Raw genomic sequence first — 55,931 nt, 5'->3', positions numbered from 1 at the left:
GCTTTCTGAACTGGGAAAGGCCAAGGGGGCACCGGATCGGCTGGCCTTGCCCGTTGCGGGCGATGATGTCCGGGCCAAACAGATCGTCATGGGGCTGGTGAATGACATGGGGTTTGATCCGGTCGATGGGGGTTCACTTGAAGAATCGTGGCGACAGCAACCTTCAACCCCGGCCTATTGTTGCGATTACGATGCGGCAAAGACGCTGGAAGGCATCAGGGCTGCGGTCAAAGGCAAGGCGGAAAAAATCCGCGACCACGAATGGAGAGAAAGATACGGCAGGCTTTTTGCCAGTCAGCCGACCTATGCCGATGTTCATGCCGATGTCATCGCGCTGAACCGTTCGCTTAATCCGCTTTGAAATAATCCCGGCCTCTTCATTGTGAAACCCGATACAGGAGAACAACGATGACCCAACTTTATAGCGGCGGGTGCGCCTGCGGTGCGATCCGTTATGAAACAACCAGCGAACCTGTTTTCCAGAACCATTGCCAGTGCCGCGATTGCCAGAAACGCAGCGGCACGGGACACGGGTCCTATCTGACCTTTCCGCGCCGTGCCGATGTGACAATTACGGGCGAGGCGAAAAGCTGGCGGATGACGGGCGACAGCGGCAACGAAAAAATCCATGCTTTTTGCCCGGATTGCGGAACGCCGGTCTATCTGACATTTACGGCAATGCCGGAACTGATCGCAGTTCACGCGGCCAGCCTTGATGATCCGGGCCTGTTCAATCCGCAGGTGCTGACATACAGCGTCGGCGGCCATGCGTGGGACAGGATGGATGTGTCATTACCGGCATTCGAGCGGATGCCGCCCCGATGACGTCCCCCAAAACAATCCGAAACCGCCCCCGGCATCGCCCTCACCTGATATAATAAACCAGTTGCGACGCCACCAGCAGGGTGCCGATCAGGCCCGCAAACCAGGCAATTGACCGCGGGCCGGGGATTCCGGCGATATAGGTTGTGGCATGGACAATCCGGGCGATCAGAAACAACAATCCGCCAAAAATTGTGATGGCGTTTGAAATCCCGGCCTGGTTGATGACCAGAACGACAATCGCAAAAGGCAGCAGATTTTCCAGATGGTTCTGATGGGCGCGGTGGCCACGCGCGGCAATGCCGGTCCGTTCCGGCAGATTATCACGATTGCCCAACAAGGCCTTGCCGCCGACCTGCCTGCCATAATGCCAGTTATAGACAAACGGAAACAACAGGCCCAACAGTGCACAGGTTACCAGAATCCACAATTCGTATGTCATGGTGATCACTCTCCATTAAGGGGCGCACCTTTATTGGTTTTCCATCTTGCGCCATACGTCTTGCAGGCGGTCGTTGGCGGCGTGGAATTTCTGGCAGGCCTCCGCAGGAACGTTGCCGGTGCAATCCTTGATGTCGGCCCAGGCGGCATTCATGTCATCCCACGCCTGTTTGGCCTCGGCAGGCAGATTGTCGGGATTGTCGCGGCAATATCCGGCAAGGCCCAGTTCCCAATCCTGATAGGTCTGGTGCAGGCCAACCCGGTTGGTATCGTCCGGGGCCATTTTTACATGTTCTGTCATTCAGGGGGGACCTTCCTTAAACGGGCCTTGATCGGGTCTTAATCGGGCGTGATTTTGCGCCAGACGTCTTTCAGGCGGTTAGACGCATCATGATATTTTCGTGCCACGGTTTCCGATACGGTTTCGCTGTCCGGTCCGGCTTCGCGTTCCACGTCCTGCCACGAGCGGTCCATATTGTCCCACGCCTCGGTGATCTCGATCGGCAAATTGCCGATCTGGGTTTTGTGTTGGGCGCAATGGCCCTGCATCTGGCAATCCCAATCATCGCGGGACTGGCGAAGACGAAGCATATCGAGCGCAATCTGTTCTTGCATAAGGGGCTCCTTGTCGTCGGCTGTTTTGGGGACGTGCAAATGTAACGCCCAAAGCCCGTCTTTGTTCCGGGAGCAGTTTTCGACAAAAAGGTGGCTAGCGCAGCGGCAGGGCAAAGGTCTGTTTGACGGTTTCGCTGGGCACGTCGGTTTTGACATTCTGAATGCCGTTATGCAGGGTCAGATGGGCGGACTGGAACCGCCGGTAACTGTCCAGATCGGCGACGACAACCCGCAACAACGCATCACTTTCGCCCAGCATGATATAACATTCGACAATTTCGGGCAGTTGCTTCATCGCCGCGATAAAACGGTCGATGGTATCGGTGTCCTGTGCGGTCAGCCAGACCCGCGCAAACAGCGACAACGGCAAGCCGACCCTGGTTTGATCCACCACAGCCACATAACGGCTGATCACTCCGGCCTGTTCCAGAAGCCGGACCCTGCGCAGGCACGGCGATGGCGACAGGCCGACACGGGCGGCAAGTTCCACATTCTGCAACCGCCCGTCCTGTTGCAATTCGCGCAGGATGCGTTTGTCGGTATCGTCCAGCTTGATTGGCATTCTAAACCCATAAAATGATAATTCAGGATATTCACTGCTAATATATCAAAAAAAATTGGCATCTTCGCAACCAAATTGCCACCGGAATGGATTAGAATCCGGGCAGAGGGCAGGCAATCACGCCGGGCGAGCGGAGAGAGGACATGGATTGGAGCTGGATCGGGGCGGTAAGCCTGTTTGCGATTGCGATGTCGGCGACACCCGGCCCGAACAACACCATGCTGACGGCATCGGGGGCCAATTACGGGTTGCGCCGGTCGGTGCCGCATCTGTCGGGGGTGACGATGGGGGTAACGGCGATCATGCTGGCGGTGGCCGCCCTTGGGGCGCAAATCCCCGATGATCCGCACATCCGCCTTGTCCTGCAAGGGGCGGGGGCTGTTTATCTGTTCTGGCTGGCATGGAAAATTGGCAGTGCGACGCCGACTATTCCGAATGCCGAAACCGGACAAAATCCGCAAGGGCAGGCGAGGCCGCAAGGACAGCCCCTGACCTTTATGCAGGGCGCGTTGTTTCAGTTTGTGAACCCGAAATTATGGGCAATGGTGGCCGGGGCGGTCGCGGCCTTTGGCGGCGCGGCGCAGGCGGATCATGCCCTTGCGGTGGCTTTGGTGTTGGGCCTGATCTTTGGTTTTGCGACCTTCGCCAGCACCATTTTGTGGATTTTGATCGGGGTGGGTGTCGGGCGGTTTTTGCGGGATGAACGCGCCTTGCGGATATTTAACATAGGCATGGCTGTTTTGCTGGTGGCGTCAATGCTGCCGATGCTGTTGGGGTAATCGTTCGGTCTTTACCGCCCCGTTTCCAGAACAATCAATCGGCCTGTCGCATCGGTGCGGATTGCAAGGTTTTCATAGTTCAGGGCGACGGGATGGGGGGATTGCAGGGATTCACTGTGGGTTGCCGTGATGATCCTGACAGACGCCCCGGCGGCTTCGGCGGCCTTTATGCCCGCCTCGGCATCTTCCCAGACCAGACAATCGGCAATATCGACGCCAAGCCGTCCTGCCGCCGCGATAAAACAATCGGGGGCGGGCTTGCCTTTGCTGACGTCCTCCGCACAAATCAGGATTTCGGGGATGGGCAAGCCGACCGCCCCAAGACGGCGCAACGCCAATTGACGCGGTGCCGATGTCACGATGGCCCAGCGTTCCGGGGGCAGGGCGGTCAGAAACTGTTTCGCGCCGGGAATTTCGACGATGCCATCAAGATCGTCCATTTCCGCCTGCGTGACCTTTGCGGCTTCATGATCGACATCCACACCGGGCGGGGCAAACCGGCGGATGGTTTCAACCGCCCGGACGCCGTGCATGGCTTTGGTGACCTCTGCCGCATTTAACTGATGGCTGTTGGCCCAGTGTGTCCAGACGCGATTGGAAACCGCGATGCTGTCCAGAATGGTGCCGTCCATGTCAAAAAGAAAGGCCGTGAAACTTTGCCCGGTCATCATGTTTGTCTATCCGAAAGGGTGTTTTTGTGAGAACGCGCAAAGGCGCCCGGTGAATGGCCGAACCGCCGACGAAAGGCGGTGCTAAAGGCACTGGCGGACTCATAACCGATTTCCCCGGCAAGGTGATCCAGCGATTTTCCGCCCCGGCACAGGGCGTCGCGCGCCAGTGTCATGCGCCAGCGCGCCAGATATTCCATCGGCGCACAGCCCAGCGTGGCGGTAAAGCGGGCCGCAAAGGCGGATCGGGACATGCCCGCCTGTCTGGCAAGGTCGGCCACGGTCCATCTTGCCTGAACATCAGCGTGCATTGCCTTTAGGGCGCCTGCGATGGCCGGGTCACGCATTCCGGCCAGAAGACCCGCAGGCAAGGGATTTTGGCCGTTGCCCGGCCAACGCAGACATTCCACCAGCAAAATTTCCAGCAACCGTTCCAGAATTTCTGCCCGACCGGGGTTGTCGGCGGCGCATTCTTCGATGATCAGATCAATGATGCGGGCCAGACGCCCGGTATTGCCATCGGCCGCCCGGACAAGGATCATGCCGGGCAACAGGGTCAGCAAAAGCGGGGCATTGACCGGGTCCAGTTGAAATGCCCCGCCCAGCATCTGAAAATCGGGTTCCCCGTCCGGGTCCCCATGCCGGACGCCGGTCATGACGGGTTCGACGGGGCGGCACGCAACGCCGGGATGGCTGAACATGTCAAAGGCCGGGGTGGACGGCAGCAGGATGAAGTCGCCCCGCGCCAACAACAACGGTTCTGCCCCGTCAATCGCCAGCCAGCACCGGCCCGCAAGCACGATGGAGAAACCCGGCGCGTTGTAGGGGGCATAGCGCACCCCCCATTTTCCGCGCCCTGTGATCGGCTTGGACAGGACGGCTTGCGGGCGGAGCAGGGCGATGATGTCGCCAAAGGGATACATTATGGACGATCTGTAATGAATGAAAGACGCGATATTATAGACTGTCCTGGCGATATGTCTATCTTGCCGGAAGTCAAAACCGGAGAACCCAAATGACAAAGACAATTCTGATCACCGGCACATCGTCGGGTTATGGCAAGGCGATGGCCGATCTGTTTCTGGCCCGTGGCTGGAACGTTGTGGCGACCATGCGCCGTCCCGAACCCGGCATTTTCGGCAATGCGTCCGATCAATTGAAAATCCTGCCGCTGGACGTAACCGACCCCGACAGTATCGACAGGGCGATTGCCGACGGGGTTGCGGCCTTTGGCGGGATTGATGTTCTGGTCAACAATGCCGGGATCGGCCTTGCCTCGGCGGTGGAGGCCACCCCCGACAGCACCCTGCGCGAGATATTTGAAACAAACACCTTTGGCGTATTTGCGACCTGCCGCGCCATCATTCCGCAGATGCGCAAACAGGGGCATGGCACCATCATCAATGTGACATCCAGTGTGGCGATTGGCCCGATGCCGCTGGTGGCGATTTATACCGGCAGCAAATGCGCGGTCGAAGGCTATAGCGAATCCCTGTCCTATGAACTTGATATGTTCAATATCAAGGTTCGGCTGGTCGAACCCGGCCTTGCGCCGACCACCCGTTTTGCCGCCAATGGCGGGGAACGGATGCAGGGCCTGATCCCGGCGGATTATCAGGCCTTTGCCCACGGATTTTTCGCAAAAATGGCGCAATACCCCACACCCTATTGCACCGAGGCCGAAGTCGCCGGGGCCACTTTTCTGGCCGCGACCGATGAAGGCCAACAGCTTCGCTATCTGGCCGGGGCCGATACCCGGCTTCTGGCTGAACTGCGCTGGTCAACGTCAGAAGACCATTATCTGGCAAAAATGCGCGAAATGTTCGATCCGCTTGGCTAAGACTCTTTGGGGAACCGAAAAAGGGAACAGACTTATTTTATAATCCTATTACAGCTAGGATTATAAGGCGCAAGGGCTAGCGGGGCGACCAATCATTGAGATTGTTGTCATCATATTGACCGTCGGAACCGCTGGCCTGCTCGTGATCAACCTGATCAATCATCGCAGCGATTTTGGTTCGGCGCTCAAAAAAATATAGTGTCGTCGTCTTTGCCGCACAGCTTTCAACCACGGTGGTCGCGGTACCAAATTTGTTTCGTTGCTTAGTGAGATATGCTTATGATTGATCCGCTGCAGGTGGTATCGGCTCCGAGAATTTAAATATAAAGCAAAAATACTTGCTAAGGGGGAAAGCGTGATTGAAGAAATTCAAATTGCAAAAGTCGCAACTTATGGCGACACCCCGCAGGTTTTGTACAACTTGAGACCAGTCAATTTTATCTTCGGGACCAACGGTTCCGGTAAAACGACTATTTCGCGGATCATTGCCGATCATGTTGCATACCCATCCTGCGTCATGGTTTGGCGTGATGGCCGTACTCTGGAAACCCTCGTCTATAATCGAGATTTCGTTGCCAATAATTTTTCGCAGCAATTGCGCGGTATTTTTACTCTCGGCGAAGTCACGGTTGAGAAGCTGGCAGAGATCGAGAAGGCTCGAACGAAGGTCGGGGAAATTGAAAATCAGATCAACACGCTGAAAGGTACGCTGGGAGATCCTGCCGACACCAGTGGCAAGCATGGAGAGCTTCACGTCCTACGCGAGAATTTCGAGCAAGCATGTTGGAAGATAAAAACTGCGTATGATGGAAGCTTTCAGACAGCATTTTCCGGAGTGCGAAACTCTCGCGCTCGATTCTGTGACAAGATTCTGAAAGAGGCCGAAGCGAATCAGGCTGCTGTACATCCGGTCGATGACCTGAAGGTGCGTGCCAATACCGTTTTTGCAGAAGGCGTAGGTGAATTGCCAATGCTATCGGGGATCAACGGAACTGACGTGCTTGCTCTGGAACAGAATCCGGTCCTCGTCAAAAAGGTGGTCGGCAAAGAAGATATCGACATTGCCGGGCTTATTCGGCGACTGGGTAATAGTGACTGGGTTCACAAAGGTCTCAATTATGTCGAAGGGGCCGGGTCACCGTGCCCCTTCTGCCAGAAACCGATTGATGCGGAACTGCTCGCAAAGCTGAACGCCTTCTTTGACGAAGCATATCTTGCCGACATGGGTGAAATAGCGCGGATAGAAGAGGCCTATGGAATGCTTTCGGAGGTGCTCCTGAATGGAGTTGACGCCGTTCTGGCTTCCGGCAATCCGCACATCGACGTTGAAGTTCTTCGTCCGATGGTGGAGCGGCTCCGTTCTCTCATTAGTCTTAACCAGCGTCATATCGAGCGCAAACGGAAAGAACCCAGCCTACCAATCAGGCTGGAACCGCTCCGTGACGCAATCGAAGAAATCGCTGCGCTCATTCAAAAAGCGAACGCTGAAATTTCAAGGCACAATAGTTTGGTTCATAATCTGGCTAACGAACGTCGGGCGCTCATTTCTGAAATATGGAAGTGCCTGATCAATGAAAAGAAGGATATCATTGATTCTTATGTTGCTGGGAAGACGGGGCTCGACAAGGCAATTGCGGGTCTTTCCAGTGGTCTCGAAGCCAGAAAGAACGAATTGGCGGCTGCGCGTGGTGTTCTGGGAGAGTTGGAGAAGGGCGTTACTAGCGTTAATCCAACCGTTACAGAGATAAACAATACGCTTTCTTCATTTGGATTTACAAGTTTCAAGCTGGCAACTGCAGGCGAGAAAGAACAGTTTTACCGAATTGTGCGAAGTGATGGCAGTGACGCTCAGGAAACCCTCAGCGAAGGAGAACGGAGTTTCATTACCTTTCTATATTTTTATCATCTGATTCGGGGCAGCACCACTGCAAGTGGGATAAACAACGATCGTATCGTTGTTTTCGATGACCCTGTGTCGAGCCTAGATAGCGATGTTCTCTTTATCGTCAGCTCTCTCATTAAGCGAATTTTGACCGAAACCATCGAAAGCAAGAGCCGCGTAAAACAGATATTCATACTGACTCACAATATCTATTTCCATAAAGAGGTGTCGTTCGATCCCAAACGGCAGAGCACACGGCGCGCACATGAGACGTTTTGGGTTGTGCGTAAAGTGAATGGCTTCACCGTCCTTGACGACCATGAAGCCAATCCAATCAGGACATCTTATGAATTGCTGTGGGCCGAGGTGAAAAATCCAAATCGCTCGAATCTAACAATTCAGAACGTCCTGCGTCGTATCCTCGAACATTACTTCACTATCCTCGGTAATATGGATAAGGACGCAGTAATTGCGAAGTTTGAGGGGCGTGATCAGCAGGTATGCTCGTCCTTGTTTTCATGGATCAATGACGGCTCTCACAATTTCGCGGATGATCTGTATGTCGCTGCGGATGATACGACGGTCGCCCGCTATCTCGCTGTGTTCAAAAAGATATTCGAGGTCACGAATCATGGTGCACATTACGATATGATGATTGGGGAGAAGACTTCATCCGAAGAGCCTGCCTCCGATGTCTAACTTGAAATTGTGGATTCAGAGATGCTGGTAGAACTGGCTCAGCTAGCCTAATACCAACGGGCAACGCTCAGACCATACCCGCTAACATATGACAATCATGCTCACGGAAAAATTTGTTTCCTTGCGCAAAACCGGCGGGCGTGGAAAATAGGGGGATGGCAGAAAACGATCTTAAATCCCGCAATGTCGCTGCCCGCCCGGCAATGGCATCGCCGATGTCACCGGCGGCGTCTTTGGCTTTGCCGCAAGACAGTGCGGCGGTGGCGGCCCGTCTGGGCCTGTCAGCGGCCCAAGGGGCGGCGGTAACGCGCGATGCGCTGGCCGCAACCGGGCGGGCCTTGTCCCTGCCGGAAATCGAGGCCGCCGCGCGGATTTTTGCCCTTTTGGGCGATGCCGGGCGGTTGCAACTGGTGCTGCGCTGTATGGAACATCCGCAAACCGTTGGCGAACTGGCCGAGGCAACCGGCATGTCGCAATCCCTGACCAGCCATCATTTGCGCCATTTGCGCGATCAGCGCATTCTGGCGTCCGAACGGCAGGGGCGGCATATCTATTACCGCATTGATGACGAACATATTTCCTGTGTCGTGCAGGATATCTTTGCCCACGTCACCCACGATTGATCTGCCGGTTTCCGGCCTTTCCGCGAAAAACAAATTCTGATTCATATGAGACGCTTGACAGGCAAACATATGAATGATTATTTGAATATAACATATGAATGAATTTTTGAATGTGAGGCGATGATGATGACGACCCGGCGGCGCTGGCGGATTGGCGGGATGGATTGCGGGTCCTGTGTCGGCAAGATCGAAACGGCGATGGTGCGGCTTGATCCGGTCCAATCCGTCACGGTGTCGATGGCGGCGGAAACCATGACGCTGGAATTGCACGATGACAGCGGCCCGGTTCTGGACGATATCACCGATAAAATCCGCGCTCTGGGATTTCAGGCGACTGTGATGGTGGACGGGCAAGCGACCATGCCGCCAAGTGACGATGAAGCATCATCGCGCCGCCTGCCATGGCCCGAAAGCCTTGATGAAATTCTGTATGCCGCCCTGTGCCTTGCGGTGGGCGGGATCGTGGCGTTTGTGCTGCCGGATTATGCCGCCCTTGTGATGGGGATTGCCGCCCTTCTGGCTGCCCTGCCGGTGATGAAGGTGGCGGTCAATCTGGCGCGGGCCGGGTCGGTATTTTCGATTGAATTGCTGATGGTGGTGGCCGTCATTGGCGCGGTGGCGATTGGCGAAAGTCTTGAGGCCGGGATGGTGGTTTTGCTGTTTGCGATTGGCGAAAGCCTTGAAGGCATCGCCGCAGGCCGGGCACGCAGCGGGGTGAAATCCCTGATGAAGCTGGCCCCGGAAACAGCACGCCGGGTCACGGCAACCGGGTTTGAGGATATTTCCCCGGCGCAATTGCGCATCGATGATATTGTTGAAATCCGCCCCGGTGAACGCATTCCTGCCGACGGGGTTCTGGTGCGCGGCGCGGCCGATATTGATAACAGCCATCTGACCGGGGAATCCGTGCCGGTCGCCTGCGAAACCGGCAGCGATGTGTTTGCCGGGGCGATTGTCACCGACCGCCCGGTGCAAATGCGCGTTTTGCGGGCGTCGGGCCAGACCATGCTGGATCGCGTGATTGCGCTGGTCGAACAAAGCGAACAGCACAAGGCCCCGGTCGAACGCTTTGTCGCCCGGTTCGCCAAAATCTATACGCCGATCATTATGGCGCTGGCCGCTCTCACCATTCTGGTGCCGCCGATCCTGTTCGGGCAGGACTGGAACGACTGGATTTATCGCGGGCTGGCCCTGCTGTTGATCGGTTGCCCCTGTGCGCTGGTGATTTCAACCCCGGCGGCGGTGACATCGGCGCTGGCCCGTGCCACGCGGATCGGCTTGCTGATCAAGGGTGGGGCGACGCTGGAGGCGATTGGCGCGGTGCGCGTCATGGCGTTTGACAAAACCGGCACCCTGACCGAAGGCCGCCCGGCGCTGGTCGGGGTTCTGGTGTTGGATGGCGGGGATGAGGATGCCCTGCTGGCCCGCACTGCCGCCCTTGAAACCGTGACATCGCATCCGCTGGCAACCGCAATTGTCGCCGCCGCACGGGACCGTAACCTGACCCTGCCTGATATTGCCGATGCCCGCACCCTTGCCGGGGCGGGGGTGGAAGGGCGGCTGGACGGGGTGATGTATCAGGCCGGATCGGCCCTGCGGCTTGGCATTACGCCCGATGATAGTCTGGCGCAATGGCTGCGCCTTCAGGAAGACAGCGGCGCAACCGCGATTGTCGTGCTGCGCGACGGGGTGCCGGTGGGCGGGCTTGCCCTGCGCGATCAGGCCCGGCCGGATGCCGCCGAAGCTCTGGCACACTTGCGCGCACTTGGGATTGCGCCGGTGATGCTGACCGGGGATGCCCAAAGGGTTGCCGCCCGGCTGGCCGGTGATCTGGGCATGGAATATCGCGCCGGATTGCTGCCCGAGGACAAGCTCAATGCCCTGATCGCCCTGCGCGATGATCCGGCGACGCCAGGCATGGTGGCGATGGTGGGCGATGGCATTAACGATGCCCCGGCCCTGAAAGCCGCCGATGTCGGCATTGCAATGGGCGGCGGCACGGATATCGCACTCGAAGCCGCCGATGCGGTGGCGGTGCGCGCCCGTCTGTCCGATGTGGTCGGGCTGGTGCGGCTGTCCCGCCGGACCCGCGCCATTATCCGGCAGAATATCGGGCTGGCGATTGGCCTCAAGGCGGTATTTCTGGTCACCAGCATTACCGGTGTCACCGGATTGTGGCTGGCCGTGATGGCCGATACCGGCGCGACGGTTCTGGTAACGCTCAACAGCTTGCGATTATTGATCGGGCTTCGGCGATGACCTAATTCTTAATCAGGCCCTTCATTAGGTGTTTGATCCCGGCATTTGTCGACATCGGGTTGGTTTAGCATGTCACGAGCTATTTCTTCCCACATCCTTGACGCCTCCGAAATCGCTTCGTCTATGCGCCATTTCCTGCCGTCAAACATGATATTGGCCACGTGTTTTTCTTTTCCTGCGATTTGGTATTCAAAGGGCAAGTATTCTCTATATGCGGACCAATCCTTATCCGTAGGTTTGCGCCGAAGATCAAAATGCCGAACACGATTAGCAATATCCCTGCAAAGCGGCCACACCTGATAGCTATTGAGCTTTTCAGATAGTTTTAACTTATCGATTGCTCCGTCTTCGTGGAGCCATTCAAATAACGAGTGGCACCACACAAAATATGCCAAAGAAAAGTCTATAGCATCTTTAAAATCGGATTCTGGAAGATTGCGGAGCGCTAGCAGGCTTCGTGCTTCCCATCGACGCATGCGCTGATAATGGTTTTTCCATCCCCCATTCGTATCAGCACTTTGCCCTCTCCCGAAAACCATTCTCACTTCCCCGAGTGATATTTTTCTTCAATCAGATGGTATCTTGTGACGTGTGCAGCGATCCTTTCTTTTGGAGGAACGCTATGCACATTACCACCCGCTCAGAGCCTCACTGAATGCTTCGTAAGTTATAGCACAGGTCAGAAGGATTGCCGGGTTGATGATTTGCTGTATCGCTAAAAGAAGAAAGCGGCGGTAACCGTTTCCCGCTTCGGTTACCGCCGCTGTCCACCTTGAGAGGCCTGCGGGGAGAGAGACCCGCAGGTGAGAGACAAGCCGTTTTGGGGACAAATGCGAATGTATGTCATTCGCGGGCTGTGTCGAAAACCGTTATATTCAGGCTGCGCACCCAATGCAAGTGAAAATCGTTATTAGTTGCGATTTATTTTTGCCGGATGCTTTCAAAAGCCGGGCGAGCCGGTAAAATGGCGGAAAATAGCGATTTTATCCGGCCATAAAAAAAGGCCGCCGATGATCCGGTGGCCTTTCGGCGGGCGAGAATCGGCGTTTTCAGGCCGGAAGGCGACGCAAATGATTGTCCCAATGCCGGGATTTAAGCGAATCGCCGGGCAATTCAACGCGGGCGCGATGGATGGCGTCAAAGCGCCAACCGGTGCCAAGGCCGCTGGTGCCGACAAATTCGCCCTTGCGCCCGGTCGCGGTCAGGCCACAGCCATCGGGGGCGGCAATATGGGTCAGGAAATTCTGCCCCGCCACATCCCAGAATGTCATCAATCCACCGCGCGGGCACGACACACCAAACACCGAACCGCTGGCATCAAACCGCACACTGCCGCAATATTGGCGCATGCGATATTGCACATTGTCGGGCGCAGGCAGGGCATTCAGCCCCGATCCATCCCCCGGTTGCCAGATGCCGACCAGCGGCACCGCATCGGACAATGCGCCCTGATACTGAAACCCGGCGGCAATCAGGCCGGTCGCACTGACATCAAGATGGCGGATCGACAATTGATGCAAATCGCCGGGCAGGGCGGTCTGATGCAACAATTTGCCGCTATGCCGGTCGATAATCGCAATATTGGGGGTCATGACATCAAGGTTCAGGGGCGCCCGGCCATCCTGATCATCAGGATGGGTATGCAGCCCGCCATTGGCAATCACAATGCCATCGCCGTCGGGCATCAGATGCAATTCATGCGGCCCGGTGCCATAACTGTCAAATTCCGCCACCCGGCGATAACCATCCCCGGCATCCCAGACCGACACCACCCCCCGCGCCCGGTCAAAATCATTTTCGGTGACATAAAGATAACGCCCGTTGGCCGAATAAATCGCATGGCCGTAAAAACGGCGATCCTTGGGGGCAAACAGCTTGGCGCGGATATCGCCATTATGACGATCCAGTATCAGGCCATACAGCCCCGGTCGGCGTTCCATCACCGCCACATCGACATGCCGGGGCCGCAGGCCCAGATCATGGCCGCGACCGGGCAGGGCCTGCTGAAACAGGATATCCCCGGCGGCGTTAAAGGCACTGACATAATAATCATGATTGTCGCCCGCACTGGCGCTGAGATAAACCGCGCGATCCTGCGGGGCGGGATCGGGGGTCGCCGCATGAACAAGCCCGACAGGCAACAGGGTCATCGCCCCGCCCAGCCCGATCAGCCGTAATATATCGCGGCGGCCTGTGGCGAAATCATCCATGATTAATCTCCGTCCAGCGAATTGAACCCGCCGCCCAGCCCCGTGGTGCGCCCGACATCGTTTTCCACCAGCCCGGTCAAAAAGGCGATGCGATCGGCAAAGGCCTGCAACCGGTCATAACCATCGGGTTGATCCAGCAACCAGACCATCGAGGACGGCAGGGCATCCAGATCGGCAAAGGCATTGTGCCAGTGCAGCCGCAACGACCGATCCAGCAAATCATTGCCGATCAGGGCGACAAGCCCCTTGCCGCTTTCACCGGCCCCCCGGAACGATCCGTCATAAATCGCATAAAGCGCTTTCAGATTATGGTCGATATTGCGCAGGGACCGTTGCGATTGCCAGCTTTCGGCACGTTTGGCATTGGCATCACCGGCATCCGCGCCCAGCGGACGGGCAAGTTTCTGGCTGGCAATAATCAGCAATCCTTCATGCAGGGCGCGATAAAGTTCGGTGGCGGCAAATCTGGCATCCGGGTAATCAAGGCTGTCCGGCCCGGCCTGGCGTATGGCATCGGCAAATTCCGGCCATTCGGCCCGCAAATCATGGCTGATCTGCACCAGATTGGCGGCAATCGCCCCGGCATAGGCACATAGATAAGGGCCGTCACCGGTCCCGTCTTGCAATTGCGCGGCAATGTCCTGGTCAAACAAAAGCTGTTCCAGCGCCGGGAAACCCTGCAAGGCGGCGCTGGTCGTGCTGATTTGCGCACGGTCGATGTAAATATCGGGTTTGCTGCGCAAAAGCTGGCGGAACTGGCGGGTGGCGGTGCCATGTTTGTCGGGCCAGTATTCAATATGCTGATCCCGGCCAAGGGCAACCATCGGCCCCATGCGCCACGGCTGAATTTCCTGCCAGCGATCCATGGCATCGTGGAATCCCTGCTGCACATTTTGCAAGCCCGCTTCATCGGGCGTGGCGCAAAAATCATCGATCCGGGCAGACAGGCTTTCGGTGCTGCGGGCAAAACCCTCCAGCCCCGGTTGCACCACTCCGGTCAGAAGATTATCCAGCACCCTCTGATAATCGGCATCGGGGGTTTGGGCGGCTGTCTGGGCTACCCCGGCCCCCGGCAGGATCATCATCCCCATCGCCAGTCCCATCGTCAGCCCGGCGGCAAGGACGAGGCAGGCAGAAAGTCTGGCCTTGATACGGATGGCGCACAGATGTGGCATTGTTCCGGTCCCCTAAAGCGATTTCAGAAATGCGATCAGGTGTTCGCGATCGGATGGCGGCAGGGCAATAACGCTATTGCGCGCCGTTTCGGCCTCGCCGCCATGCCACAATATGGCTTCAAGGATGGTTCTGGCCCGACCGTCATGCAGGAAAGTCGCCCGGTCGTCAATCTCGTGGGTGCGGCCCAATCCCCACAACGGGGGTGTGCGCCATTCATGCCCGCTTGCCTGTCCTTCGGGATGCGGATCGGCAAGGCCATCGCCCATATCATGCAATAACAGGTCGCTATAGGGCCAGATGGTTTGCGGCGACGGGGCGGCGGTGCCGTTGGGGGCCGGGATCTGGTAATTCGGTGTGTGGCAAGCCACGCATCCGGCCTGATGAAACACCGCCTCGCCCGCCTCAACATCCGGGTCATCGGCATTGCGGCGCACCGGCGGGGCCAGATGGCGGGTGTAAAACAGCACCATATCGGTCATCGGCTGATTGACTTCCAGATTGTCAAAATCTGGCGTCGCGCCGTTGGGGGCGGCCCGGCACAGGGTTTGGGCGGCGGTGCAATCCCCGGCAGGATCGGGAAAAAGCGGCGTGGACAGGCCGATATCAAACTGAAAGGCATTCTGGTTTTGCTGATCAAGGGTCGGCATTCCGGCCTTCCAGCCAAACCTCCCCATCGCCAACCGGTTTTGGGCAATATCCCAAACATAATTGGCCCGGCCCGAAATGCCATCCTGATCGGCGTCATCCGGGTCGGCCTGTGCCAGAATAATCTGTTCGGGAATCGCCTCGATCAATCCCATGCCGATCATCGGCGGGGCAATGCGCGGCGATACCATGATATCCTCATGCGTCGGGCCATAGGCCAGATCGGCCATTTCGTAAAATGGCTGGCGCAGTTCTACCGTTTCACCGCCCGACAAAATCACATCACGGGTTTCATGGCGCAGGACAACGCGGCCTTCTGCCGGAATACCGGGCAGGGAGAAATCCTGAAACTGATGACCATAAACCGGATCGGCAATGGCATTGACCTGACCGGTGGCAAGGGCGGTGCGGTCTTCGTCATTTTGCGGTGGAATGGCAAGGCGCAGCAACATCGATGTTGCCCCTGCCGCCGGGTCATTGGCATCGACCGCATGGCCGCGCCCGTTGCGGATATGGCACCCGTGACAGGACCGGGAATTATAAAGCGGCCCCAGACCGTCTGCCGCACGGGTGCGGGTGGGGGCGGCAACCCAGAAACGTTGAAACAGGGCCTCGCCCAGTTTGAAATTCATCCGGTCGTCGAAACTCAGGCTGGCGAACGGGTGGGTAAAGGCGTCGCGCCCGGTCGGTTTGACCCATGTCGCATCCCCGCCCGGCATTGCCGGATCGGCGGCATGGCTATGGCAAGGCAGAAGGATAATGGCGCTTAAAAATAGATAAAAAACAGGGGCAGGCAGGCAGCGGGAAGGGAATTTTGCGGGCATCGGGGGTGTCCCGGAAAAGGGCGGCCAGACAGGTCACAGGGCCGGTCAGAAGGTCAGCGACGGGGGATTGTGATAATCCCCCGTCCGACCGCCCGCTAACGGGCCGGTTATCGCAACCGATCGGGGTGATCAGTTGATGGTTGACGGGTTGTCAAGGCTGTCGGAGCCTTCAAAATCAATACCGTCAATGCCGATTGCCGCGACGATTTTTTCAATCGAACGGGTCTGATCAACCAGGGAATCGACAAAGGTCTGGACAATCGCATTGCCCTTCTCATTGCCCGCACCGATCAGCTGGTCAAAATGTTCACCCTCATTCGCACGGGTGACCATGACGCCGGCCGCTGCGACCGAGGCATCAAGCTTCGCCACCAGTTCGTCATTCAGGGCAGCATCCTTGGCGGCAACCAGATCGGAAAGCGACGGGCCTTCAACCTTGCTGCCATCAACCCGGACATATTCGCCCAGATAGACATTGCGAATGCCCAGTGCATCGAAATAATGGGAATTGTGGGTGTTGTCGGAAAAACAGTCATGCTCTTCTTCCGGATCATGCAGGATCAGGCCCAGCTTGGTGCGTTCCCCGGCCAGTTCGCCATAAGAAAGCGATCCCATCCCGGTCACGATGGCACTCAAACCGGCAAGGCCATCGCCTTCCATCACAGCCGCACGGGCTTCGCCATCGGCGGCCCATTGTGCGGCCATCCATTCCAGATCGGAAATCATAAGGTCGGTCGCGGTGGAAAGATAAGCGGCGCGACGGTCGCAATTGCCATTGGTGCAGGCATCGCCCTTGGCATAATCGGTCCATGCGCGTTCACCGGCTCCGGCCTCGGTGCCGTTCAGATCCTGCCCCCACAGCAAAAATTCAATGGCGTGATAGCCGGTGGCGACATTGGCCTCGACTTCATCAAGTTCATGCAGGCTGGCAATCAGGTCGGTATCGATGGTCGAAGCATCAATCTCCGTGCCCGAAACGCTCAAGGCCGGGTTGGCAACGATATTGGCGGTATAGGCCGGGTTTTCTTCGTTTTCGTCGCCATAAAGATCGCCATCGACATAATCGATCAGGCCTTCATCCAGCGGCCACGCATTGACCTTGCCTTCCCAGTCATCAACGATGGCATTGCCAAAACGATAAACTTCGGTCTGCTGGTAAGGAACACGGGCGGCAATCCAGGCGGTCTTGGCGGCGGCATGGCTGTCTGCCGACGGATTGGCGATCAGATCGTCAATTGCGGCTTTCAGAGTCTTTGCCGTGGTCACCGAGTCCTGATATCCGGCTTCGGCGATATCGGCATAGGTGGCAAGAACAGCATTGGTTTCCGGTGCCGCATGGGCGGCAGGAACGCTGAATGCAGCGAGAACCGCCAGCATTGCGGCTGTTCCGGATAAATTGGCAAATTTCATGGGTTTTCTGTCCGTTCTGATGAGAAGACGTAGATCATCGAGGCATCTGCCCAATCTTGATAATGCCTTTGATAATGATTTGCAAGAATTAAGGGCAGTTTCTTATCCGAAAGTTCAGATTACGGCTTGAGACAAAAGGCCATCCTCTTACAATGGCATAAGGCTGGAATCATTCCGGGAAAGGGTGGGGCATGGAAGACAAAAACAAGACAGACATTGATGTTGGCAAACGCACCGTGCGCTTGTGGGATTTACCGGTGCGACTGTTTCACTGGGCTCTGGTGGCGGCGGTGGTAACAGCGTGGTGGTCCAATCAGGAAGTGATGATCAATATCCATGAAATCGCCGGATACAGCGTGCTGGCGCTGGTGATTTTCCGGGTGATCTGGGGACTGGTGGGCAGTTCCAATGCCCGGTTTGCATCGTTTCTGCGCGGCCCGCGCAGCGTGATCGCCTATTTGCGCAAACTGCCCAAGGGGACCGAAGATGACCTGGCCTGTGCCGGGCACAACCCCGCCGGGGGCTGGATGGTGATGGTGTTGCTGCTGCTGGCGGGGATACAGGCCTTTTCCGGCCTGTTCACCAGCGAGGATACATTTCTGTTTTTCGACGGGCCGCTGGTCAAATATGCCTCGCCGGAATTTGCCGGTGTGATGAATTGGGTCCATCACACCAATATCAACCTGATCTATATCGCCGTGGGTCTGCATGTGGTGGCGGCGATTTTCTATCTGATGATCAAACGCGAAAACCTGATCATCCCGATGATCACCGGCACGCGCGACGTCCCCGCTGGCATCGCCGCCCGCTTTGACGGATTGCGGTTCAAACCGGCAATTTGGGGCATTGCCCTGATGGCGGTTTGCGGGGCCGGGGTGTGGATTGTCATGGCGCTGGCGCGGGCGGGGTAAACCTGAAACCCATGCGCGCTTGTCAACGACCCAAAACGGCCCCGTGATCCGGGGCCGTTTTAAGATCGGATGGTATTCGGGCTTTATTTGCTGCGGAAATCGTCGTGGCAACCCTTGCAGGATTTGCCGACTTCGCCCAAAAGCGGCCCCATCGCGGCCTTGTCCCCGGCAACGGCGGCCAGTTTCAGGGCGTTTTCTTCCAGAACGGCGAATCGCGGGGCGAATTTGTCCCAGTCGCTCCAGATATCGGCTTTGGCCGTGGTTTTGAGTGTCGCGTCGGGGGTGGCGATTTCAAATGCGCCAGGTGCTGCCGATGCGGCATAGGCAACGCCCTTGGCAAGATTGGCGACCACAGGATCGGGCAGGGCGCATTCCCCCTTCATGTAACAGCCCAGCGTCCCCATGGCACCACCGATGCCGCTCATCAAATGCTGACGGCTTTGGGTGGCGGCATTGTCGGTGGCTTCGTCGGCCTGTGCCGCAAAACTCAGGCCAAGGCCAAGGGTTGCGGCGAGAATGCCGACTTTCAGGAAATGTGTCATTGCTCTCTTTCTCTCTCTCTCGACTTTCCGGTGGGTGCGGGACCGGGCCGGAATAACATTAGCATATAATGATATTGTATTTGTGATAGTTTTGTTGATCAAGCCTCTCGTCACGGCATAGTGTTCCAGCAGCGGGACAAATAACGTAATCACAACAACGTGAAGTTCCGAAAAATCATAAAGCTGCCATCCGTGCCGCCCACAAGGAAACGCCCCCGATGTCGATGATCTCCTGCCTTCCCGTGTCTGATCCCGATTGTTCCGGCCTTGATCGTGCCCGTGCCATGATTGCCGCATGGCAGCTTGATAAGGCCTGGATCGGTGGCGAATGGCGGGGGGCCGATTCCCGCGAGGAAATCGTGGTGATCAACCCGGCGACCGGCAAAAAAATTGGCGCGGTGCCCTTCCTGCGCACCAGCGAAACCCGTCGTGCCATCGATGCGGCCGATGCCGCCTTTGCCGGGTGGGCGGGGTTGCTGGCCTCTGAACGGGCCGGGTTTCTGAAACGCTGGCGCGATCTGATGATCGATCATCAGGAAGATCTGGCCTGCCTGATCACCGCCGAACAGGGCAAGCCGATCGATCAGGCCCGCCGCGAGGTGGTGGGCGCAATTGCCTATGCCGAATGGTACGGCGAAGAAGCGCGGCGCGCCTATGGTCAGACCATGCCCGCCAATCAGCCCGACCGCCGGGTGATTGTGCAAAAACATCCCGTGGGAGTGGTCGCCGCGATTACGCCGTGGAATTTTCCGTTGACGATGGTGGTGCGCAAATGCGCGCCAGCCCTGGCGGCGGGCTGTACGGTGATTGTCAAACCGGCCGAAGACACACCGCTATCCGCCCTTGCGGTGGCAAAGTTGGCTGAAATGGCCGGGTTTCCCAAGGGGGTGTTTAACGTTGTCACCGGGCAACCGGGCCCGATTGGCGAGGCATTGACCGGCGATGTGCGGGTCAGGATGCTGTCCTTTACCGGCTCAACCGCGATTGGCAAACGCCTGATGGTGCAATGTGCCGAAACCGTCAAGAAACTGTCGATGGAACTGGGCGGCAATGCGCCGTTTATTGTGTTTGACGATGCCGATATTGATGCCGCCGTCGCCGGGGCGATGATTTCCAAATATCGCAATGCCGGGCAAACCTGTGTCTGCGCCAACCGCATTCTGGTGCAGGATGGGGTCTATGACGCCTTTGTCGCCAAATTCATTGCCGCAAGTTTGGCCCAGAAAACCGGCGACGGCTTTGATGCCCAAACCGATATCGGGCCGCTGATCAATGCACGCGCGATATCCAAGGTCGAACGCCTGATCACCGATGCGGTGGCGCATGGCGGGGTGTTGCACACGGCATCGAATATCCCTGATCAGGGCTTTTTCATCGCGCCGACCGTGATCACCGGCCTTTCGACCGATGCCGCCTGTTTTAACGAGGAACTGTTTGCCCCGGTCGCGCCGATTTACCGGTTTGCGACCGAGGCCGATGCCATCCATCTTGCCAATCATGTCAAAACCGGCCTGTCATCTTATATCTATAGCCGCGATATCGGCCGCATTCACCGGGTGGCGGATGCGCTGGATGTCGGGGTGGTCGGCATTAATGACGGCACGACGTCGCACGAAGGTGCCCCCTTTGGCGGGGTGAAGGAAAGCGGGCAGGGCCGCGAAGGCGGACATTGGGGGCTGGAAGAATATCTGGAGGTGAAATACCTCAATATCGCCCTGTGATATTCCCTGTTACATCCCCTGTGATCCCGATTTTGGAGCCATGCAAAAACAGGGGGCGAAATCGCCCGGTGAAACCGGCGCGATTCGGAAACGTTTTATCGCCAAATCGGTTTTATGACCGTCAAATCCGGGGGCGATGACCGGTCAAAATCCATTTTCAAATTGACCGAAATCAAAAGAGATCCGGGGATTGCCCGCTTTGTGGCAGGGATGTGACGCCGGTTTTGGTCGCGTTCAAAAATACCCCGTCAAAAACGCCTGCAAGTTGAGGCACTTATTTGTCATGATACAAACATGTGTCCATCGCATGGCAATGTTGTGACGTTTATCGATCAACCCATGCGTTCGTCACATGACTGAGATGAGAAAACTCATCTCGTTGCTTTTGAAAATGTGGATTACACCGGCTTCAGAAGAACACAACGCGAAGTTACGGGGCCTTTTGCCCCGGACGTTTTTGGAAAGGATTACAGCCATGCGTCGTAACGACACCCTCGACCTCGTCGCGCTGCATCGTGAAGCCGAAAAACTGCGCGCAGAAGCCATGCGCAAGGCTTTTCTGGCGCTTGTCCGTGCAATTGCCGGTCTGTTTGGCGGCAACAAGGGCATCCCCCATGGTGGCCGTCCTGCTGGCGCCTGATCCGCGACACACGATGATTTGAAAGCACCCCCGCATGTCCTCATGCGGGGGTGTTTTGTTTTGGGCTGGATTCCGGGTGTCTGGCACGCCATGATGCCGCCGCTTGCAATCCCGATCTGATGGAGTCCCGATGAAACTGGCGCATTATGCCTTTGGCGAGGAAAACCGCGATACCGGCACGGTGGTCATTCTGCATGGTCTGTTCGGACAGGCCCGCAACTGGACGGCGATTGCCCGGCGGCTGGCCGAAAAATACCATGTGGTGACGGCCGATCTGCGCAATCATGGCCGGTCGGGTTGGGATGACGATATGCGCTATGCCGCGATGGCCGACGATATTGCCGATCTGATCGGCGATGTGTCCGGCGGGGTGCCGGTGCATCTGGTCGGCCATTCGATGGGCGGCAAGGCATCGATGGTGCTGGCATTATCGACACAGGCCGGGCTGATTGCCGATCTGGTGGTGGTCGATATCGCGCCGGTGGCCTATGACCATGATTATACCGGCTATATCCGCGCCATGCGGGCGGTGGATTTTGGGGCGCTGACCCGCCGCGCCGAAGTCGAAGATGCGCTGGCCGATGGCGTGCCGGACAAAGGTGTTAGGCAATTTCTGGCGCAAAATGTCATCACTGACAAAGACAGCGGCCAAATGGCATGGCAGGTCAATATCGATGCCATGGCCCGCCATTTGCCCGACATTACCGGCTGGCCGGACGGGCTGGCATTCCCTTCTTTTGACCGCGATGTTTTATTTATTGCCGGGGCCAATTCGCATTATGTCGATCCCAAAGACCGCGATCATATCAAATCGCTGTTCCCCCGCGCGGCCTTTACCAGCATCAAAAATGCCGGTCACTGGGTCCATGCCGAAAAGCCCGAGGCGGTGTTGCTGACATTATCGGCATTTTTGAACCGCTAACACAGGGGCGGCATCATGACCAGATTGCCAAAGGGTTGGCGCATTGCCGCTGCCGATCATGTGCGCATCGATAATATCGAATGTCTGTCAGACAACTGGTATCACCTTTACCGTGTCGGTTTTGATCTGAAACGATCCGACGGGGAATGGCAGCATCAGACGCGCGAAGCCTATGATCGCGGCAATGGGGCGGGCATTTTGCTGTATAACCGGGCGGACCGCACCGTGATCCTGACACGGCAGTTTCGCCTGCCCAGTTTCGTCAATGGCAATGAAACCGGTATGTTGATCGAAGTCCCGGCCGGTTTGCTTGATGACCGCGACCCGGCAGCGGCCGTGATTGCCGAGGTCAAGGAAGAAACCGGTTACAGGATCGGCAAGCCGCAAAAGATTTTCGATCTGTTCATGAGTCCCGGTTCGGTGACCGAACGATTGCATCTGTTCATCGCCGAAGTCACACGCGATCATCGCACGGGCGAGGGCGGCGGCCTTCATGCAGAAGGTGAGGATATCCATGTCATGGAAATCGCCTTTGATGCGGCGATCCGGATGATTGCCGATGGCCGGATCCGGGATGCTAAAACCGTTATTTTGTTGCAGCACGCGATGCTGGCAAGGCTGTTTGACTGAAATTCAGGTCCTACCACGGCAATCTTGTGCCATCCCAGGCGTAAAACCCGCCCGATTGCGCCGGTGTCAGGCCGTCAATCACCATCATCATATGGGCGACGGCCTGTTGCGGGCTTTGGACTTGCAACCCTGCCTTGGCGAACGGCCCCGACAGGCCGGTATCGACCGTGCCGGGATACAGGGCGACGCAAATTGCCAATTTTCGTTTGCGCGCCAGTTCAATCGCGGCGGTGTGAACAATCTGGTTCAGGGCCGCCTTTGCGGCGCGATAACTGTACCAGCCACCGATCCGGTTATCGCCAATGCTGCCGACCCTGGCCGACAGGGTGGCAAAGATCGATCTGCCGTCGCGCGGCAAAAGCGGCGCGAAATGTTTGATCAGCAAGGCCGGGCCGATGGCATTGACGGCAAAGGAAATCGCCATATGCACCGGGTCAATCTGTTGCCATGTTTTTTCCGGCTGAAAATCTTCATCATGCAACCAGCCGGTGGCGTCGATTACCAGCCGGATCTCGCTATTCATATCGGCGATATAACGCGCACAGTCGGCGATGCTACCCTCGTCGGTCAGATCCAGTGCGGGGTGGCTGCGACGGCCAAGCGCGATCACGGTCTCAAACCGGCCCGAACCTTCCAGATGGCGGACAAAGGCACGGCCAATTCCGCCGGTCGCCCCGATGACGACGGCGCCGGTCGGGCGCCCGGATAACCCGGTTGGGGCGGTTTGCATGATATTTCGTCCTGTCAAACATATGGGATATCTGTCTGATACGCGCCAAAGGCGGGTTTGGTTCCCCCAAACTGGTCACATCATTGCCAATGATCCGTCAGTGACTGACAGATGTGTCATGATGTGACTGCAAAAGGAAACAGACGATGGCTTATGTTTTTACCCAGGCCGCCAACCCGCAGGCGATTGCCGAGCTGCAATGGGGGGAAGGTGCCGATATTATGTTTACCGCCTTTACGTCCTGTATCGGCCTGATGGGAATTAACGGTAATAATGTGATCGGGGTGCATCTGGCGTTGCGCGATGCCAATGATCAGGCGGTGGACAACGCGGATATCGATGCGGCGATTGCCTTGCTCAACAATGCGACCCAGCCGGTGATTATCGGGGCGACGGCGATCTGGGAACAGGCCGCCCCGACGGAATATCATCATTTGCTGACGCAGCTTCAACCGGTTGAAATCTATGCCTATGGCGATGGCACCTATGGCGGCGAGATCGTCAATCATGCCGGGGTGATGGCGATCCAGCCGCGTTATGCCTGATATCTGAAAGACAAAAAGCCGCCCGGCGATATGCGGGGCGGCTTTTTTAGGGATATTCGGATCGGCACAGGATTATTCGGCGGCGTCGATCTGTTTGGCCGGGGTGGGTGGGGCGCTATTGGCACCCTTGCCTTCGTGATCGTGACGGCGGATGAAATCCTTGATGCGCGGGCTGATCTGTTCGCGCCAGCGACGGCCATTGAACACACCATAATGGCCCACGCCGGTCTGCATGTAATGACAACGCATATTTTCCGGCAGATTGCTGCACAGTTTATGGGCCGCCCGGGTCTGACCGATGCCGGTGATGTCGTCGCGTTCGCCCTCCACCGTCATCAAGGCGGTTTTGGTGATGGCGGATGGCTCAACCGCAATCCCCTGCCAGCGCATTTTGCCTTCGGGCAATTGATGTTCGTGGAACACGACCTTGAGGGTTTGCAGGTAAAATTCGGCGGTCATGTCCATGACGGCCAGATATTCCTGATAAAACATCCGTTTGGCTTCGGCGCTTTCGCCGTCGCCTTCGGCCAGATGCATGAACATTTCATTATGGGCTTCCATATGGCGGTCCCAGTTCATGCTCATGAACCCGGCAAGCTGCATAAAACCCGGATAAACCCGGCGCATCACCCCGGTATGGGGCAGCGGCACATGTGAAATCACATGGCGTTCAAACCAGTCAAGCGGGTGCTGCTCGGCAAATTTGTTGACCTCGGTCGGGTTTTCGCGGGTATCGACAGGGCCGCCCATCAGGGTCATGCTGGCGGGCTGGCACGGCTCATTCCCCGCCGCCATCAGCGATACCGCCGCCATCACCGGCACGGATGGCTGGCAAACCGCCATCATGTGGGTGTTGGGGCCAAGAACGCGCAAAAACCGCATCAGATAATCGACATAGCTGTCCAGATCGAAATGGCCCATATGCACCGGGACTTCGCGGGCATCGACCCAGTCGGTGATATAGACATCATGATCGGGCAGCAATGTTTCGACCGTGCCGCGCAAAAGTGTCGAAAAATGCCCGGACAGCGGGGCAACAATCAGAATGCGCGGATCATCGGGCTGTTGTTTCAGATGCGATGTGTCGCGTTTGAAATGCAACAGATTGCAAAACGGTTCGCGATGGACGAATTCCTCGATCACCGGCACGGTTTCACCGCCGATTGTTGTGGTCGGCAGGTCAAATTCCGGTTTGCCATATCGATGGGTGATATGGGTAAACACATCGAATGCCGCCGCGGCGGACCGCCCCGGCTGAGTGTATGACCACGGATTGGCCGGATTGCGCAGCCATTTCTTGCTGACATCGACTGCCGCGCGCAACGGATTGATCGTCGCATGTTGCAATTCATATATGTGATACAGCATTTACTCTCACTCCCCGGTCGGGCGGATGATTTGTTCGGGATGCGCCGACCGTTGTTGGCCCCGGCTTTCACGTTAGATCACTATAGCCTGCATTCAATAGGCTTAAAGTATGATGAAAGTCCAAACTGGTTTCTTTGTGCTTGATTCAAACGGAAAAAACAACGGGAGTCGAGGGTTATTTTGCATTGCGGTGTAAACTATTGCAGTGCAACAAACATTCGGCGGGTGTTTTTGGGGGCCAAAACTGTCGGGGAACCGGACTCGACAAAGAAAAACGCTGCTGTCGGGGAAACAGCAGCGTCAAGTTGTGCGGTTGTGATTTCAGGGCGCGGACCCTGAAACGGTAGAAAAAGGGGACCGACGGACCGGGACAGGGATCGGGTGCGGGGTTGGCCCGCCGGTCAGGGAAAAATGAGGGAAAATTTCCCGGTATAAGGATCAGATCAGACTGCGAAAGGTCTGCGCCATGCCCAGTCCGATCACGAACAGGAAAAACCCGGTACTGCCAACCACGGCAACGGTGCTGCAAAGGTCATTCAGGCGGGCCGGATTTTCAAGCAACTTCATCATGGCGATGTCCTTTTCAATCTGTCTGTCATCACCCTATTGATCCCGTTTTGTTCTTGCAAGAACAAAATCGGAACATTACGATATTTTTTATAAGTCATTGAATATGAATGCTAAAAAATGTTCCCCGGATGTTCTTTTTTCGGCATGGGAACATTTGCTTGTGCCAAGGGCAGCAGAATCGGCGCATATGCCGACCCTTACAGGGAAAGGACGGGCATATTTTGCCAGATCGTATTATCCTTTGAAAAACAGGATGTTTTGAACCCTGCCCGACAGCGCCGAAAACAGGCCGGACAAAGGGGCATACCGGAACCATATCAGGGAGCGCCACGATGACCCTTGCGAAAAGGATTTTGGTCGGGACAGGCGCCTTGCTGATGGCCATGATAATGGCTGGCCCGTCGCAAGCTGCCAAAATCGCCATTTCCTGTGGTGCGCTCGGTCAGGAATTAAGCCTGTGCCGGGAAGGGGTCGCGCTGTGGATAGCGCAAACCGGGCACGAGGTTTCTGTGATTTCGACTCCCAATTCCTCGACCGACCGCCTGGCGCTGTATCAGCAAATTCTGGCCGCAAGATCATCCGACATTGATGTGTTCCAGATCGACGAGATCTGGCCGGGGGTTTTGGGCCATCATTTCATGGATCTGACTCCGGTGATGGGGGATGCCACCACCCGTCATTTTGCCGCCACCATCGGCAATAACATGCAAGACGGGCGTCTGGTGGCGATGCCGTGGTTTGCCGATGCCGGGGTTTTGTATTACCGCAAGGATTTACTGGAAAAATACGACGCCAGCGTGCCGGAAACCTGGCAGGATTTGACCGAAACAGCGGCCAGAATACAGCAAGCCGAACGGGCCGCCGGCAATGACCGCATGTGGGGTCATGTCTTTCAGGGGCGCGCCTATGAAGGGTTAAACTGCAATGCGCTGGAATGGGTGGTGTCCTATAATGGCGGGTCGGTGGTCGAGGCGGACGGCGAAATTTCGATCAATAATGACAAGGCCAAAGAGGCCATCGCGATGGCCACAGGCTGGATCGGCACCATCACGCCGGACGAGGTTCTGGGCTATGCCGAAGAAGAATCGCGCGGCGTGTTTCAATCGGGCAATTCGGTTTTCATGCGCAACTGGCCCTATGCGTGGGCGCTGCTCAATGCGGCGGACAGTTCGGTGCGCGGCCAGGTGGGGGTTGCCGCCCTGCCCAAAGGCGGGGCCGATGGACAATCGGCTGCCACATTGGGGGGCGGGCAGTTATCGGTATCGAAATATTCCGAAAATCCCGAAATTGCCGCCGATCTGGTGAAATTCCTGACATCCCGTGACGAACAGAAACGCCGGGCGATCAAGGGGGCCTTCAGGCCGACAATTGCCGGGCTGTATGACGATGAAGAAATTCTGGCCGCCAATCCGTTCTTTGGCGATTTGTACGAAACCTTTGTTCATGCTGTCCCGCGTCCTTCAACCGTGACCGGGAACAAATACAATCAGGTTTCCCATCAATTCTGGCAGGCGGTCCATGCGGCCCTGTCAGGAGAGGTTGCGGTGGAGCAAACCCTTGAAAATCTGGATCAGAACCTGCATCGTATCCGGGATTCGGGCTGGTAATCCTGTGGGAAAAGTCTGATCTGGCAACAATTTGTTACGGTTAAACCGGATTCCGGTAAAGAGACCTTTTTCGCGGTTGATGGCAGTGGTCTTGCCCCGGCAGATGGTGTAACACTTGGCATCAGGCTGGAGCATCAGGCCCGAACATTGCAGCATCACTGATCAGGACTCAGGGATGCTGACCCAAAAGGTTTCGGCCAGAATTCAGGAAGAAAAAGCGGGGGTCACGCCAGTTATGCGACATCCCGCACACCGGTTGCCTGCCGGAACCATGATCGGGTTCCGGGTCCCACCTTGGCAATGCGGAGGAAAAAGAGAGAAAGCAGTTTGCTTGGAAGGCGCAAGGCAACATGACACAAAAGCCCGTAAAACAAAGGCTTAAGCATCGTATCGCGGATATCGTCATTTTCGGTGGGACCGGAGATCTGGCGTTACGAAAGCTTTTCCCCGCCCTTTATGAAATGGAACGCACCGGTCGTTTCGATGATGCCACCCGGATTTTCGGCGCATCGCGCAGTGAACATACCGATGATGCGTTTCGCGACAAACTGGAAGAAGCGGGTAAAAAATACATCCCCAAGGATGAATTCGACCCGAAAATCTGGACGAAATTCGCCGCCCGCATCGCCTATGTTCAGGTGTCCGCCGATGACGAGGCCGGATTTAAAATCCTGTTTGATCGGCTTGCCGATGCGCCGGATCGCGACCGGGTTTATTATTTTTCCACCAGCCCCGCCCTGTTTGCCGATATGGCATTCAATCTGAAAAAGGCCGGTCTGGTCACGCCCGCCTCAAGGGTGGTGCTGGAAAAACCACTGGGCCATGATCTGGAAAGCTGCCGCGAAATCAACGGCCAGATCGGCTCGGTATTTGAAGAACACCAGATTTTCCGTATCGACCATTATCTGGGCAAGGAAACCGTGCAGAATCTTTTGATCCTGCGCTTTGCCAATGCGATGTTTGAACCGCTTTGGAACAATGCCCATATCGACCATGTTCAGATTACCGTGGGCGAAGAAGTCGGTGTCGAAGGCCGGTGGTCCTATTATGACGATGCCGGGGCGATGCGCGACATGGTGCAGAACCACATGTTGCAGTTATTGTGTCTGGTGGCGATGGAACCGCCCTATATTCTGGATCAGGACGCGGTGCGCGATGAAAAGGTCAAGGTGCTCAAGGCCTTAAAGTCGATCAACGATTCCAATATCGATCAAAACACCGTGCGCGGCCAGTATCGCGCCGGGGCGGTTGGCGGCAAGGAAGTGCCGGGTTATCTGGAAGAAGACGGTGCCAATACCGACAGCGACACCGAAACCTTTGTCGCCATCCGGGCCGAACTGGACAATTGGCGCTGGGCCGGGGTGCCGTTTTATCTGCGCACCGGCAAACGGTTGCCCAAACGCCATTCGGAAATTGTGATCCAGTTCCGCGACGTGCCGCACCAGATGTTCCCGCTGGCCAAATCCATGACCAATTATCAGGCCAACCGGCTGGTGTTGCGGTTACAGCCCGATGACGGCATTCATCTGGTCCTCAATACCAAAAATCCCGGCCCCGGTCTGGTCCGGTTGCGGCCCACCGCGCTCAACCTGTCCTTTGCCGAGGCCTTTGGCGGGCGCAGCCCCGATGCCTATGAGCGCCTGTTGCTTGATGCGATTGACAATAACAACACCCTGTTTGTCCGCCGTGATGAACAGGATATCGCATGGCAATGGGTGGATGCGATTCAGGAAGCATGGCATCACAATCATGTCGCACCCAAGGGTTATACGTCGGGAACATGGGGGCCGTCGGCCGCCATCGCCCTGATCGAACGCGACGGGCGCACCTGGAACGAAGAAGCCGATATCTGATCACGTCTCCGGGCGGGCTTGCGGGTCCGTCCGGGGCATCTACCGGTCAGATATCGCAATTCTGTGGGCGAAACATGATACACGAACATACATTCAAAAGCGGCGACGAGATGCTGGCCGCGATGGTTGTCGATACCGTCACCCGCCTTGAAGAAGCCATTGCCACGCGCGGTCATGCCAGCATGGCGGTGGCGGGCGGGCGGTTTCCCCAACCGCTGTTTCGCAAATTATCCGCGGTGGTGCTGGACTGGGAAAAGGTCACGATCACGCTGGGTGATGATCGCTGGGTCGGGGTCGATGATGACCAGTCCAACGAAAAACTGGTGCGCGACAATTTGCTGATCGACAAGGCGGCTGCGGCGACATTTGTGTCGCTGAAAACCGGGCATGACAGCCCGGAAGACGCCGTTGCCGATCTGAATGACCGGCTGGCAACGCAAATATCGTGGCCGCTCGACATTGTTTATCTCGGGATGGGGGATGACGGCCATACCGCATCGCTGTTTCCATCCTCCGCCCCCGACGATCTGAAACGCGGACTTTATCCCGAAAAAGGCGAACTGGTTGCGGCGGCCCGCCCGGCTGTTTCGCCGGTCCCGCGCATCAGCATGACATTACCGGCCCTGTTGAATGCCCGCTATATCGGCATTCACATTACCGGACAATCCAAATGGTCGACCTATGAAACCGCGAAAAACGGCAACGATATTGCAGAAATGCCGGTGCGCGGTATCCTCAAACAGACTGACATTCCCGTCGATCTGTGGTGGAGCGCCGAGAACCCGAAAGGCTGAGCCCCATGAAACGTGAAATCGAACAAGTTACCAACCGCATCATCGAACGTTCCAAACCGACGCGCGAGGCCTATCTGGCCCGGATCGAGGCGGCGGCAAGCAATCGCCCGCATCGTTCCAGCCTGTCCTGCGGCAATCTGGCGCATGCCTCGGCCGGGTGCCTTGGCACGGAAAAGGACCGGCTGAACGAAGGCGAAACCATCAATCTGGGGATTGTCACATCCTATAACGATATGTTGTCGGCTCATCAGCCATTGGGCACCTATCCCGACCGCATCAAAAAGGCCGCGTTCGAGGCCGGGGCGACCGCCCAGGTCGCAGGCGGCGTACCGGCAATGTGCGATGGGGTGACGCAAGGCCGCCCGGGCATGGAATTGTCGCTGTTTTCGCGCGATGTGATTGCCATGTCCACGGCGGTATCGCTGTCGCATGATGTGTTTGACGCCGCCCTTTATCTGGGCGTGTGCGACAAGATCGTGCCGGGCCTTGTGATGGGGGCTTTGACCTATGGCCATATTCCGGCGGTGTTTGTGCCTGCCGGGCCGATGCCATCGGGCTTGCCCAATAATGAAAAGGCCCGCATCCGGCAGTTGTATGCCCAGGGCAAGGTCGGTCGCAAGGAACTGCTGGAGGCCGAAGTCGCCTCCTATCACAGCCCCGGCACCTGTACCTTTTACGGCACGGCCAATTCCAACCAGATGTTGATGGAAATCATGGGGCTGCATTTGCCCGGTGCGGCCTTTGTCAATCCGGGGACGGAATTGCGCGATGCCCTGACCGAAGAAGCCACCCGCCGCGCCCTGCAAATCACCAAACTGGGCAATGATTATCGCCCGATTGGCAAGATTTTGAATGAAAAGGCGTTTGTGAACGGCATCATCGGGCTGTTGACCACAGGCGGATCGACCAATCATACCTTGCATTTGCCTGCAATGGCGCGGGCCGCCGGGATCGAATTGCGCTGGGAAGATTTCGACGATTTGTCACGCGCCATTCCGTTGTTGTGCCGCGTTTATCCGAACGGGCAGGCCGATGTGAACCATTTCCATGCTGCTGGCGGCATGGGCTTTGTCATTCGCGATCTGTTGAAAAACGGCCTGCTGCATCCCGATATTGAAACCATCACGACCGGCGGCATGCCGACTTATGGCACCGAACCGCATATCGAAAATGGCAAGGTTATCTGGCGCGATGCCCCGGAAAACAGCCATGACGAGGAAATTCTGCGCCCGACCGAAAAGGCCTTCAGTGCCGATGGCGGGTTGCGAATGCTGACCGGCAATCTGGGCCGGGCGGTGATCAAGGTGTCGGCGGTCAAGCCGGAAAACCGCGTGATCGAAGCCCCGGCGGCGGTCTTCACCTCGCAGGAAGACATGTTGCAGGCCTTCAAGGATGGCAAATTGCACCGCGATGTGATTTGCGTGGTGCGCTTTCAGGGGGCCAAGGCCAATGGGATGCCGGAATTGCATAAACTGACCCCGTCGCTGGGCGTGTTGCAGGACCTTGGATACAAGGTCGCCCTTGTCACCGATGGCCGCATGTCGGGTGCCTCGGGCAAGGTGCCCGCCGCCATCCATGTCACCCCCGAGGCCATGATGAATGGCGTGATCGGCAAGGTGAAAGACGGCGATCTGATGCGCCTTGATGCCGAAACCGGCGATCTGAAATTGCTGGTCGCTGCCGAAGACCTGGAAAAACGCGCCTTTGCGACATTCGATGACAAGGCCGAACACCAGACCGGCTTTGGTCGCGAATTGTTTGCCGTGTTCCGCGACAATGCCGGGCTTGCCGAAATGGGGGCAAGTTCCGTCCTGCCGGGGGGTACCGCATAATGCGGCTGGTGGGTGATATTGGCGGCACCAACGCCCGCTTTGCGTGGCTGGACCACAATAATGATCCGCATACGCCAATGACATTGGCCGTGCGCGATTATCCGGCGATTGGCGATGCGATCCGCGATTTCATCGCCAAAACCGGTGGTGACCAATTGACGGAATGTGCGGTTGCCGTCGCCTGCCCGGCGATGGCCGATATGATCCGCTTTACCAACAATCCGTGGGTGTTTTCCAAACAGGCCCTCAAGGATGAATTTGGTCTGGACCGGCTGGTGGTGGTCAATGATTTTACCGGCCTTGCCATGTCTGTTCCCTATCTGGGGGCGGATGATCTGATCACGCTGTTTGACGGGCCGGGGCAACCGGGCCTGCCTTTGGCGGTGATCGGGGCGGGCACCGGGCTGGGCGTTTCGGGGTTGTTGCCCCATGACGGTCACTGGATTCCGGTGCAGGGCGAAGGCGGGCATGTGTCGCTTCCGGCGGTGGATGATCTGGATTATGAAATCGTCAAATTCCTGACCCGCGAACTGGGCCGGGTTTCGGCCGAACGCATTTTGTCGGGCATGGGGATTGAAAATCTGTATCGTGCCCTTGCCGCGATTGAGGGGGTGGACGCCACCCCCCTGACGGCGGCGGAAATTGTCGAAGCGGCGATGATGCGCCATGATCCCCTGTGCTGTCAGGTTCTGGAACGGTTTTGCCTGTTTCTGGGCGGGGTGGCCGGTGATCTGGTGCTGACGCTTGGGGCGTTTGGCGGGGTTTATATTGGCGGCGGCATCGGGCCGCGTATTGCCGGGTTTATGAAACAAAGCGGCCTGAAAGAACGCATGATTGCCAAGGGCCGTTTCCGCGATTTGATGAATGATGTGCCGGTGCGTTTGATGACGGCGAAATATCCGGCCCTGATCGGCTGTGCCAGAATATTGACGGCCTGAGTGCCGCAGACAGGAGAAACAACAATGAGCCTGACATCCCGTGACATTTTATCGCGCGCCCCCGTGGTGCCCGTTCTGGTGATCGAAGACGCCAATGATGCCGTGCCGCTGGCCAAGGCGCTGGTGGCCGGTGGCCTGCCGGTTCTGGAAATCACCCTGCGCAGTGCCGCCGCCGAAGAAAGCATCAAACGCATCATCGCCGAGGTGCCCGGCGCGATTACCGGGGCCGGAACCGTGATCAACGCCAGACAGATGGAACGCATGGCCGAAATCGGCTGTGCCTTTGCCGTGTCGCCCGGCCACACCGCCGGGCTGCTGGCGGCGGCCAAAGATACTGGCGTTCCCCTGTTGCCCGGTGCCGGAACACCGTCGGAAATCATGAATTTGATTGATCATGGCTATGACATCCTGAAATTCTTCCCCGCCGAACAGCAGGGTGGCGTTTCGATGCTCAAGGCGCTGTCGGGGCCGTTGCCGCATGTGCAATTCTGCCCGACCGGCGGGGTATCGCTGGCCAATCTGGCCGATTACATCGCCCTGCCCAACATCATTACCGTCGGCGGATCATGGGTGGCCCCCAAAGACGCCGTCAAGGCCGGGGATTGGGCGACCATCACCCGTCTGGCGCAGGAGGCCACCGACCGGGTTGCCGCCTTGCGCGGTTGACGCACCACCCCCGGACCGAACGCGCCGGGCTGGGGGCGCTTGTCTTTGCAACGGCAACGACCGGGTGGTTGGCGGTTTCTGGCAATCGCCTTTTCCGGGCCGGTCATACTCCCGTCTCGTGAAAACCCGTGCCCGCAACGGCGGGGACGGGATTCCGGGCTGCCGCGAACCTGCCGCAAGATGCTCCCCGTTTTGGCGGCGGTGACGGCACAGGCGCAATTCCGCCACCCCTGCCATTGCGGGGTCACAGGACCCCGGACAAACTTCGGGCCTCCGCCTGCCTCGCTGACAAGTCCGCTACCGAACCCGCCGCCAGCCCCGGCGATACCGGGTCACACCCGGCACCATTCGGGCAGGTCCCGCCACCAACAAGACGCATCTCGGGCGTCTTGACCAATGGCCGGGTTCACCGCCTCGGCGCAATACCCCCGTAATGGCTCTTCCACCTGCCGGTCATGGTCTTGCGATTTTGCCTTCCAATCTGTCTTCCGTTTTGCCGCTGCATAATCGTCTCTTTCATCTGGCGCCAAACGCAAAAACCCGCAAGGCCTTGTGCCTTGCGGGTTTCGGTCCGGGCGCATTTGCCCCGTTGATTTTTCTCTTATGTCACAGCGAAAAGAACAAATCAAGAACTTTTTTCGGAAATTCTGAAAAAAGATCATCTTCAGCCGAAAAACGGCGGATTACGGGCGTTCTTTCATCCGCAAAACCCAGTCCCGACCCTCAAAATGGCGTTCCAGCCCGATATCTTCAAGTTGCCGGTCATCAAGCTGATCCATCAGGCGGCGATGGCTGCGTTGCAGGCGAAAATGCACCATGCGGTTCAAAAGCACAGTACCGATTCGGCGTAAAAACGGACGAAAAGTCAGATTCAGCGGGACATTGAAAGAAACCTGATTTTGGCTGGTGCAGCTTGACCGGGGCATGACGGCCTCCTTTGACACTGTGGTTTATGGCTGTTGATCCGATATTCTCATATGCAAAATAAAACGGGAATTATTAGGTTTTGCAGAATTGTTGTGCGAAAATGCACGGATTGGTGCGCGGTGGCTCACAGCAGGGAAAGACGATGAACTGGGATGATGTGCGGTTTTTTCTGGTGCTGGCCCGGCAGGGATCCTTGTCGGCGGCGGCCCGGCGGCTGAAAAAGGAACATACCACGGTGGCCCGCCGGGTGGAGTCGCTCGAATCCACCCTGGGGACGCGCTTGTTTGACCGGCTGGCGACGGGATGGCGGTTGACGGCGGATGGTGAAAATCTGGTGCCGGTTGCCGAACGGCTCGAAAGCGAGGCCCTGAGTTTCGAGCGCCTCGCCACCAGCAGCGAAATCGCCACCGGGTTGGTGCGGATTTCCGTGCCGCCAGTGGCCGGGCGTATCCTGTTTGCACCGCGTCTGGCCGCCCTTTTGGGGCAACATAAGGGGCTGGAATTTGAAATGATCGGATCGTCGATGATCGCCAATCTGATGCAGCGCGAGGCCGACATTGCGGTGCGCATGATCACCCCCGATGAACCGACCCTGATCAGCCGCAAACTGGCCGATATTTCTGTCGGGCTGTATGGCGCAACGGATTATGTCCGCGATGTGCCAAAACAGGATTGGGAATATTGCAGTTATGACAACACGGCCTATGGTCTGGCCAAACGGGAATGGGTGCGCCATGTGATAGGCCGCGATTTGCCGTGCCGGTTTCGTGCCAATGATACGTCATCGGTACAGGAATTTGTCGCGGCCGGGCAAGGGGTTGGTGTTTTGCCGCGCTATCTGGGCGACGGGGACGGGCGTCTTGCCCTGATCTGCGCTGATGAACGCGGCGAAAGCCGCGAAACGATCTGGATGGTCGTGCATCCCGACCTGCGCCGCTCGCCCCGGGTTCGGCTGGTGATGAATGCGCTGGTGGCGGCGGGGGCCAGCATCCAGTCGGCATGGGGACATAACCCTGCGTCTTAGAGGCGTTCCACAAACAATATATTTATCAGGTGTTTGACTGATATCAACGCCAGAGCATGGCTGCGGTGTAGGATCAACGCTGTTTTCGATCCTTGCGGAGAAACCGGTGTCGGTCCAGCGTCCAGCCTTTACCCCGTTTCTGGTGATCAGCCCGCTTTTGCGTGCGCTGCCCGGCCCGGCAATTGACGCCGTTCTGGCCCATGCCTTGCACCAGATGCAGCAACGCCATCCGGCGGTGTTTGACCGCCTGTCTGGCGAAACCAACCCGTCGGTTCTGATTTCGCCCACTGATATGCAGCTTGATCTTTATTTGAATCTTGATGCGGCGCGTCCGGTGTTGCGCCGCGCACATCCCGCTGATGTGACACAGGCCGCCGCCCGGATTCTGGGCCCGATGCCCGCCTTGCTGGAATTGCTGGAAGGCAAATCCGATGGCGATGCCCTGTTTTTTTCACGCACCCTTAAAATCGAAGGCCGTACCGATCTGGTGGTCGCCCTGCGCAATGCGCTGGACGGCGAGGATATAGACCTGCGGGCCGCGATCATCAGCAGTGCCGGGGTTTTGGGGCCGGTGGCCCGGCGCATGTTGGCGTTGGCAGAAAAGGCATATGGTGCGCTGGACCGCGATATGGCGCATGTCGCCGGTGCGCTGGCCGGGGATCAGGACCGCCGGATGGCCGGGATGGCGTCCAGTCTGGCCGATCTTGATCAAAGAATGCGCACGGTCGAACAGGGAATAAAACGCCGTCAACCCGCCGCCTTGCGGCGCGAACAGGCGGCCATGCCCGCATCGTCCGGTTTGCAGTCATAAGGAAAACAGATGGAACTCGTATGTCCTGCCGGAACTCCTGCCAGTTTGCGTGCCGCCGTTGATGCCGGGGCGGATGTGGTTTATTGCGGGTTTCGCGATGCCACCAATGCGCGGAATTTCCCCGGTCTGAATTTTTCGCGGGACGAACTGGCCGAGGGGATCGCCTATGCCAGAACGCGCGGCGTGCATGTGTATCTGGCGTGCAATACCTTTCCCAAGGCCGACCACGAACATATCTGGCATCAGGCGGTGGATGATGCGGTGTCGCTGGGGGTGGAGGCGATTATTCTGGCCGATATCGGCCTTTTGGGATATGCGCGCGACAAACATCCCGATGCGCGGTTGCATTTGTCGGTGCAGGCATCGGCCTCCAATGTTGATGCCATCCGGTTTTATCACCGGGAATTTGGCGTGCGCAGGGTGGTGTTGCCACGGGTTTTGTCCCTGATGGAAATTCGCGAACTCAATTGCGCAATTCCGGTGGAAACCGAGGTTTTTGCCTTTGGCGGCATGTGCGTGATGGCCGAAGGACGGTGTTTGTTGTCGTCCTATGCGACGGGTGAAAGCCCCAATATGAACGGTGTCTGTTCACCGGCGGCCCAGGTGCATTATCTGGAACGCGGCGATACGACGGTCTCGAAACTGGGCAATTTCACCATCAATGTTTATGGCGCGTCCGAAAAGGTTGGTTATCCGACCCTGTGCAAGGGCCGGTTCAAGGCGATGGACAAGGCCGGATATCTGTTTGAAGACCCGACCAGCCTTGATGTTACCGCGATTTTGCCGGAACTGGCGGCGGTCGGCGTGACCGCCCTTAAAATTGAAGGCCGCCAGCGTGGCAAGGCCTATATCGCGCAGGTGGTGTCATCGTTCCGCACGGCACTGGACCGCATCGCTGCCGGGCAGAAGGTCCAGACCGGAACCCTTTCCCATATGACCGAAGGCATGAGCGGTACCACGGGTGCCTATCAGCGGGGCTGGCAATGAAGGTGGATACTCTGTCCGAACGCCCGAAACTGGTGATGGGACCGGTGCTGTTTCACTGGGACGCGCAGGTCAAACTGGATTTTTATGCCCGCATGGCGGATGAAGCCGACATTGATATTGTCCATGTCGGCGAGGTGGTGTGTTCCAAACGCATGCCGTTTTTCGACAAACATTTGCCCGATGTGATCGAACGTCTGCACCGTGGCGGCAAACAGGTGGTGGTATCGACCCTTGCCCTGGTGATGGGTGGGCGCGAGGCGGAAATGATCCGCGATGTAACCGCGATGGCCGATGACATGCCGGGCGTGCTGATCGAGGCCAATGACATGTCGGCGGCCGGGTTGCTGGCCGGGCATCCGCACAGCATCGGCCCGTTTGTGAATATCTATAACGAAGGCACATTGCGCCATTTCGCCCGGCGCGGCGCGGTGCGGGTTGGCCTGCCGTGGGAATTGCCGATGGAATCGGTGCAAATCCTCTGTGCCCATCGCGGTGCGGTCGAAATTGAAATGCAGGTGTTTGGCCGGGTGCCGCTGGCGATTTCGGCACGCTGTTATTCGGCACGGGCGCAAGGGTTGCACAAGGATGGCTGCCGTTATGTATGCGGCGATCATTGCGACGGCATGGATGTCGATACGCTGGATGGCGAGGCCTTTCTGGCGGTCAATGGCCTGCAAACCCTGTCGCACAGTTATCTTGATCTGTCGGGCGATATTCCGGCCTTGCAGCAGGCCGGAGTGGGGGTATTTCGCCTGTCACCGCACAGTTTTGACATGGTGACGATTGCCGGTCTGTACCGGCAGGTGATCGATGGCAAAATCACCAGCGAGGATTTGCAGGACCGGCTGTTTGATCTGTGTGGCGATATTGATCTTGCCAATGGCTTTTTGCATGGCAAGCCGGGTGCGATTTTTGACGAATTGCCGGACCGGGCAAGGGGCGAATAAGCCAATAACAGGCTTTCCCGCAAGGGAAGGGGCGAAGGGTCGGAAACGCAAGGGGCTGCGTGACCGGCCCTTTGTTTTTGTCTGGCGTCAGAGCCAGCCCAGTTGCTGCGCCGAAGATAACAGCAACAAAACCCCGAACAGGGTAATCATCCCCGCCCCGGCAAAGCCGATGGTGCGGCGCAGAATGTTCGATACGCGGTCCGGCAGGGAAAACAGTTTTTGGGTGCCACTACGCATGCCAATTGCGGCCATGCCAATCAGGCTGATGGTGATCGCGACCCCGACCGCCATGGCAAAGGCCGACACAATGCCTATGAAAATCAGGCCATTGGCAAGGGTAAACAGTAACATCAGGATCGACCCGGTACAGGGACGCAGGCCGACAATCACACCGCTGATCATCGTTTGCCGCCAGCCGGAATGCGGTTGCGGGGTGCCGGTATGCTCATGATCATGCCCACGCCCACGCCCATGCTTATGATGGTGGTTCTCGTGATCGTGGTGATGATCATGTCCGGCGGGGCCGTGATCGCAACAATCATCGCGCCCCTGGGCAATGCGCAGGCACATCACCGCCCCCATGACGATGATCAGGCCATAGGATACGGCCTCCATGATCAGGCCATTGCGGGTGATCGAGGCCGGGCCAAGATTAAGCACAAGGGCAAGGGTACCGACCAGAACAATGGCGCTGACGGCCTGAACGGCGGCAATCAGGGTGCCCATCGCCACCCCCTGTTTCCAACCGGCATCGCGCGACAGGAAATAGGTTGTGGTGACCATCTTGCCATGCCCCGGCCCGGCGGCATGAAACACACCATAGGCAAAAGACAGCCCGATAATCGTCAGGCCCGGCCACCAGCTTTGCGCTTCGCGTGCGCTGCGCAGGGCGGCAGTCATGTCGCGGTTCAGGCTAGACTGGATTTGTACCATTTTGGTGATAACCGGCGATAACCAGTCTGGCAGCACAGAAGAACCGGTGCTGTTATCGTCCGTCGGTGCTTCTGCCGGGGCCTCGGTCGCGGTGCCACGTCCCAGAAGATTACCAGACTGCGCCTGTGCCGGTGGGGCTTGCAACAGGGTTATTGCGCCCAACAGCAAGGTTACAAACAGCGCAATCCGCACCCTATTGACAGATAAAATCGGCGCGCAATGGCGCAACCAGATCAAAATAGATGCGGTTTTTTTCATCTTCGCCCATCTTGTAATGGCACTGGATTTGCCGGTTGCCGGTAAAGGTGATCGGATCCATTTCGGCAAAGGCGACATCAATATAAAATTCGGCATCATAAACCGAAAGACTGACGGCATCACGTACCGGGTCAAGCGGGGTTTTGAGCGGCAGGACAAAATCATAGCGCACCCGGTTGTCATCGGTAATGTCGGCCTTGAAATCGCGCACATCGCCATAATCGACCAGATTTTCATTCTGCCGCAGATAGGTCAGATAGCCGACATCGTTCAGGGCGATAAAGGCATTGTCGCGCACGGCGTCGTTTTCGGCGTCAAAAAACCGGCGGTCGTGATTTTGATCAAATTCATCAATCAGGGTCATGCTGAACAGATCGTCAAACAACCATGTGACGGCAATGCCGGTGATTTCGTCGTTTTCCATCATCATCGTCGCATCGACATCGATCCAGACATGCGGATGCGCCTGTGCCGGGCGCGAAAATGGCCCGGACACAGCAAAGATTGCCAGAATTGCCAATGCAGCCCGGCCAGAAATGATTGTGACTTTATGATCCGCTAAGGCAGCCGACCAGCGCTTCAACATTTTGCGACAGAATGGCGCCATAGGCATCCGGTCCGGCAGGAATATTGGCCCCCAGCGGGTCAAGAATGCCGCTGCGTGCGCCGGTATCGGCAACAACGGCGTCAACAATCGCCGGGCGGAATTGCGGTTCGGCAAAAACGCATTGTGCGCCAGTGCTTTTGATTTTGTCTTCAATCTCATGCAGGCGTTGCACCCCGGGTGTCTGTTCCGGCGACACAGTGATCGACCCGACAGCCGTCAGGTCAAAACCGTGTTCCAGATATTGATAGGCATCATGGAATACAACAAACGGCAGATCTTTGACAGAATCAAGGCGCTTTTGAAGATCACCCTCAAGGGTTTCGAGCTTTGCCAGCAAGGCTTGCAGATTGGCCTCGTATTGCGCGGCATGGGCCGCGTCGATTTCGGTCAGTTCGGCAGCAATGGCACGGGCAATGGTTTCGCCATTATGGATGTCCAGCCACAGATGCGGGTCGTTTTGGTCCGCATGGTCATGATCATGTTCGTCATGGTCGTGGTCGTGTTCCGAATGTTCTTCGTGGTCGTGACCCTCATGGTCATGATCTTCTTCGCCATGATGATCGTCATGCTCATGCTCCGCATGATCACCATGTTCATGATCGTGATCATCGTCGCCATGGCTGTGCGTTTCCCATGCGCCACCGGCGCGGACCGGCAAGACATGCATGCCCGGCACGTCAATCAGTTCAAGCTGATGGGCCTTGCCTGCCAGCGATTGTAACGGCTTTTCCAGAAAACTTTCCAGATTGTCGGCGACATAAATCACCAGATTGGCCTCATTAAGCGACCGGGCTTCGCTGGGGCGCAGGGAATAACTGTGCGGCGATGCTGCCCCGTCCAGCAGCAATACCGGCTCGCCGACACCTTCCATGATTGCACTGGCAAGGGAATGCACCGGTTTGATCGTGACCACAACATTCGGGGCTTGGTCCGCCTGTGCGATGCTGGCACCCAGGCTGGTGCTGCATGCAAGGGCCGTGGTGATTGCAAGTGTGCGTAGGATCGGCAAGGCGTATTTCGACATGACGGCAAATCCGTTTGTGGCTGGAGGGATATTTGAAGATATCGTTATGTTATAACGTTTCGGTTTGTCAAACAAAAACTGCCAGTTTGGGGCGTCAAGTGCTTTTTGGGGGCTGGATTAATTAGCGCCCTCGCGACACTATGCCCGCGCACATGCTGGAATGATTGTAACGACAGGGCAGGGAACCGGGATGACGACTGATAATATGCAGACAACCGGGGCCGATGGCCGCCCGTGGCCGGGATATCGCGAGGCCTTTATGGTCTGGGCGCGGATTGCCGTGCTGAGTTTCGGTGGGCCTGCCGGACAGATTGCCCTGATGCACCGCATTCTGGTCGAGGAAAAACGTTGGCTGGGCGAGGCGCGGTTTCTGCATGCTCTGAATTTCTGCATGTTGTTGCCGGGGCCCGAGGCGCAACAGCTTGCAGTTTATGTCGGTTGGCTGATGCATCGGACATGGGGCGGCCTGATGGCCGGTATCCTGTTTATTGTGCCCGGTGCGGTTGTTATCCTGCTTCTCAGTTGGATTTATGCCTTGTATGGCGAGGTCAGCGTCATTGCCGGACTGTTTTTCGGGTTGAAGGCCGCCGTGCTGGCGATTGTGCTTCAGGCGCTGGTGCGGATTGGCAAAAAGGCATTGAAGAACGCTGCCCTGATCACGCTGGCCGCTGGGTCCTTTGTCGCGATTTTCTTTTTTGCCGTGCCGTTCCCCCTGATCATTATCGCCGCCGGACTGACCGGGTTTTTCGCCGGACGGGCCGGGGTGCGCGAATTTCAAACAGGCGGCGGACACACGCCGGGCGGTGCGGTCAGGATCGATGATGCCGATACCCTGCTGGGCACCGAAACGCCGGACCGGGTTCAGGGCGACACACGGCGATCCTTGCTGCTATCGGCGATATTGCTGGTGGTGTGGCTGTTACCTGTTGTGGCTTTGGTCGCGGTTTTGGGGCGCGGCAATGTTTTTGCTGATATCGCGGTGTTTTTCAGCCAGATGGCGGTGGTGACCTTTGGCGGGGCCTATGCGGTTCTGGCCTATGTGGCGCAGGCGGCGGTGGAAAATTTTGGCTGGCTGCGTCCCGGCGAGATGCTGGACGGGCTGGGCATGGCCGAAACCACGCCGGGACCATTGATTCTGGTGACGCAATTTGTCGGTTTCATGGGGGCGTTTCGCGATCCGGGAATGATGCCGCCGCTTTTGGCCGGAACGCTGGGCGCACTCCTGACGATCTGGGTAACGTTCGTGCCGTGCTTTTTATGGATATTTGTCGGTGCGCCCTATATCGAACGTCTGCGCCATAACCGGGCGCTGTCATCGGCGCTAACGGCGATTACGGCAGCGGTGGTTGGGGTGATTTTTAATCTGGCGGTGTGGTTTGCCATCCATGTGGTGTTCCGCGATGTGCAGACGATCACCGGTTTCGGTCTGAAACTGTCAATCCCCGATCCAGGCAGCATTGATGTGATGGCAGCCATCCTGTCCATTGCTGCCCTTGTTGCGGTTTTCCGGTTTGGTCTGGGATTGATGACCCTGATCCTGTGCGCGGCCCTTGCTGGCATTGGTCTGGATTTGGCCGGTTTGATCACAACGTGACAGGTTTTGGTGGTAAAATTCCTTATCAAGGACTTTCAAAGTATCCTGATAAGGAATTTCCGCCTGCGAAACGAAAAAACATCTTTTGAAGTTTTGTTGTTTCAGGCGACCTGACTGTCATCAGGCTGGTAGTGCATTTCATGCAGGATTTCGCCACTTTCATTGTCCACAGCCTGAAGCGTGACGCCGTATCCCCATAGCCGCCCGATATAGCCCAATGTCATTTCGGCTTCGGATTTTTCCAACCGGATGCCGTCATGCTGGGTGTGCTGAATGATCAATTGGCGGTTGCCATTCAGATCGACATCGACCACCTGCAAATCGGGTTCGCGCACAGAAATATCGTGCATCCGCGCCAAGGTGCGGCGGACCTTGCGGTATCCGGCGTCGTCATGGATGGCGGCGACCTCCAGATGAGGAGATGATGCCGCATCGTCGATCATGAACATTTTCATGTCACGCATCAGTTTGGGTGACAGATATTGCAGGATGAAACTTTCATCGCGGTAATGTGCCCAGGCGTCTTTCAGGGTGTCATAGGGTCGGTTATTGCCCGCCATATCGGGGAACCAGTGTCGGTCTTCGTCAGTGGGATCAACACAGATGCGGTGGATATCCTGCATCATGGCAAAGCCAAGGGCATAGGGGTTGAACCCGGAATAGCGCCGGTCGTCAAAGTCGGCCTGAAACACCACTCGGGAATGATAATCGATGAATTCCATCATCGCGCCCTCGGTAATCTGGCCACGATCATAAAGCGCATTCATGATGTGGTAATGCACATAACAGGCACAACCTTCATTCATCACCTTGGTTTGTTTTTGCGGATAGAAATATTGCCCGATATTGCGCACGATCCGCACTATTTCACGTTCCCAGTTGCCAAGGCCCGGGGCGTTTTTTTCCAGAAAATACAGAAGGTTTTCCTCGGGCAGGCCAAGTTTGGCCCGGCGTTCTTCGGCACGCAGGCGGCGGCGGGTTTCGTCGGCATCCTCGGCATCTGTTCCGGCCTGCGGCAGGGTGCGCCACAAATCGTTATAGGTTTCATCCTCGTAGCGTGCGCGGTCTCGGTCGCGTTGGGCTTCCTGTTGCCAGTCGGGTTTTTCGGGGTGGGAATAGCGGTTGACTCCCTGATCCATCAGGGCATGGGCAGCGTCAATGATCCGTTCAACGGCGTCAAAGCCAAAGCGATCCTCGCATTGCGCGATATAGCGTTTGGCAAATTGCAGATAATCTAGAATGCCTTCGGCATCGGTCCATTGTTTGAACAGGTAATTGTTCTTGAAAAAGTGGTTATGACCAAAGGCCGCATGCGCCATCACCAGCGCCTGCATCACCATGCCATTTTCTTCCATGATATAGGAAATACACGGGTTGGAATTGATGACAATTTCGTAGGCAAGGCCCTGATATCCCTTGCGATACATCACGTCATCACGCACAAAGCGTTTGCCAAACGACCAGTGATGATACATCAACGGCATACCGATGGAAGAATAGGCATCCAGCATCTGTTCGGATGTAATCACCTCGACCTGATTGGCGTAGACATCGAGTTTCAGTTCATTCAGCGCGATATCCTCGATGGCGTCATAGGTGCTTTTGAGAATGTCGAAATCCCAGTCTGAACCCTCGAACAACAGGGCGGGGTTTTGGTTTTTTTTGCTCATGTCCGGGCTCCTGCGGTTGTGCCGGATTTGGAGCGGTCCTTACCAAACAGTTCGCGGAAGACCGGGAAAATATCGCCCGCCCGTGCCACCCGTTTCAGGGCGAAATGCGGATGGCTGCGGGTCAGCGGCACATAGGATTTCCACAGGGCCGATTTGCCTTCGGCGGATGAAAAAATCTCGGCTTCGCGCTCATCAACGATTTCGATATAGGCGTAATACTGGCATTTCGGCAAAAGGTCGGCCGTCAGCAGACTGACGCATTTGTTGCCGTCATTGGAATAATTGTCGCCGTCGGATGCCTGGGCGGCATAGATGTTCCACTGATCGGTCGGATAGCGGTCCGCCAGCACTTTTTTCATTTCTTCAAGGGCGGTGGAGACAATCGTGCCGCCGGTTTCGCGCGAATAGAAAAAGGTTTCCTCGTCCACCTCGGACGCCCGCGATGTATGGCGGATAAACACCACATCGACATGATCATAACGCCGATGCAAAAACAGATGTAGCAACATGAAAAACCGTTTCGCCAGTTCCTTCATTTGTTCGGACATTGATCCGGACACATCCATCAGGCAGAACATCACGGCCTGGGTATTGGGATCGGGGATTTGGCGGAACTGGTTATAGCGGGTGTCGATCGGATCAATAAACGGAATGGCCCGCATACGGCGTTTGGCATCCTCAATTTCAGCCAGTAGGGCATGGCGTTTTTCTTCGTCACTTACGGGTATTTTGCCTGACGGGGTGGCATCGGCCAGTGCCTGCAAGGCGGCAAGCTGATGTTCCAGATCGCGGACATGATCGGTTTTGGGGCGGCGCAGGCCGATACGCCGCGCCATCGAATGGCGCATGGTGCGCACCAGATTAAGATTGGACGGCGATCCATCGGTTGAAAACCCCGCACGGGCATGGCGAAAGGCGGTGGTTTGTTTCAGAGTCTTTTTCAGCAAATCCGGCAGTTCAAGCTCTTCAAAAAACAGATCGAGAAATTCATCGCGGGTCAGGGCGAACTGAAATTCATCTTCGCCGTCGCCATCCGGGCTGGCATTTGATCCGCCGGACCCGCTGCCACCATCGGGGCGGGCGATGCGGTCGCCGGGGACGAAATCCTTGTTGCCGGGCAGGACATATTGCCGTTCGCCGCCGGTGCGGCTGTGATGGAAACCCGGTTCATGCAGGCTTTTTTGCGGGATGGTGATCTGGTCACCCTTGCTGACATCGGTGATGCCGCGATGCCGGATGGTATTCTCAACGGCTTTCTTGATCTGTTCCTTTGCCCGGCGCATGAAACGCTGCCGGTTGCCAAGGCTTTTGCCCTTTGGGTTTTTGCGGCGGTCGATGATGTGAATCATGGGCACGTAACCTTCCTGATACGTCACAACGACGGCAAGAGGGAGAAAAAACAAACAAGCCGCACCCGGCGGGAAAGGGAGGCAAACCGCCGGGTGCGGGGCTGGGACCCGGCAGGGTTAACCGGCCTTGTTCACCCGCATATACCATTCAACCAGACGGCGGGTCTGACGTTCGGTGTATTTGCGGTCAATCATGCGTTTGACGAATTCGTTGTGTTTCTTTTCGGTGTCGCTGTCTTTTTTTGATCCGAACGAAATCACCGGCAGTAAATCCTCAACCTGACTGAACATGCGTTTTTCAATAACGTCGCGCAGTTTTTCATAAGAGGTCCAGGCCGGGTTCTTGCCCTTGTTATTGGCACGGGTGCGCAGGGCAAATTTGACGACTTCGTTGCGGAAATCCTTGGGATTGGCGATTCCGGCCGGTTTTTCGATTTTGGATAGTTCCTGATCAATAATCTTGCGGTCCAGCATCTGGCCGGTATCGGGGTCCTTGAAATCCTGATCCTCGATCCATGCATCGGCATAGGAGACATAACGGTCAAACAGGTTCTGACCGTAATCAGAATAGCTTTCGAGATAGGCCTTTTGGATTTCTGCCCCGATGAATTCGGCATAGCGCGGGGCCAGTTCGGATTTGATGAAGTCGAGATATTCCTTCTCGCGTTCTTCGGGATATTGTTCGCGCCGGATTGCCTGTTCGAGCACATACATCAGATGCACCGGATCAGCGGCAACTTCGTGGGTGTCGTGGTTAAAGGTTTCGGACAGAACCTTGAACGCAAATCGGGTGGAAATCCCGTCCATGCCTTCATCGACACTGGCGGAATCCTTGTATTCCTGCATCGATTTGGCTTTGGGATCGACATCCTTGAGGGTTTCGCCGTCATAAACGCGCATCTTGGAATACAGATTGGAATTTTCATGTTCCTGCAAGCGCGACAGCACCGAAAATTGCGCCAGCATTTTCAGGGTGCCCGGTGCGCAGGACCCCTGTTCCAGTTCGGAACCCGTGATCAGTTTTTCGTAAATCAGGGTTTCCTCGGATACGCGCAGGCAATAGGGCACCTTGATCACGCTGATACGGTCGATAAAGGCTTCGTTGTTTTTGTTGGCCTTGAAGGCCTGCCATTCGGCTTCGTTGGAATGGGCAAGGATCATGCCCTGAAACGGGATCGCGCCCAGATTTTCGGTGCCGATATAATTGCCTTCCTGGGTCGCGGTCAAAAGCGGATGCAGCATCTTGATCGGGGCCTTGAACATTTCGACAAATTCAAGCAGCCCTTGATTGGCGCGGTTAAGCCCCCCGGAATAGCTATAGGCGTCGGTGTCATTCTGGCTGAAATATTCCAGTTTGCGGATATCGACCTTGCCGACCAGCGATGAAATATCCTGATTGTTTTCATCGCCCGGTTCGGTTTTGGCGATGGCAATTTGCCGCAGGCGGGAGGGCAACATTTTGACGACCGAAAATTGTGACAGATCGCCGCCAAATTCATCCAGCCGTTTGACCGCCCATGGCGACATCAGGCCGGTCAGGCGGCGTTTGGGAATGCCGTATTTGTCTTCGATGGCGTCCCCGATCCGCACCGGGTTAAACAGGCCCAGCGGGCTTTCAAATACCGGGCTTAACTGATCCCCGGCTTTCAGCACGTAAACTGGCTCATGTTCCATCAGTTCTTTCAGCCGTTCGGCCAATGAACTTTTGCCGCCGCCGACCGGGCCCAGCAAATACAGAACCTGTTTGCGTTCTTCCAGCCCCTGAGCCGCATATTTGAAAAAACCGACAATGCGTTCGACGGTTTCTTCCATACCGTAAAAATCGGCAAAGGCGGGGTATCGTTTGATGGTGCGGTTTAAAAAGATACGGCCTAGACGCTGATCGGTCGATGTATCAATCATTTCCGGGGTGCCGATGGCCTTGATCATGCGTTCGGCGGCCGAGGCATAGGCCGCCGGATCGTCCCGGCACAGATTGAGATAATCCCGGATGGTCAGTTCGGTGTCGCGTTTTCCGTCATATCCTTCCGCATACAGCTCGAAGATGTCCTTGTCTTCAGCCATGGCGCGGTCTCCTTTCCAACGTTATCGCATGCGTTAACTTTGTTCCGGCACCCTTGACGGGTTTTTTTGTGCGGTTCGTCCCGGTCTGCTGTTTGATCCTGTCCTGCCTGTTACCGACAAGCATGTCGGGGCATTCTGATTTTTATTTATGTACGGCAATAATGAACAACAAGTTCATCTGTGACAAAACATAAATAAAAATCAGAGCATATTCTTAAGTATACATAAATGAATTTGTGCTATGTCGGGCTGCCCGTTAATGACGGGGCGAAATTTTGCAGTTATTGGCGATTAATACTTGTGTATATGTCGCAAGGGTCCATCACAAGGATGGTATTGCCCGGTTTTTTCCCGCAACCCTTCCTGAAACCAGGTGTCAGGGGAAGGGCTTCGGTTATTTTCACGTGGTATTTACAAAACCGTTTCGCAATGCCACAACGCCAATATTCCATTGCAAATCGCCTGCTGACGACTCACAAACCGGTGATCGTCAGGAACATTGCCTGATGTGTTTGCCGCCATCAATCAAAGGTCCGCCTTATGTCCGATCCTTCTGATCTGTCTGACGAAATGACGGGGGATTCTGTGACCTTCATCACCAGCACCGGTCTTGCGGCCCGCATCCGGGAGGGTGGGGTGATGATGATTGATGTGCGCGATGCGGATGATTTTGCCGCCGGGCATATTGCCGGTGCCATCAATATTCCCCCGTCCGGGTTTGACATCCCGGTGCTTGTCGATCTGATCGAGGATGCGCCGACATCTGATGATGGTGTGGTGTTCATCTGTGCCGTCGGGCAACGGTCCTTTGGTGCGGCCAGTGCGATGCATGATCACCTTGATTGCCCGGTTGCCAGCCTTAAAGGCGGGATTCAGGGCTGGGTGCGGGATGGGTTTGATCTGGTCGGTTGTTAACCGCCGACTCTGACGGATCGGGCCTGTCCGGTCTGTGATTCGATTTTTTCCAGTTCATTAAAAGGATGTTGCAGCGCGATATTGGCGATGGCCCTAGCGTGGCCGGGTGGGGTTTCCGCAGCGTCATTGTCAGGGTGCGGCGCACTAAGGGTTTTCACCGGCGATTTGTTTTCTTGGCAAAAAAATGTGACAGGTTACAAGTACGCAACGCTAATGTGCGTCATAAGGTCCTATTGCGACACAAAAAAACAGGAGGATGCGTTCCGATGAAGAAGTTTGTTTTTGCCGCTGCCATGCTGGCGTCATTTGGCTGGGCCGGGGTGGCGGATGCCGCCGATCTGACCTTGCGCATTACCTTGCAATTGCCGCTCAAAAGCCACCTTGGCGAAAATCTTGTGATGTTCAAGCAAGAGGTTGAGGAAAAATCAAACGGCAGTATCGAAGTCGAAATTTATGATTCCGCCCAACTGTATCAGGACAAGGAAGTCCCGTCGGCGGTGGGTTCCGGCTCGATCGAGATGGGGGTGGCGTCACTGACCCGCTATGTTGGCGATGTTCCGGCGGTTGATGTGTTTTATCAGCCTTTCCTGTTTGATTCCGAAGAAAAAGTCCGTCAGGCCGTGGCAAAAGGGTCGCCGGTGCGCGGGCCGCTGGATGCGGCGATTGCGGAAACCGGGGCGACTGTTTTGTGGTGGCAGGCCTATGGCGGGTCGATTCTGCTGTCGAAAGGCGGGCCGATCCACGGCCCCGATGGCCTTAAAGGCAAAAAAGTCCGCGTTTTTTCCAAAACCCAGGGCGATTTTATTTCGGCGGCGGGTGGCGCGCCGACCCTTGTTTCCGGGTCGGAACAGTATCTGGCCTATCAGCGCGGCACGGTTGATGTCGGCATGACCGGCATGTCTGGCGTGCAGTCGCGCAAATTGTGGGAAGTGATGGATACCGTCACCGTCACCAATGATGCCGACATTGAATTCATCGTGGTGGTCAATACCGATTTCTGGAACGGTCTGACCGATGAACAGCGCGAAATCATCAGTGCGGCCGCCCTGAATGCCGAGACCGATGTGCGCGACCGCATGTCGGGGATCGAGGCCGAAGCCTATGACGACGCCATGGCCAACGGCATGACGATTTATACCCCGACCCCCGAAGAAATGGCGAAATGGCGCGACGCCGCGACGCCGGTTTACGAAGCCTTTATCGAAGGGGCGGGCGATCTGGGGGCGGAAGTCCTCAAAGCCGCACAGCAATTGCAATAACCAGCCAAAACCCGGCCCGTCTTTATCGGCGGGCCGGGATGGATTTATGACAATGTTTCATCGTTTGATTGTTTTTCTGGCCTGGATTGCGGCCCTTCTTTTTGTGCTGGCGGGGTTGATGCTCAGCTGGGAAGTGGTGGCGCGGTATTTTTTTACCCGTCCGACGATCTGGGCGTCTGAATTATCGCAGCTTTGCCTGATCTGGGGATCGCTTTTGGGCATGTCGTGGGTCTTGGCGACCGGGCGGCATATTTCGGTCGATGCCGTAACACGCCTGTGCAAACCACCGGTCCGGCGCGGGCTGGAGGCGCTGGCAATGGCGATTGTCGCGCTGTTTGCCGTTGTCGTGATGGTCAAGGGCTGGGACATTTTTTATGAAAGCCTTGTCCGGGGGCGCAGCAGCGGTTCCATGCTGAATCTTCCGGCATGGGTGGCGGAATTTCCGGTGCCGTTCGGCTTTGCCCTGTTGACGGTGCAGGCCATGATTGAATGCGTCGCGATTTTGCGCGGCAAGGAATTGACAGAAGGGCCGCACGAATGACCGTTGTGATCATAATGTCCGCCCTGTTTTCGCTGTTGCTGATCCGGGTGCCGGTGGCGTTTGCGCTGGGCGGGCTGGGGTTGGCGATGCTGATTCTTGGCGGGTTTTCGCCGCTGATGGCGCCACAGGCGATTTTATCGACGCTGGATGGCTTTATCCTGCTGGCGGTGCCGCTGTTTTTGTTGATGTCCAATGTGTTGTTGCGGGCCGGTGTCGGGCAGGATCTGTTTGCCGCGGTCAGTGCCTGGGTCGGTCACTGGCCGGGCGGGCTTGCGGTGGCGACGATTTTGTCGTGCGGGGTGTTTGCCGCCATTTCCGGATCATCGGTGGCAACGGCGGCCACGATCGGCACGGTGGCAATCCCCGAAATGATCAGACGCGGCTATGACAAACGGTTTGTCTATGGCCTTTTGGCCGCAGGCGGGACACTGGGTATTCTGATTCCGCCTTCCATTCCGATGATTATTTATGGCTTTGTCACCGAAGAATCGGTGATGGCGCTGTTTATGGCCGGGATCGGGCCGGGGATTTTGCTGATTGTTTTTTTCATCGTTTTTTCGATGATTTATGGTGCCCTGGGCGGGCAGGAACGCGAAGCCCGGCAAAACTGGGTGGAGCGCAAACGCGCGACACTCAAGGCCCTGCCAGCGATGATTCTGGCCGCCGTGATTATTGCCGGGATTTATTCCGGGGCCTTCACCCCGACCGAGGCCGCGGCAATCGGCTTTGCCGTTGCCCTGATTTTGACCGGGCCGGTGATGCGGACCCTGACATGGGATAATCTGAAAAAAGCGGTGTTTGAAAGCATGGCAACCACGGTTGCGATCCTGTTGATCATTGCCGGGGCCAAGGTGTTTGGCAAGGCGATCACGCTGTATCGCATCCCGCAGGATATCTCGATGCTGATTTCGCAACATATCGATACGCCGGTGATGTTTATCATCGTGATTTCGATTGTGCTGCTGATCATGGGGCTGGTGTTTGAGGCGCTGTCGATGGTGCTGATCATGACGCCGGTTTTGCTGCCCTCGGTGCTGGCGATGGGGTTTGATCCGGTGTGGTTTGGCGTTTACATGGTGATCATGGTTGAATGCGCCCTGATTACCCCGCCGGTCGGATTGAATTTATATGTCATCCAGTCGGTGGCGAAAACCCGGCTGGGCGAGGTGGCGCGCGGGGTTCTGCCTTTTTTGCTGCTGATGTTTCTGGCGGCGTTCGTTTTGTATGTCTGGCCCGATCTGGCCCTGTATATTCCGTTTAAAATGTGACTGTTACTGTGATGAATGTGATGACTCCTGCGGACAAACTCCGCCTGCTTTTGGCGGGCGATGATCTGATCACCATGCCGTGCTGTTTTGATGCGCTGTCGGCAAAACTGATTGAACAGGAAGGATTCGGCCTGACCTTTATGTCCGGTTTTTCGGCCAGTGCGGCGCGAATCGGCGCACCGGACCTTGGCCTGATGTCCTATGGCGAGGTGCTGGATCAGGCGCGCAATATTACCGATGCGGTCGGGATTCCGGTGATTGGCGATGGCGATACCGGATATGGCAATGCGATGAATGTTCGGCGCACGGTGGCCGGATTCGCCAAGGCAGGCTGTGCCGCCGTGATGATCGAGGATCAACTGGCCCCGAAACGGTGCGGCCATACCAAAGGCAAGGAAGTGGTGGGGCGCGACGAGGCGTTTGACCGAATCCGTGCCGCCGTGGATGCACGGGCGGCGGGGGCGGATATCCTGATTCTGGCCCGCACCGATGCCCGGCACGAACATGGCCTGACCGAGGCGATTGACCGGGCGGCGAAATTTGCCGAATTGGGGGCGGACATCTTGTTTGTCGAAGCCCCCAGATCGGTTGAGGAAATGCGCCGGATTTGTGCGGAATTGCCGGGGCCGAAAATGGCCAATATCGTCGAAGGCGGCGAAACGCCGGACCTGACACCCGACGAGTTGACCGAGATCGGCTTTAAAATCGCGGCTTATCCGTTATCGCTGATGGCGGCCGCGATGAAGGCGATGGTTGAAACCCTGCAACGCCTGAAAGCCGGGGAACCGCGGGGGGATATGCTGATGGAATGGGACCAGTTGCGCAGGCGGATCGGGTTTGAGGATTATTACGACATATCGGCGCAATATGTGACGTCAAAACGGGGTTAGCCCGCCATCCCCACACTTTTTCATCCCATGAAAACAATGGGTTGAGGGTAGGGGGCAAAGTTTTTTGCTTTTTTTGCAAAATAGTTCTTGCTTTGTTCTTTTCGCTGTGGCATAACAGAAAAATCAACGGGGCAAATGCGCCCGGACCGAAACCCGCAAGGCATCACGCCTTGCGGGTTTTTGCGTTTGGCGCCAGATGAAAAAGGTGATGATGATGCAACGGCAAAATGGCAGACAGGAGGGCGGGCGCACCCGCAAGACCCTGACCGGCGGATGGAAAAGCCATTACGGAGGCAATCCGCCAAGGCGGTGAACCCGGCCATTGGTCAAGACGCCCGAGTTGCGTCTTGTCGGTGGCAGGGCCTGCCCGGTGTGACCCGATGGCAACCCGGTGTCACCGGGCGGTCCGAAGGCCATGCTGCCACCCGCTGCCACCCGGCATCGCCAGGGCAGGTGGCGGTGGCGGGCAGTGGCGGGTAAGTGGGTCCGGCCATAAGGGAACGGCACATGCCGGGCGGCGGCATGGAGTCCGCCCCGGTTCTTGCCCCGGTCCCTGTCCGGTCCCCGGACCCGGACCCATCCGTCGTACAACCGCTGGCGGACAGTCCCCTTTTCGGTGCCATGCCGCACCCCGAAGGCGGCGCTGTTTCGGTTGCCGGTGATGTTGCCGGGGGCCGAAGCCCCTAGCGTCAGGCTATGGTGCCTGTTTTGTGAGGTCGTTACCCAGTGAAAGGTCCTGATGTGATCATCTAATGGTTGCATTCCCCAGAAAGTTAAATCATTTTTCTTGATATGATTTCGTCTTTTGAGGGAGGCATATTTTGTGGTTGGTTGAAAGTGAAGAAGATCTTGCCGCGTTAGACGAAGAGCGTGCGCTGGTCGCAACGTATGTGGACCTAAATTATGATCCCTCTAAGCTTGAGTGGGTTTTGCAAGCTAGAAGAGGGTTTGACGCGCATGTGGAAGCTGCATGGCACCTGCTTATTCCAATGAACAGGGGCTATGCAGTTAACCAACATGTCAATGCGCAACAATATAATGTGGTTGTTGCAAGGCAAATCATAAAAAACTTGAAATTGATTTTCCATCACTCCCTTGCATTGTATTTCGTGCAGTTAATGACGAGTATTTTTTCTTAAAACTTGGACGTTTAACAAAAGAGAAATTTCTGGAGGAAATTGGAAGGATTTCTGATATTGCTTTAGCATGCCATAATGATGGACCTGCTGATACATTATCTTATCGTGATTATGTAAACCAACAAGTTTGTGTCCATTTGAGGCAAAGGCGACTTCTTAGTGCTGCGAGAAGTGCTATTCCTTCTCTATGTGCTTTGTTGGGAGCTGCTGTAGATTTACGAGATTTGGTGTAAAATTTTTAGCATACAGGACAAAAGAAACCCCCGCGCCATCCCGGCTGCGGGGGTTTCTTTTGTGGTGCCGGCAGAGAGACTCGAACTCCCAACCTTCGGATTACAAATCCGCTGCTCTACCAATTATAGCTATGCCGGCCCAAGCGGCGGCAACATAATCTGTGTCGCGGTTCAATGCAAGACCCGGAAACAGGCGTTGTGCCGCTTTTTTATGTCCTTGTGCGCATTGCCGCGTTGCGGGGTCAGTTTGCCGTCTCTGTCTTGCTGCGAAACAGTTCATAGAGGGCAACGGCGGCGGCATTCGAGACATTGAGGCTTTCGATTCTGTCGGTCATCGGCAGTTTGACCAGAAAATCGCAATTTTCGCGGGTCAGGCGGCGCAAACCGTCGCCTTCGGAGCCCATGACAATGCCGATGCGGCCTTTCAGCTTGGCCTCGGCCAATGTCTGATCCGCTTCGCCATCCATCGCGGCCAGCCAGAAATTGGCGGCCTTGAGGACATCGAGCGTGCGGTTGAGATTGCCCGCATGGATATAGGGCACGGTTTCAAGGGCACCGCTGGCCGATTTGGCGAGAACGCCGGTTTCGGGCGGTGCGTGGCGGTCCGGCACGATCACGGCACAGGCGCCAAAGGCCGCGGCACTGCGCAGAATCGCCCCGACATTGTGCGGGTCGGTGACCTGATCGAGAATCAGGATGGTCGCCTGTTCCGAATCCTGCTGTTCTTCGAGCAATTCCTCGACCGACATCTGGGGCAGGGGGGCGCAATGCATCGCCATGCCCTGATGCACGGTGCCGGGCGGCAACATATCGTCCAGATCGGTGCGGCCCGCACTATCGACCTGAACATCGTTGCGGTCGGCATCGGCGAGCGCGCCCAGAATTTCATCGCGGGTGTTTTCGGTTGCCCAGATGCGGTGAATGGTGCGTTGCGGATTGGCAATTGCCATTAAAACCGGGTGGCGGCCAAACAGAATCAGGCGGGTGGTTTCGCGGGCGATCGAACTGTCGCGGCGGCCCTGTCGCCCGCGACGGGCGGGTTCGCGGCGGGCCGGTTCATCGCCGGAAAAGGCGGCGGGATTGCTGGCATCTGCCTGTCCGCCGCCATGGTCGCGGGAAAAGGAACGGTTTTTATTGCGGCGCGACATCTGGGCGGAAACCTCCAACTCATAACAACTTGAATGCACATTGTTCGTCCCGGTGCGGGACCGGCACCAACATACAGGAAAGGAAATGCGTTTTTGGGATTTTTTTGCTGTTGACAAGGCAGGGCCGCACAACGTATTCCCTCCCTCGCCGCGACGAGGCCGGGGGTAACCCCGACGGCGTTTCGACCCGGAGGAGGGGTGGCAGAGCGGTCAAATGCAGCGGACTGTAAATCCGCCGACTTAGTCTACGCAGGTTCGAATCCTGCCCCCTCCACCACTCTCGCTGCTTGCGAGGTCTCGCAGATGGACGATGCGGGTGTAGCTCAATGGTAGAGCAGAAGCCTTCCAAGCTTACGACGAGGGTTCGATTCCCTTCACCCGCTCCAGTATTTATATTTCGTGTGCCCGTCGGTTTTGCGGTGGGTTCTTACGTTTTTTTGGTTCGGATTAGGATCTGAGGGCAATGGCCAAGGAAAAGTTTGCGCGTACGAAACCGCACGTCAATGTTGGCACGATTGGCCACGTTGACCACGGGAAAACCACGCTGACCGCAGCGATCACCAAAGTTCTCGCCGAGAGCGGTGGCGCGAAGTTTCAAGATTACAGCATGATCGACAAG

General features: G+C 56.7%; 55 protein-coding genes and 3 tRNA genes (1 of these 58 running past the window's edge). 34 read left to right on the top strand and 24 right to left on the bottom strand.

Going from position 1 to position 55,931, the window contains the following annotated elements; all coding sequences use genetic code 11:
- Both Q8O73_RS04855 and Q8O73_RS04850 read left to right on the top strand, forming a co-directional pair.
- Positions 1 to 361 carry the end of an NADPH-dependent F420 reductase gene (locus tag Q8O73_RS04855; protein ID WP_305555791.1) on the top strand. 401 nt of this gene lie to the left of the window's left edge, so only the last 361 of its 762 coding nucleotides appear in the window; the start codon falls outside the window, past its left edge; it ends in the stop codon at positions 359 to 361.
- A gap of 47 nt (positions 362 to 408) precedes the next feature.
- On the top strand, positions 409 to 825 hold the full coding sequence (locus Q8O73_RS04850; RefSeq protein WP_305555788.1) for a GFA family protein: 417 nt from the start codon (positions 409 to 411) through the stop codon (positions 823 to 825).
- Between the two features lie 40 nt (positions 826 to 865).
- On the opposite strand, the gene Q8O73_RS04845 is transcribed toward Q8O73_RS04850, so the two are convergent.
- From Q8O73_RS04845 to Q8O73_RS04830, 4 genes are all read right to left on the bottom strand, one after another.
- Positions 866 to 1,264, bottom strand: a complete 399-nt coding sequence (locus Q8O73_RS04845; protein WP_305555785.1) for an MAPEG family protein — start codon at positions 1,262 to 1,264, stop codon at positions 866 to 868.
- A gap of 30 nt (positions 1,265 to 1,294) precedes the next feature.
- The gene (locus Q8O73_RS04840; protein ID WP_305555782.1) at positions 1,295 to 1,564 is read right to left on the bottom strand and encodes a hypothetical protein; all 270 of its coding nucleotides are present in this window, start codon (positions 1,562 to 1,564) and stop codon (positions 1,295 to 1,297) included.
- A 38-nt stretch (positions 1,565 to 1,602) separates the two neighbouring features.
- Positions 1,603 to 1,878 carry a hypothetical protein gene (locus Q8O73_RS04835; RefSeq protein ID WP_305555779.1) on the bottom strand — a complete coding sequence of 92 codons (276 nt, stop codon included), beginning with the start codon at positions 1,876 to 1,878 and terminating at the stop codon, positions 1,603 to 1,605.
- Between the two features lie 94 nt (positions 1,879 to 1,972).
- Positions 1,973 to 2,440, bottom strand: coding sequence for an Lrp/AsnC family transcriptional regulator (locus tag Q8O73_RS04830; protein ID WP_305555776.1), 468 nt, complete (start codon positions 2,438 to 2,440; stop codon positions 1,973 to 1,975).
- A gap of 143 nt (positions 2,441 to 2,583) precedes the next feature.
- Between Q8O73_RS04830 and Q8O73_RS04825 the strand changes: the two genes are divergently transcribed.
- Positions 2,584 to 3,219, top strand: coding sequence for a LysE family translocator (locus Q8O73_RS04825; protein ID WP_305555773.1), 636 nt, complete (start codon positions 2,584 to 2,586; stop codon positions 3,217 to 3,219).
- 11 nt (positions 3,220 to 3,230) lie between these two features.
- Here Q8O73_RS04825 and Q8O73_RS04820 read toward each other — a convergent pair whose 3' ends face one another.
- Positions 3,231 to 3,890, bottom strand: coding sequence for an HAD-IA family hydrolase (locus Q8O73_RS04820; protein WP_305555770.1), 660 nt, complete (start codon positions 3,888 to 3,890; stop codon positions 3,231 to 3,233).
- Positions 3,887 to 4,810: an AraC family transcriptional regulator gene (locus Q8O73_RS04815; RefSeq protein WP_305555768.1), complete on the bottom strand. Its 924-nt coding sequence runs from the start codon at positions 4,808 to 4,810 to the stop codon at positions 3,887 to 3,889. The genes Q8O73_RS04820 and Q8O73_RS04815 overlap by 4 nt, the downstream gene beginning before the upstream one ends.
- Positions 4,811 to 4,902: 92 nt before the next feature.
- Between Q8O73_RS04815 and Q8O73_RS04810 the strand changes: the two genes are divergently transcribed.
- From Q8O73_RS04810 to Q8O73_RS04795, 4 genes are all read left to right on the top strand, one after another.
- Positions 4,903 to 5,727, top strand: a complete 825-nt coding sequence (locus Q8O73_RS04810; protein ID WP_305555765.1) for an SDR family oxidoreductase — start codon at positions 4,903 to 4,905, stop codon at positions 5,725 to 5,727.
- A gap of 355 nt (positions 5,728 to 6,082) precedes the next feature.
- Positions 6,083 to 8,308: an AAA family ATPase gene (locus tag Q8O73_RS04805; protein WP_305555762.1), complete on the top strand. Its 2,226-nt coding sequence runs from the start codon at positions 6,083 to 6,085 to the stop codon at positions 8,306 to 8,308.
- 155 nt (positions 8,309 to 8,463) lie between these two features.
- Complete coding sequence (locus tag Q8O73_RS04800) at positions 8,464 to 8,931, top strand: helix-turn-helix transcriptional regulator (RefSeq protein WP_305555759.1); 468 nt, start codon at positions 8,464 to 8,466, stop codon at positions 8,929 to 8,931.
- Between the two features lie 120 nt (positions 8,932 to 9,051).
- Positions 9,052 to 11,190 (top strand): heavy metal translocating P-type ATPase, encoded by a 2,139-nt coding sequence (locus tag Q8O73_RS04795; protein ID WP_305555756.1) that lies wholly within the window; start codon positions 9,052 to 9,054, stop codon positions 11,188 to 11,190.
- 8 nt (positions 11,191 to 11,198) lie between these two features.
- Here Q8O73_RS04795 and Q8O73_RS04790 read toward each other — a convergent pair whose 3' ends face one another.
- The 5 genes from Q8O73_RS04790 to Q8O73_RS04770 form a co-directional block, all read right to left on the bottom strand.
- Positions 11,199 to 11,729: a hypothetical protein gene (locus tag Q8O73_RS04790; protein ID WP_305555755.1), complete on the bottom strand. Its 531-nt coding sequence runs from the start codon at positions 11,727 to 11,729 to the stop codon at positions 11,199 to 11,201.
- Positions 11,730 to 12,239: 510 nt separating this feature from the next.
- Positions 12,240 to 13,400, bottom strand: a complete 1,161-nt coding sequence (locus Q8O73_RS04785; protein ID WP_305555753.1) for a DUF1513 domain-containing protein — start codon at positions 13,398 to 13,400, stop codon at positions 12,240 to 12,242.
- Positions 13,401 to 13,402: 2 nt separating this feature from the next.
- The gene (locus Q8O73_RS04780) at positions 13,403 to 14,575 is read right to left on the bottom strand and encodes an imelysin family protein (protein WP_305555751.1); all 1,173 of its coding nucleotides are present in this window, start codon (positions 14,573 to 14,575) and stop codon (positions 13,403 to 13,405) included.
- A gap of 12 nt (positions 14,576 to 14,587) precedes the next feature.
- Positions 14,588 to 16,045 carry a di-heme oxidoredictase family protein gene (locus Q8O73_RS04775; RefSeq protein ID WP_305555749.1) on the bottom strand — a complete coding sequence of 486 codons (1,458 nt, stop codon included), beginning with the start codon at positions 16,043 to 16,045 and terminating at the stop codon, positions 14,588 to 14,590.
- Positions 16,046 to 16,174: 129 nt separating this feature from the next.
- On the bottom strand, positions 16,175 to 17,455 hold the full coding sequence (locus tag Q8O73_RS04770; RefSeq protein ID WP_305555747.1) for an imelysin family protein: 1,281 nt from the start codon (positions 17,453 to 17,455) through the stop codon (positions 16,175 to 16,177).
- A 191-nt stretch (positions 17,456 to 17,646) separates the two neighbouring features.
- Between Q8O73_RS04770 and Q8O73_RS04765 the strand changes: the two genes are divergently transcribed.
- A complete protein-coding gene (locus Q8O73_RS04765) occupies positions 17,647 to 18,366 on the top strand; it encodes a cytochrome b/b6 domain-containing protein (protein WP_305555745.1) in 720 nt (239 codons plus the stop codon).
- 83 nt (positions 18,367 to 18,449) lie between these two features.
- Here the strand turns inward: Q8O73_RS04765 and Q8O73_RS04760 are convergent, their stop codons facing one another.
- Complete coding sequence (locus Q8O73_RS04760) at positions 18,450 to 18,908, bottom strand: cytochrome c (protein ID WP_305555742.1); 459 nt, start codon at positions 18,906 to 18,908, stop codon at positions 18,450 to 18,452.
- Positions 18,909 to 19,192: 284 nt separating this feature from the next.
- On the opposite strand from Q8O73_RS04760, the gene Q8O73_RS04755 reads away from it, so the two are divergent.
- From Q8O73_RS04755 to Q8O73_RS04740, 4 genes are all read left to right on the top strand, one after another.
- Complete coding sequence (locus Q8O73_RS04755) at positions 19,193 to 20,629, top strand: NAD-dependent succinate-semialdehyde dehydrogenase (RefSeq protein ID WP_305556333.1); 1,437 nt, start codon at positions 19,193 to 19,195, stop codon at positions 20,627 to 20,629.
- Between the two features lie 475 nt (positions 20,630 to 21,104).
- A complete protein-coding gene (locus tag Q8O73_RS04750; protein WP_305555739.1) occupies positions 21,105 to 21,269 on the top strand; it encodes an RSP_7527 family protein in 165 nt (54 codons plus the stop codon).
- A 130-nt stretch (positions 21,270 to 21,399) separates the two neighbouring features.
- Positions 21,400 to 22,191: an alpha/beta fold hydrolase gene (locus tag Q8O73_RS04745; protein ID WP_305555736.1), complete on the top strand. Its 792-nt coding sequence runs from the start codon at positions 21,400 to 21,402 to the stop codon at positions 22,189 to 22,191.
- 15 nt (positions 22,192 to 22,206) lie between these two features.
- Positions 22,207 to 22,821 carry an NUDIX domain-containing protein gene (locus Q8O73_RS04740; protein WP_305555734.1) on the top strand — a complete coding sequence of 205 codons (615 nt, stop codon included), beginning with the start codon at positions 22,207 to 22,209 and terminating at the stop codon, positions 22,819 to 22,821.
- 10 nt (positions 22,822 to 22,831) lie between these two features.
- On the opposite strand, the gene Q8O73_RS04735 is transcribed toward Q8O73_RS04740, so the two are convergent.
- Positions 22,832 to 23,551, bottom strand: coding sequence for an SDR family NAD(P)-dependent oxidoreductase (locus Q8O73_RS04735; protein ID WP_305555731.1), 720 nt, complete (start codon positions 23,549 to 23,551; stop codon positions 22,832 to 22,834).
- Between the two features lie 146 nt (positions 23,552 to 23,697).
- On the opposite strand from Q8O73_RS04735, the gene Q8O73_RS04730 reads away from it, so the two are divergent.
- A complete protein-coding gene (locus Q8O73_RS04730; protein ID WP_305555728.1) occupies positions 23,698 to 24,096 on the top strand; it encodes a hypothetical protein in 399 nt (132 codons plus the stop codon).
- A 72-nt stretch (positions 24,097 to 24,168) separates the two neighbouring features.
- Here Q8O73_RS04730 and Q8O73_RS04725 read toward each other — a convergent pair whose 3' ends face one another.
- Entirely contained in the window at positions 24,169 to 25,464 is a 1,296-nt protein-coding gene (locus Q8O73_RS04725; protein WP_305555725.1) for a polyhydroxyalkanoate depolymerase, read from the bottom strand.
- A 438-nt stretch (positions 25,465 to 25,902) separates the two neighbouring features.
- Positions 25,903 to 26,034, bottom strand: a complete 132-nt coding sequence (locus Q8O73_RS04720; protein WP_305555722.1) for a hypothetical protein — start codon at positions 26,032 to 26,034, stop codon at positions 25,903 to 25,905.
- Between the two features lie 332 nt (positions 26,035 to 26,366).
- On the opposite strand from Q8O73_RS04720, the gene Q8O73_RS04715 reads away from it, so the two are divergent.
- From Q8O73_RS04715 to Q8O73_RS04690, 6 genes are all read left to right on the top strand, one after another.
- Complete coding sequence (locus Q8O73_RS04715) at positions 26,367 to 27,641, top strand: ABC transporter substrate-binding protein (RefSeq protein WP_305555719.1); 1,275 nt, start codon at positions 26,367 to 26,369, stop codon at positions 27,639 to 27,641.
- Between the two features lie 350 nt (positions 27,642 to 27,991).
- Positions 27,992 to 29,494, top strand: coding sequence for a glucose-6-phosphate dehydrogenase (gene zwf / locus Q8O73_RS04710; RefSeq protein ID WP_305555716.1), 1,503 nt, complete (start codon positions 27,992 to 27,994; stop codon positions 29,492 to 29,494).
- A 74-nt stretch (positions 29,495 to 29,568) separates the two neighbouring features.
- The gene (gene pgl / locus Q8O73_RS04705) at positions 29,569 to 30,288 is read left to right on the top strand and encodes a 6-phosphogluconolactonase (protein WP_305555713.1); all 720 of its coding nucleotides are present in this window, start codon (positions 29,569 to 29,571) and stop codon (positions 30,286 to 30,288) included.
- Between the two features lie 5 nt (positions 30,289 to 30,293).
- Complete coding sequence (gene edd / locus Q8O73_RS04700; protein ID WP_305555710.1) at positions 30,294 to 32,120, top strand: phosphogluconate dehydratase; 1,827 nt, start codon at positions 30,294 to 30,296, stop codon at positions 32,118 to 32,120.
- Positions 32,120 to 33,058 carry a glucokinase gene (gene glk / locus Q8O73_RS04695; protein WP_305555707.1) on the top strand — a complete coding sequence of 313 codons (939 nt, stop codon included), beginning with the start codon at positions 32,120 to 32,122 and terminating at the stop codon, positions 33,056 to 33,058. Before edd ends, glk begins: the two co-directional genes overlap by 1 nt.
- A 24-nt stretch (positions 33,059 to 33,082) precedes the next feature.
- Positions 33,083 to 33,724 carry a bifunctional 4-hydroxy-2-oxoglutarate aldolase/2-dehydro-3-deoxy-phosphogluconate aldolase gene (locus Q8O73_RS04690; RefSeq protein ID WP_305555705.1) on the top strand — a complete coding sequence of 214 codons (642 nt, stop codon included), beginning with the start codon at positions 33,083 to 33,085 and terminating at the stop codon, positions 33,722 to 33,724.
- A 683-nt stretch (positions 33,725 to 34,407) separates the two neighbouring features.
- Here Q8O73_RS04690 and Q8O73_RS04685 read toward each other — a convergent pair.
- Positions 34,408 to 34,650, bottom strand: a complete 243-nt coding sequence (locus Q8O73_RS04685) for a hypothetical protein (protein ID WP_305555703.1) — start codon at positions 34,648 to 34,650, stop codon at positions 34,408 to 34,410.
- 143 nt (positions 34,651 to 34,793) lie between these two features.
- Between Q8O73_RS04685 and Q8O73_RS04680 the strand changes: the two genes are divergently transcribed.
- From Q8O73_RS04680 to Q8O73_RS04665, 4 genes are all read left to right on the top strand, one after another.
- Positions 34,794 to 35,675 carry a LysR family transcriptional regulator gene (locus Q8O73_RS04680; RefSeq protein ID WP_305555701.1) on the top strand — a complete coding sequence of 294 codons (882 nt, stop codon included), beginning with the start codon at positions 34,794 to 34,796 and terminating at the stop codon, positions 35,673 to 35,675.
- Between the two features lie 106 nt (positions 35,676 to 35,781).
- Positions 35,782 to 36,486 carry an SCP2 domain-containing protein gene (locus Q8O73_RS04675; protein ID WP_305555699.1) on the top strand — a complete coding sequence of 235 codons (705 nt, stop codon included), beginning with the start codon at positions 35,782 to 35,784 and terminating at the stop codon, positions 36,484 to 36,486.
- 9 nt (positions 36,487 to 36,495) lie between these two features.
- A complete protein-coding gene (locus tag Q8O73_RS04670; protein WP_305555697.1) occupies positions 36,496 to 37,473 on the top strand; it encodes a peptidase U32 family protein in 978 nt (325 codons plus the stop codon).
- Positions 37,470 to 38,420 (top strand): U32 family peptidase, encoded by a 951-nt coding sequence (locus Q8O73_RS04665; protein ID WP_305555695.1) that lies wholly within the window; start codon positions 37,470 to 37,472, stop codon positions 38,418 to 38,420. The genes Q8O73_RS04670 and Q8O73_RS04665 overlap by 4 nt, the downstream gene beginning before the upstream one ends.
- Before the next feature lie 87 nt (positions 38,421 to 38,507).
- On the opposite strand, the gene Q8O73_RS04660 is transcribed toward Q8O73_RS04665, so the two are convergent.
- Genes Q8O73_RS04660 through Q8O73_RS04650 form a run of 3 tightly spaced genes read right to left on the bottom strand, consistent with a single transcriptional unit; the run spans position 38,508 to position 41,242 of the window.
- Positions 38,508 to 39,611, bottom strand: a complete 1,104-nt coding sequence (locus tag Q8O73_RS04660; RefSeq protein ID WP_305555693.1) for a nickel/cobalt transporter — start codon at positions 39,609 to 39,611, stop codon at positions 38,508 to 38,510.
- Positions 39,547 to 40,107: a DUF1007 family protein gene (locus Q8O73_RS04655; RefSeq protein WP_305555691.1), complete on the bottom strand. Its 561-nt coding sequence runs from the start codon at positions 40,105 to 40,107 to the stop codon at positions 39,547 to 39,549. Before Q8O73_RS04655 ends, Q8O73_RS04660 begins: the two co-directional genes overlap by 65 nt.
- A gap of 52 nt (positions 40,108 to 40,159) precedes the next feature.
- A complete protein-coding gene (locus Q8O73_RS04650; RefSeq protein ID WP_305555689.1) occupies positions 40,160 to 41,242 on the bottom strand; it encodes a zinc ABC transporter substrate-binding protein in 1,083 nt (360 codons plus the stop codon).
- A gap of 190 nt (positions 41,243 to 41,432) precedes the next feature.
- On the opposite strand from Q8O73_RS04650, the gene chrA reads away from it, so the two are divergent.
- The gene (chrA, locus tag Q8O73_RS04645; RefSeq protein WP_305555687.1) at positions 41,433 to 42,836 is read left to right on the top strand and encodes a chromate efflux transporter; all 1,404 of its coding nucleotides are present in this window, start codon (positions 41,433 to 41,435) and stop codon (positions 42,834 to 42,836) included.
- A gap of 101 nt (positions 42,837 to 42,937) precedes the next feature.
- Here chrA and Q8O73_RS04640 read toward each other — a convergent pair whose 3' ends face one another.
- The 3 genes from Q8O73_RS04640 to Q8O73_RS04630 all read right to left on the bottom strand — a co-directional run bounded on the left by Q8O73_RS04640 (position 42,938) and on the right by Q8O73_RS04630 (position 47,919).
- Positions 42,938 to 44,506, bottom strand: a complete 1,569-nt coding sequence (locus Q8O73_RS04640; protein WP_305555684.1) for a SpoVR family protein — start codon at positions 44,504 to 44,506, stop codon at positions 42,938 to 42,940.
- Positions 44,503 to 45,855: a YeaH/YhbH family protein gene (locus Q8O73_RS04635; RefSeq protein ID WP_305556330.1), complete on the bottom strand. Its 1,353-nt coding sequence runs from the start codon at positions 45,853 to 45,855 to the stop codon at positions 44,503 to 44,505. The genes Q8O73_RS04640 and Q8O73_RS04635 overlap by 4 nt, the downstream gene beginning before the upstream one ends.
- Before the next feature lie 117 nt (positions 45,856 to 45,972).
- Positions 45,973 to 47,919: a PrkA family serine protein kinase gene (locus Q8O73_RS04630; protein ID WP_305555681.1), complete on the bottom strand. Its 1,947-nt coding sequence runs from the start codon at positions 47,917 to 47,919 to the stop codon at positions 45,973 to 45,975.
- 540 nt (positions 47,920 to 48,459) lie between these two features.
- On the opposite strand from Q8O73_RS04630, the gene Q8O73_RS04625 reads away from it, so the two are divergent.
- The 7 genes from Q8O73_RS04625 (at position 48,460) to Q8O73_RS04595 (ending at position 53,931) form a co-directional block, all read left to right on the top strand.
- A complete protein-coding gene (locus Q8O73_RS04625; RefSeq protein ID WP_305555678.1) occupies positions 48,460 to 48,834 on the top strand; it encodes a rhodanese-like domain-containing protein in 375 nt (124 codons plus the stop codon).
- A 266-nt stretch (positions 48,835 to 49,100) separates the two neighbouring features.
- Positions 49,101 to 50,093: a TRAP transporter substrate-binding protein DctP gene (dctP, locus tag Q8O73_RS04620; protein ID WP_305555675.1), complete on the top strand. Its 993-nt coding sequence runs from the start codon at positions 49,101 to 49,103 to the stop codon at positions 50,091 to 50,093.
- A 46-nt stretch (positions 50,094 to 50,139) separates the two neighbouring features.
- On the top strand, positions 50,140 to 50,634 hold the full coding sequence (locus Q8O73_RS04615; protein WP_305555672.1) for a TRAP transporter small permease: 495 nt from the start codon (positions 50,140 to 50,142) through the stop codon (positions 50,632 to 50,634).
- A complete protein-coding gene (locus Q8O73_RS04610; RefSeq protein WP_305555669.1) occupies positions 50,631 to 51,902 on the top strand; it encodes a TRAP transporter large permease in 1,272 nt (423 codons plus the stop codon). Before Q8O73_RS04615 ends, Q8O73_RS04610 begins: the two co-directional genes overlap by 4 nt.
- Before the next feature lie 20 nt (positions 51,903 to 51,922).
- Positions 51,923 to 52,792: an oxaloacetate decarboxylase gene (locus Q8O73_RS04605; protein ID WP_305555666.1), complete on the top strand. Its 870-nt coding sequence runs from the start codon at positions 51,923 to 51,925 to the stop codon at positions 52,790 to 52,792.
- Between the two features lie 273 nt (positions 52,793 to 53,065).
- Positions 53,066 to 53,272 (top strand): hypothetical protein, encoded by a 207-nt coding sequence (locus Q8O73_RS04600; protein WP_305555663.1) that lies wholly within the window; start codon positions 53,066 to 53,068, stop codon positions 53,270 to 53,272.
- Between the two features lie 341 nt (positions 53,273 to 53,613).
- Positions 53,614 to 53,931 (top strand): hypothetical protein, encoded by a 318-nt coding sequence (locus Q8O73_RS04595; protein ID WP_305555661.1) that lies wholly within the window; start codon positions 53,614 to 53,616, stop codon positions 53,929 to 53,931.
- A 295-nt stretch (positions 53,932 to 54,226) separates the two neighbouring features.
- On the opposite strand, the gene Q8O73_RS04590 is transcribed toward Q8O73_RS04595, so the two are convergent.
- Together Q8O73_RS04590 and rlmB are read right to left on the bottom strand one after the other, a co-directional pair.
- Positions 54,227 to 54,303 (bottom strand) — tRNA-Thr (locus Q8O73_RS04590).
- Positions 54,304 to 54,406: 103 nt separating this feature from the next.
- Entirely contained in the window at positions 54,407 to 55,312 is a 906-nt protein-coding gene (rlmB, locus tag Q8O73_RS04585) for a 23S rRNA (guanosine(2251)-2'-O)-methyltransferase RlmB (RefSeq protein WP_305555658.1), read from the bottom strand.
- A 192-nt stretch (positions 55,313 to 55,504) separates the two neighbouring features.
- On the opposite strand from rlmB, the gene Q8O73_RS04580 reads away from it, so the two are divergent.
- From Q8O73_RS04580 to Q8O73_RS04570, 3 genes are all read left to right on the top strand, one after another.
- Positions 55,505 to 55,589, top strand: a tRNA-Tyr gene (locus Q8O73_RS04580).
- Between the two features lie 35 nt (positions 55,590 to 55,624).
- Positions 55,625 to 55,698, top strand: a tRNA-Gly gene (locus Q8O73_RS04575).
- Between the two features lie 77 nt (positions 55,699 to 55,775).
- On the top strand, positions 55,776 to 55,931 hold a 156-nt coding region (locus Q8O73_RS04570), incomplete at its 3' end, for a GTP-binding protein (RefSeq protein WP_305556327.1).

The sequence above is a fragment of the Thalassospira sp. genome (genome assembly GCF_030690045.1).
Lineage (GTDB): Bacteria > Pseudomonadota > Alphaproteobacteria > Rhodospirillales > Thalassospiraceae > Thalassospira.
This window is presented reverse-complemented; position numbering and strand designations above follow the sequence as displayed.

Excerpts from the sequence above, each read along its gene's own strand:
- Q8O73_RS04850 (WP_305555788.1), top strand. The coding sequence starts at position 409 with ATGACCCAACTTTATAGCGGCGGGTGCGCCTGCGGTGCGATCCGTTAT.
- Q8O73_RS04845 (WP_305555785.1), bottom strand. The coding sequence starts at position 1,264 with ATGACATACGAATTGTGGATTCTGGTAACCTGTGCACTGTTGGGCCTG.
- Q8O73_RS04840 (WP_305555782.1), bottom strand. The coding sequence starts at position 1,564 with ATGACAGAACATGTAAAAATGGCCCCGGACGATACCAACCGGGTTGGC.
- Q8O73_RS04835 (WP_305555779.1), bottom strand. The coding sequence starts at position 1,878 with ATGCAAGAACAGATTGCGCTCGATATGCTTCGTCTTCGCCAGTCCCGC.
- Q8O73_RS04830 (WP_305555776.1), bottom strand. The coding sequence starts at position 2,440 with ATGCCAATCAAGCTGGACGATACCGACAAACGCATCCTGCGCGAATTG.
- Q8O73_RS04825 (WP_305555773.1), top strand. The coding sequence starts at position 2,584 with ATGGATTGGAGCTGGATCGGGGCGGTAAGCCTGTTTGCGATTGCGATG.
- Q8O73_RS04820 (WP_305555770.1), bottom strand. The coding sequence starts at position 3,890 with ATGATGACCGGGCAAAGTTTCACGGCCTTTCTTTTTGACATGGACGGC.
- Q8O73_RS04815 (WP_305555768.1), bottom strand. The coding sequence starts at position 4,810 with ATGTATCCCTTTGGCGACATCATCGCCCTGCTCCGCCCGCAAGCCGTC.
- Q8O73_RS04810 (WP_305555765.1), top strand. The coding sequence starts at position 4,903 with ATGACAAAGACAATTCTGATCACCGGCACATCGTCGGGTTATGGCAAG.
- Q8O73_RS04800 (WP_305555759.1), top strand. The coding sequence starts at position 8,464 with ATGGCAGAAAACGATCTTAAATCCCGCAATGTCGCTGCCCGCCCGGCA.
- Q8O73_RS04795 (WP_305555756.1), top strand. The coding sequence starts at position 9,052 with ATGATGATGACGACCCGGCGGCGCTGGCGGATTGGCGGGATGGATTGC.
- Q8O73_RS04790 (WP_305555755.1), bottom strand. The coding sequence starts at position 11,729 with ATGGTTTTCGGGAGAGGGCAAAGTGCTGATACGAATGGGGGATGGAAA.
- Q8O73_RS04785 (WP_305555753.1), bottom strand. The coding sequence starts at position 13,400 with ATGGATGATTTCGCCACAGGCCGCCGCGATATATTACGGCTGATCGGG.
- Q8O73_RS04780 (WP_305555751.1), bottom strand. The coding sequence starts at position 14,575 with ATGCCACATCTGTGCGCCATCCGTATCAAGGCCAGACTTTCTGCCTGC.
- Q8O73_RS04775 (WP_305555749.1), bottom strand. The coding sequence starts at position 16,045 with ATGCCCGCAAAATTCCCTTCCCGCTGCCTGCCTGCCCCTGTTTTTTAT.
- Q8O73_RS04770 (WP_305555747.1), bottom strand. The coding sequence starts at position 17,455 with ATGAAATTTGCCAATTTATCCGGAACAGCCGCAATGCTGGCGGTTCTC.
- Q8O73_RS04765 (WP_305555745.1), top strand. The coding sequence starts at position 17,647 with ATGGAAGACAAAAACAAGACAGACATTGATGTTGGCAAACGCACCGTG.
- Q8O73_RS04760 (WP_305555742.1), bottom strand. The coding sequence starts at position 18,908 with ATGACACATTTCCTGAAAGTCGGCATTCTCGCCGCAACCCTTGGCCTT.
- Q8O73_RS04755 (WP_305556333.1), top strand. The coding sequence starts at position 19,193 with ATGATTGCCGCATGGCAGCTTGATAAGGCCTGGATCGGTGGCGAATGG.
- Q8O73_RS04750 (WP_305555739.1), top strand. The coding sequence starts at position 21,105 with ATGCGTCGTAACGACACCCTCGACCTCGTCGCGCTGCATCGTGAAGCC.
- Q8O73_RS04745 (WP_305555736.1), top strand. The coding sequence starts at position 21,400 with ATGAAACTGGCGCATTATGCCTTTGGCGAGGAAAACCGCGATACCGGC.
- Q8O73_RS04740 (WP_305555734.1), top strand. The coding sequence starts at position 22,207 with ATGACCAGATTGCCAAAGGGTTGGCGCATTGCCGCTGCCGATCATGTG.
- Q8O73_RS04735 (WP_305555731.1), bottom strand. The coding sequence starts at position 23,551 with ATGCAAACCGCCCCAACCGGGTTATCCGGGCGCCCGACCGGCGCCGTC.
- Q8O73_RS04730 (WP_305555728.1), top strand. The coding sequence starts at position 23,698 with ATGGCTTATGTTTTTACCCAGGCCGCCAACCCGCAGGCGATTGCCGAG.
- Q8O73_RS04725 (WP_305555725.1), bottom strand. The coding sequence starts at position 25,464 with ATGCTGTATCACATATATGAATTGCAACATGCGACGATCAATCCGTTG.
- Q8O73_RS04720 (WP_305555722.1), bottom strand. The coding sequence starts at position 26,034 with ATGATGAAGTTGCTTGAAAATCCGGCCCGCCTGAATGACCTTTGCAGC.
- Q8O73_RS04715 (WP_305555719.1), top strand. The coding sequence starts at position 26,367 with ATGACCCTTGCGAAAAGGATTTTGGTCGGGACAGGCGCCTTGCTGATG.
- zwf (WP_305555716.1), top strand. The coding sequence starts at position 27,992 with ATGACACAAAAGCCCGTAAAACAAAGGCTTAAGCATCGTATCGCGGAT.
- pgl (WP_305555713.1), top strand. The coding sequence starts at position 29,569 with ATGATACACGAACATACATTCAAAAGCGGCGACGAGATGCTGGCCGCG.
- edd (WP_305555710.1), top strand. The coding sequence starts at position 30,294 with ATGAAACGTGAAATCGAACAAGTTACCAACCGCATCATCGAACGTTCC.
- glk (WP_305555707.1), top strand. The coding sequence starts at position 32,120 with ATGCGGCTGGTGGGTGATATTGGCGGCACCAACGCCCGCTTTGCGTGG.
- Q8O73_RS04690 (WP_305555705.1), top strand. The coding sequence starts at position 33,083 with ATGAGCCTGACATCCCGTGACATTTTATCGCGCGCCCCCGTGGTGCCC.
- Q8O73_RS04685 (WP_305555703.1), bottom strand. The coding sequence starts at position 34,650 with ATGCCCCGGTCAAGCTGCACCAGCCAAAATCAGGTTTCTTTCAATGTC.
- Q8O73_RS04680 (WP_305555701.1), top strand. The coding sequence starts at position 34,794 with ATGAACTGGGATGATGTGCGGTTTTTTCTGGTGCTGGCCCGGCAGGGA.
- Q8O73_RS04670 (WP_305555697.1), top strand. The coding sequence starts at position 36,496 with ATGGAACTCGTATGTCCTGCCGGAACTCCTGCCAGTTTGCGTGCCGCC.
- Q8O73_RS04665 (WP_305555695.1), top strand. The coding sequence starts at position 37,470 with ATGAAGGTGGATACTCTGTCCGAACGCCCGAAACTGGTGATGGGACCG.
- Q8O73_RS04660 (WP_305555693.1), bottom strand. The coding sequence starts at position 39,611 with ATGAAAAAAACCGCATCTATTTTGATCTGGTTGCGCCATTGCGCGCCG.
- Q8O73_RS04650 (WP_305555689.1), bottom strand. The coding sequence starts at position 41,242 with ATGTCGAAATACGCCTTGCCGATCCTACGCACACTTGCAATCACCACG.
- chrA (WP_305555687.1), top strand. The coding sequence starts at position 41,433 with ATGACGACTGATAATATGCAGACAACCGGGGCCGATGGCCGCCCGTGG.
- Q8O73_RS04640 (WP_305555684.1), bottom strand. The coding sequence starts at position 44,506 with ATGAGCAAAAAAAACCAAAACCCCGCCCTGTTGTTCGAGGGTTCAGAC.
- Q8O73_RS04635 (WP_305556330.1), bottom strand. The coding sequence starts at position 45,855 with ATGATTCACATCATCGACCGCCGCAAAAACCCAAAGGGCAAAAGCCTT.
- Q8O73_RS04630 (WP_305555681.1), bottom strand. The coding sequence starts at position 47,919 with ATGGCTGAAGACAAGGACATCTTCGAGCTGTATGCGGAAGGATATGAC.
- Q8O73_RS04625 (WP_305555678.1), top strand. The coding sequence starts at position 48,460 with ATGTCCGATCCTTCTGATCTGTCTGACGAAATGACGGGGGATTCTGTG.
- dctP (WP_305555675.1), top strand. The coding sequence starts at position 49,101 with ATGAAGAAGTTTGTTTTTGCCGCTGCCATGCTGGCGTCATTTGGCTGG.
- Q8O73_RS04615 (WP_305555672.1), top strand. The coding sequence starts at position 50,140 with ATGACAATGTTTCATCGTTTGATTGTTTTTCTGGCCTGGATTGCGGCC.
- Q8O73_RS04610 (WP_305555669.1), top strand. The coding sequence starts at position 50,631 with ATGACCGTTGTGATCATAATGTCCGCCCTGTTTTCGCTGTTGCTGATC.
- Q8O73_RS04605 (WP_305555666.1), top strand. The coding sequence starts at position 51,923 with ATGACTCCTGCGGACAAACTCCGCCTGCTTTTGGCGGGCGATGATCTG.
- Q8O73_RS04600 (WP_305555663.1), top strand. The coding sequence starts at position 53,066 with ATGGAAAAGCCATTACGGAGGCAATCCGCCAAGGCGGTGAACCCGGCC.
- rlmB (WP_305555658.1), bottom strand. The coding sequence starts at position 55,312 with ATGTCGCGCCGCAATAAAAACCGTTCCTTTTCCCGCGACCATGGCGGC.